Annotated in this window: 55 protein-coding genes (1 of these 55 cut by a window edge); 29 read left to right on the top strand and 26 right to left on the bottom strand. The window is 63.9% G+C overall.

Annotation, left to right across the window (positions count from 1 at the left end):
• The first annotated feature begins 208 nt into the window (after positions 1 to 208).
• The 8 genes from BXA07_RS20555 (at position 209) to BXA07_RS20590 (ending at position 7603) form a co-directional block, all read left to right on the top strand.
• Positions 209 to 1210, top strand: coding sequence for an ABC transporter substrate-binding protein (locus BXA07_RS20555; RefSeq protein WP_076570411.1), 1002 nt, complete (start codon positions 209 to 211; stop codon positions 1208 to 1210).
• A 15-nt stretch (positions 1211 to 1225) separates the two neighbouring features.
• Positions 1226 to 2047 (top strand): ABC transporter permease, encoded by an 822-nt coding sequence (locus BXA07_RS20560; RefSeq protein WP_076570413.1) that lies wholly within the window; start codon positions 1226 to 1228, stop codon positions 2045 to 2047.
• Positions 2048 to 2058: 11 nt separating this feature from the next.
• On the top strand, positions 2059 to 2850 hold the full coding sequence (locus BXA07_RS20565; protein WP_076570415.1) for an ABC transporter ATP-binding protein: 792 nt from the start codon (positions 2059 to 2061) through the stop codon (positions 2848 to 2850).
• A 73-nt stretch (positions 2851 to 2923) separates the two neighbouring features.
• A complete protein-coding gene (locus tag BXA07_RS20570) occupies positions 2924 to 4810 on the top strand; it encodes a sensor histidine kinase (protein ID WP_076570417.1) in 1887 nt (628 codons plus the stop codon).
• Positions 4810 to 6156 (top strand): sigma-54-dependent transcriptional regulator, encoded by a 1347-nt coding sequence (locus tag BXA07_RS20575; RefSeq protein ID WP_076570419.1) that lies wholly within the window; start codon positions 4810 to 4812, stop codon positions 6154 to 6156. Before BXA07_RS20570 ends, BXA07_RS20575 begins: the two co-directional genes overlap by 1 nt.
• A gap of 105 nt (positions 6157 to 6261) precedes the next feature.
• The gene (locus tag BXA07_RS20580) at positions 6262 to 6552 is read left to right on the top strand and encodes a hypothetical protein (RefSeq protein ID WP_139335678.1); all 291 of its coding nucleotides are present in this window, start codon (positions 6262 to 6264) and stop codon (positions 6550 to 6552) included.
• Positions 6553 to 6615: 63 nt separating this feature from the next.
• A complete protein-coding gene (locus BXA07_RS20585) occupies positions 6616 to 7302 on the top strand; it encodes a hypothetical protein (protein WP_139335679.1) in 687 nt (228 codons plus the stop codon).
• A gap of 52 nt (positions 7303 to 7354) precedes the next feature.
• A complete protein-coding gene (locus tag BXA07_RS20590) occupies positions 7355 to 7603 on the top strand; it encodes a hypothetical protein (protein WP_076570425.1) in 249 nt (82 codons plus the stop codon).
• Here BXA07_RS20590 and pbpC read toward each other — a convergent pair.
• Positions 7600 to 9684: a penicillin-binding protein 1C gene (pbpC, locus tag BXA07_RS20595; protein WP_076570651.1), complete on the bottom strand. Its 2085-nt coding sequence runs from the start codon at positions 9682 to 9684 to the stop codon at positions 7600 to 7602. The two genes, BXA07_RS20590 and pbpC, sit on opposite strands and share 4 nt — an antisense overlap.
• A gap of 17 nt (positions 9685 to 9701) precedes the next feature.
• Positions 9702 to 15458 carry an alpha-2-macroglobulin family protein gene (locus BXA07_RS20600; protein WP_244556347.1) on the bottom strand — a complete coding sequence of 1919 codons (5757 nt, stop codon included), beginning with the start codon at positions 15456 to 15458 and terminating at the stop codon, positions 9702 to 9704.
• Between the two features lie 465 nt (positions 15459 to 15923).
• Here BXA07_RS20600 and BXA07_RS20605 point away from each other — a divergent pair, with 465 nt between their 5' ends.
• Positions 15924 to 16952 carry an OmpA family protein gene (locus tag BXA07_RS20605; RefSeq protein WP_076570428.1) on the top strand — a complete coding sequence of 343 codons (1029 nt, stop codon included), beginning with the start codon at positions 15924 to 15926 and terminating at the stop codon, positions 16950 to 16952.
• Between the two features lie 71 nt (positions 16953 to 17023).
• A complete protein-coding gene (locus BXA07_RS20610) occupies positions 17024 to 17971 on the top strand; it encodes a YihY/virulence factor BrkB family protein (protein ID WP_083708445.1) in 948 nt (315 codons plus the stop codon).
• A gap of 61 nt (positions 17972 to 18032) precedes the next feature.
• On the opposite strand, the gene BXA07_RS20615 is transcribed toward BXA07_RS20610, so the two are convergent.
• The 3 genes from BXA07_RS20615 to BXA07_RS20625 all read right to left on the bottom strand — a co-directional run bounded on the left by BXA07_RS20615 (position 18033) and on the right by BXA07_RS20625 (position 20251).
• Positions 18033 to 19124, bottom strand: a complete 1092-nt coding sequence (locus BXA07_RS20615; protein ID WP_083708432.1) for an AI-2E family transporter — start codon at positions 19122 to 19124, stop codon at positions 18033 to 18035.
• Positions 19125 to 19301: 177 nt separating this feature from the next.
• Positions 19302 to 19613, bottom strand: coding sequence for a BON domain-containing protein (locus tag BXA07_RS20620; protein WP_076570431.1), 312 nt, complete (start codon positions 19611 to 19613; stop codon positions 19302 to 19304).
• Between the two features lie 83 nt (positions 19614 to 19696).
• The gene (locus tag BXA07_RS20625; RefSeq protein WP_076570433.1) at positions 19697 to 20251 is read right to left on the bottom strand and encodes a hypothetical protein; all 555 of its coding nucleotides are present in this window, start codon (positions 20249 to 20251) and stop codon (positions 19697 to 19699) included.
• Between the two features lie 267 nt (positions 20252 to 20518).
• On the opposite strand from BXA07_RS20625, the gene BXA07_RS20635 reads away from it, so the two are divergent.
• Genes BXA07_RS20635 through BXA07_RS20645 form a run of 3 tightly spaced genes read left to right on the top strand, consistent with a single transcriptional unit; the run spans position 20519 to position 21524 of the window.
• Positions 20519 to 20965, top strand: coding sequence for an outer membrane lipoprotein (locus BXA07_RS20635; RefSeq protein ID WP_076570436.1), 447 nt, complete (start codon positions 20519 to 20521; stop codon positions 20963 to 20965).
• Between the two features lie 59 nt (positions 20966 to 21024).
• Positions 21025 to 21177 carry a DUF3309 family protein gene (locus BXA07_RS20640; RefSeq protein WP_010396415.1) on the top strand — a complete coding sequence of 51 codons (153 nt, stop codon included), beginning with the start codon at positions 21025 to 21027 and terminating at the stop codon, positions 21175 to 21177.
• Between the two features lie 44 nt (positions 21178 to 21221).
• Positions 21222 to 21524 (top strand): hypothetical protein, encoded by a 303-nt coding sequence (locus BXA07_RS20645; RefSeq protein WP_076570438.1) that lies wholly within the window; start codon positions 21222 to 21224, stop codon positions 21522 to 21524.
• 124 nt (positions 21525 to 21648) lie between these two features.
• On the opposite strand, the gene BXA07_RS20650 is transcribed toward BXA07_RS20645, so the two are convergent.
• The 7 genes from BXA07_RS20650 to BXA07_RS20680 form a co-directional block, all read right to left on the bottom strand.
• Positions 21649 to 22803 (bottom strand): patatin-like phospholipase family protein, encoded by a 1155-nt coding sequence (locus BXA07_RS20650; protein ID WP_076570440.1) that lies wholly within the window; start codon positions 22801 to 22803, stop codon positions 21649 to 21651.
• A 159-nt stretch (positions 22804 to 22962) separates the two neighbouring features.
• On the bottom strand, positions 22963 to 23301 hold the full coding sequence (locus BXA07_RS20655) for a hypothetical protein (RefSeq protein ID WP_076570441.1): 339 nt from the start codon (positions 23299 to 23301) through the stop codon (positions 22963 to 22965).
• Between the two features lie 55 nt (positions 23302 to 23356).
• Positions 23357 to 23743, bottom strand: a complete 387-nt coding sequence (locus tag BXA07_RS20660; RefSeq protein ID WP_076570443.1) for a phage holin family protein — start codon at positions 23741 to 23743, stop codon at positions 23357 to 23359.
• Between the two features lie 17 nt (positions 23744 to 23760).
• Positions 23761 to 24063 carry an ElaB/YgaM/YqjD family protein gene (locus BXA07_RS20665; RefSeq protein WP_035826246.1) on the bottom strand — a complete coding sequence of 101 codons (303 nt, stop codon included), beginning with the start codon at positions 24061 to 24063 and terminating at the stop codon, positions 23761 to 23763.
• Between the two features lie 58 nt (positions 24064 to 24121).
• On the bottom strand, positions 24122 to 24658 hold the full coding sequence (locus tag BXA07_RS20670; protein ID WP_076570445.1) for a ferritin-like domain-containing protein: 537 nt from the start codon (positions 24656 to 24658) through the stop codon (positions 24122 to 24124).
• 87 nt (positions 24659 to 24745) lie between these two features.
• A complete protein-coding gene (locus BXA07_RS20675; protein WP_076570446.1) occupies positions 24746 to 25645 on the bottom strand; it encodes an OmpA family protein in 900 nt (299 codons plus the stop codon).
• A gap of 25 nt (positions 25646 to 25670) precedes the next feature.
• Positions 25671 to 26075 (bottom strand): DUF4398 domain-containing protein, encoded by a 405-nt coding sequence (locus tag BXA07_RS20680; RefSeq protein ID WP_076570447.1) that lies wholly within the window; start codon positions 26073 to 26075, stop codon positions 25671 to 25673.
• 253 nt (positions 26076 to 26328) lie between these two features.
• Here BXA07_RS20680 and BXA07_RS20685 point away from each other — a divergent pair, with 253 nt between their 5' ends.
• Together BXA07_RS20685 and BXA07_RS20690 are read left to right on the top strand one after the other, a co-directional pair.
• Entirely contained in the window at positions 26329 to 28368 is a 2040-nt protein-coding gene (locus BXA07_RS20685; protein ID WP_076570449.1) for an AsmA family protein, read from the top strand.
• 177 nt (positions 28369 to 28545) lie between these two features.
• The gene (locus BXA07_RS20690) at positions 28546 to 28764 is read left to right on the top strand and encodes a glycine zipper 2TM domain-containing protein (RefSeq protein WP_076570450.1); all 219 of its coding nucleotides are present in this window, start codon (positions 28546 to 28548) and stop codon (positions 28762 to 28764) included.
• A gap of 97 nt (positions 28765 to 28861) precedes the next feature.
• On the opposite strand, the gene BXA07_RS20695 is transcribed toward BXA07_RS20690, so the two are convergent.
• Positions 28862 to 29626 (bottom strand): Crp/Fnr family transcriptional regulator, encoded by a 765-nt coding sequence (locus tag BXA07_RS20695; protein WP_083708433.1) that lies wholly within the window; start codon positions 29624 to 29626, stop codon positions 28862 to 28864.
• Between the two features lie 200 nt (positions 29627 to 29826).
• Between BXA07_RS20695 and BXA07_RS20700 the strand changes: the two genes are divergently transcribed.
• The 4 genes from BXA07_RS20700 (at position 29827) to BXA07_RS20710 (ending at position 32083) form a co-directional block, all read left to right on the top strand.
• Entirely contained in the window at positions 29827 to 30486 is a 660-nt protein-coding gene (locus BXA07_RS20700; RefSeq protein ID WP_076570452.1) for an outer membrane lipoprotein, read from the top strand.
• A gap of 167 nt (positions 30487 to 30653) precedes the next feature.
• On the top strand, positions 30654 to 30926 hold the full coding sequence (locus BXA07_RS20705; protein WP_076570454.1) for a hypothetical protein: 273 nt from the start codon (positions 30654 to 30656) through the stop codon (positions 30924 to 30926).
• A gap of 187 nt (positions 30927 to 31113) precedes the next feature.
• Complete coding sequence (locus BXA07_RS30320) at positions 31114 to 31260, top strand: lmo0937 family membrane protein (protein ID WP_121670992.1); 147 nt, start codon at positions 31114 to 31116, stop codon at positions 31258 to 31260.
• Between the two features lie 142 nt (positions 31261 to 31402).
• Positions 31403 to 32083 (top strand): YiaD family glycine zipper/OmpA-like lipoprotein, encoded by a 681-nt coding sequence (locus tag BXA07_RS20710; RefSeq protein WP_076570456.1) that lies wholly within the window; start codon positions 31403 to 31405, stop codon positions 32081 to 32083.
• Between the two features lie 166 nt (positions 32084 to 32249).
• On the opposite strand, the gene BXA07_RS20715 is transcribed toward BXA07_RS20710, so the two are convergent.
• Both BXA07_RS20715 and BXA07_RS20720 read right to left on the bottom strand, forming a co-directional pair.
• Positions 32250 to 32930 carry a GNAT family N-acetyltransferase gene (locus tag BXA07_RS20715; RefSeq protein WP_139335680.1) on the bottom strand — a complete coding sequence of 227 codons (681 nt, stop codon included), beginning with the start codon at positions 32928 to 32930 and terminating at the stop codon, positions 32250 to 32252.
• A gap of 221 nt (positions 32931 to 33151) precedes the next feature.
• Complete coding sequence (locus BXA07_RS20720) at positions 33152 to 35998, bottom strand: M16 family metallopeptidase (RefSeq protein WP_076570459.1); 2847 nt, start codon at positions 35996 to 35998, stop codon at positions 33152 to 33154.
• A 296-nt stretch (positions 35999 to 36294) separates the two neighbouring features.
• On the opposite strand from BXA07_RS20720, the gene BXA07_RS20725 reads away from it, so the two are divergent.
• The 3 genes from BXA07_RS20725 (at position 36295) to BXA07_RS20735 (ending at position 38847) form a co-directional block, all read left to right on the top strand.
• The gene (locus BXA07_RS20725; RefSeq protein WP_076570461.1) at positions 36295 to 36570 is read left to right on the top strand and encodes a hypothetical protein; all 276 of its coding nucleotides are present in this window, start codon (positions 36295 to 36297) and stop codon (positions 36568 to 36570) included.
• 86 nt (positions 36571 to 36656) lie between these two features.
• Positions 36657 to 38204 carry a TerC family protein gene (locus tag BXA07_RS20730; RefSeq protein ID WP_076570463.1) on the top strand — a complete coding sequence of 516 codons (1548 nt, stop codon included), beginning with the start codon at positions 36657 to 36659 and terminating at the stop codon, positions 38202 to 38204.
• Between the two features lie 67 nt (positions 38205 to 38271).
• Positions 38272 to 38847, top strand: coding sequence for a DUF3617 domain-containing protein (locus BXA07_RS20735; protein ID WP_076570465.1), 576 nt, complete (start codon positions 38272 to 38274; stop codon positions 38845 to 38847).
• Here the strand turns inward: BXA07_RS20735 and BXA07_RS20740 are convergent.
• On the bottom strand, positions 38835 to 39944 hold the full coding sequence (locus BXA07_RS20740) for a porin (RefSeq protein WP_076570467.1): 1110 nt from the start codon (positions 39942 to 39944) through the stop codon (positions 38835 to 38837). The genes BXA07_RS20735 and BXA07_RS20740 overlap by 13 nt on opposite strands.
• 318 nt (positions 39945 to 40262) lie before the next feature.
• Between BXA07_RS20740 and BXA07_RS20745 the strand changes: the two genes are divergently transcribed.
• The 4 genes from BXA07_RS20745 to BXA07_RS20760 all read left to right on the top strand — a co-directional run bounded on the left by BXA07_RS20745 (position 40263) and on the right by BXA07_RS20760 (position 44387).
• A complete protein-coding gene (locus BXA07_RS20745) occupies positions 40263 to 42374 on the top strand; it encodes a site-specific recombinase (protein ID WP_076570656.1) in 2112 nt (703 codons plus the stop codon).
• On the top strand, positions 42371 to 43762 hold the full coding sequence (gene cls / locus BXA07_RS20750) for a cardiolipin synthase (RefSeq protein ID WP_076570469.1): 1392 nt from the start codon (positions 42371 to 42373) through the stop codon (positions 43760 to 43762). Before BXA07_RS20745 ends, cls begins: the two co-directional genes overlap by 4 nt.
• Before the next feature lie 96 nt (positions 43763 to 43858).
• Positions 43859 to 44104 carry a type II toxin-antitoxin system ParD family antitoxin gene (locus tag BXA07_RS20755; RefSeq protein ID WP_076570471.1) on the top strand — a complete coding sequence of 82 codons (246 nt, stop codon included), beginning with the start codon at positions 43859 to 43861 and terminating at the stop codon, positions 44102 to 44104.
• Positions 44097 to 44387: a type II toxin-antitoxin system RelE/ParE family toxin gene (locus tag BXA07_RS20760; protein ID WP_076570473.1), complete on the top strand. Its 291-nt coding sequence runs from the start codon at positions 44097 to 44099 to the stop codon at positions 44385 to 44387. The genes BXA07_RS20755 and BXA07_RS20760 overlap by 8 nt, the downstream gene beginning before the upstream one ends.
• Before the next feature lie 15 nt (positions 44388 to 44402).
• Here the strand turns inward: BXA07_RS20760 and BXA07_RS20765 are convergent, their stop codons facing one another.
• From BXA07_RS20765 to BXA07_RS20775, 3 genes are read right to left on the bottom strand one after another with little or no spacing between them, the layout of a single operon-like run.
• Positions 44403 to 45221 (bottom strand): metallophosphoesterase family protein, encoded by an 819-nt coding sequence (locus BXA07_RS20765; protein WP_076570475.1) that lies wholly within the window; start codon positions 45219 to 45221, stop codon positions 44403 to 44405.
• Between the two features lie 3 nt (positions 45222 to 45224).
• A complete protein-coding gene (locus tag BXA07_RS20770; protein WP_076570478.1) occupies positions 45225 to 46139 on the bottom strand; it encodes a diacylglycerol/lipid kinase family protein in 915 nt (304 codons plus the stop codon).
• A gap of 5 nt (positions 46140 to 46144) precedes the next feature.
• On the bottom strand, positions 46145 to 46879 hold the full coding sequence (locus BXA07_RS20775; RefSeq protein ID WP_083708435.1) for a phosphatase PAP2 family protein: 735 nt from the start codon (positions 46877 to 46879) through the stop codon (positions 46145 to 46147).
• Between the two features lie 164 nt (positions 46880 to 47043).
• Here BXA07_RS20775 and BXA07_RS20780 point away from each other — a divergent pair, with 164 nt between their 5' ends.
• Positions 47044 to 47268: a hypothetical protein gene (locus BXA07_RS20780; RefSeq protein WP_010396348.1), complete on the top strand. Its 225-nt coding sequence runs from the start codon at positions 47044 to 47046 to the stop codon at positions 47266 to 47268.
• Positions 47269 to 47375: 107 nt separating this feature from the next.
• On the opposite strand, the gene BXA07_RS20785 is transcribed toward BXA07_RS20780, so the two are convergent.
• The 4 genes from BXA07_RS20785 to BXA07_RS20800 all read right to left on the bottom strand — a co-directional run bounded on the left by BXA07_RS20785 (position 47376) and on the right by BXA07_RS20800 (position 52301).
• Complete coding sequence (locus tag BXA07_RS20785; protein WP_076570480.1) at positions 47376 to 48464, bottom strand: AI-2E family transporter; 1089 nt, start codon at positions 48462 to 48464, stop codon at positions 47376 to 47378.
• 89 nt (positions 48465 to 48553) lie between these two features.
• Positions 48554 to 49744, bottom strand: a complete 1191-nt coding sequence (locus tag BXA07_RS20790) for a DUF1501 domain-containing protein (RefSeq protein WP_076570482.1) — start codon at positions 49742 to 49744, stop codon at positions 48554 to 48556.
• A gap of 10 nt (positions 49745 to 49754) precedes the next feature.
• A complete protein-coding gene (locus tag BXA07_RS20795; RefSeq protein WP_076570484.1) occupies positions 49755 to 51299 on the bottom strand; it encodes a DUF1800 domain-containing protein in 1545 nt (514 codons plus the stop codon).
• Positions 51300 to 51398: 99 nt separating this feature from the next.
• Complete coding sequence (locus BXA07_RS20800; RefSeq protein WP_076570487.1) at positions 51399 to 52301, bottom strand: LysR family transcriptional regulator; 903 nt, start codon at positions 52299 to 52301, stop codon at positions 51399 to 51401.
• Between the two features lie 105 nt (positions 52302 to 52406).
• On the opposite strand from BXA07_RS20800, the gene BXA07_RS20805 reads away from it, so the two are divergent.
• Positions 52407 to 53420 carry a zinc-binding alcohol dehydrogenase family protein gene (locus tag BXA07_RS20805; RefSeq protein ID WP_076570489.1) on the top strand — a complete coding sequence of 338 codons (1014 nt, stop codon included), beginning with the start codon at positions 52407 to 52409 and terminating at the stop codon, positions 53418 to 53420.
• 2 nt (positions 53421 to 53422) lie between these two features.
• On the opposite strand, the gene BXA07_RS20810 is transcribed toward BXA07_RS20805, so the two are convergent.
• Positions 53423 to 54691, bottom strand: coding sequence for a glycerate kinase type-2 family protein (locus tag BXA07_RS20810; protein ID WP_076570491.1), 1269 nt, complete (start codon positions 54689 to 54691; stop codon positions 53423 to 53425).
• 90 nt (positions 54692 to 54781) lie between these two features.
• Between BXA07_RS20810 and BXA07_RS20815 the strand changes: the two genes are divergently transcribed.
• Positions 54782 to 55135 (top strand): YnfA family protein, encoded by a 354-nt coding sequence (locus tag BXA07_RS20815; RefSeq protein WP_076570493.1) that lies wholly within the window; start codon positions 54782 to 54784, stop codon positions 55133 to 55135.
• Here BXA07_RS20815 and BXA07_RS20820 read toward each other — a convergent pair whose 3' ends face one another.
• Both BXA07_RS20820 and BXA07_RS20825 read right to left on the bottom strand, forming a co-directional pair.
• Positions 55136 to 55537 carry a tellurite resistance TerB family protein gene (locus BXA07_RS20820; protein ID WP_076570661.1) on the bottom strand — a complete coding sequence of 134 codons (402 nt, stop codon included), beginning with the start codon at positions 55535 to 55537 and terminating at the stop codon, positions 55136 to 55138. It lies immediately after the preceding gene.
• A gap of 61 nt (positions 55538 to 55598) precedes the next feature.
• Positions 55599 to 55724: the 3' end of a TerC family protein gene (locus BXA07_RS20825; RefSeq protein WP_076570495.1), read on the bottom strand. It continues 834 nt past the right edge of the window; only the last 126 of its 960 coding nucleotides appear in the window; the start codon falls outside the window, past its right edge; the stop codon is at positions 55599 to 55601.

The following is a 55724-nucleotide window of genomic DNA, read 5'->3' on the forward strand; positions in this document are numbered from 1 at the left end:
CGCCCTTTGCCGCCCGCGTGCGGATAAACGGAATAGCAATATTTCTGCATTTCAACAGATTCAAATTAAACCTTTATAAACAATCACTTGCAATAAACGTCAAAATGCGCTCCACTGGCACGGAAGATGCTTTTATATTTTCATAACCGCCACCAGAGCGGCAGCCTGACCCACTATATAAAACCATCCACCTTTTGGAGACAACAGCATGGCAAGCACCTTCCGCATCTCGTCCTTCCTCAATACCAAGGCCCTGGCCGTCGCCGTCGCGCTGGCCGCGCAATTCCCGCTGGCCGTCCACGCGGCCGACACGGTGCGTCTGGGCAACCTGAAATTCGCCCATTACGGCGCCGTCGCCTACATGAAGGAAATCGCGCCGAAATACGACCTGAAGATCGAAGAACGCATCTTCGCCAAGGGCCTCGACATCGTGCCGGCCATGATCGCCGGCGAAGTCGACGTGTCGGCCAGCGCGCTGGAAGCGGCCATCACGGGCCGCGCCACGGGCTTGCCCGTCTACCTCGTGGGCGGCTTCGCCAAGGGCGGCGTGCAGATCGTCGGCCGTCCCGACCTGAACATCAAGGGCATCGCCGACCTGAAAGGCAAGAAAGTCGGCGTCACGCGCGGCGGCCCGCAGGAAATCCTGCTGTTTGCCGAATTGTCGAAGGCGAATCTGACCTGGTCGGACAAGCCGGGCAAGGACGTGCAGATCCTGTACATGGGCTACCCGGACCTGAACCAGGCGCTCTTGACGCGCGATATCGACGCCATGAGCCAGTCCGAGCCGTATTCCACGCAGGCCATCCACAAGAAATACGGTTCGGCCATCCTCAAGCCCTATGACACGCCGCTGGGCGAGCCCGTGCGCGCCCTTGTCATGACGGAAAAGATGTACAAGGAAAAACCGGCCGTGGCCCAGCGCTTCATGGATTGCTTCGTCGCCGCCACGCGGGCGTTCTTGGCCGACCCGAAACTGGCGGAAAAATACGTGCGCGAATCGATGTTCAAGAACCAGATCACGAGCGAGGACTACCGCGACGCCATCGACAACGCCATCTTCACGGAAGACATCACCCAGAGCCACGTGCAGCTGACCACCGACTACATGGTGAAGTTCGGCGTGGGCCGCATGGCCAAGCCGCCTGCCGCCAAGGACTGGGTCAAGCTGGACCTGCTGGAAAAAGCCAAGAAGTCCTACGCACCTCGCTAATCTGAAAGTGTCACGATGAATATACAAATGATGAAACGCTTCGCGCACGGCGCCGCCGTGCCCGCAGCTGCATTGCTTCTTTGGCAAGCCCTGTCCACGTTTGGCTGGATCAATCCGCAAATCCTGCCCTCGCCCGTGGCCGTGCTGGTGAAATGGTATGAATACCTGATCCCCATGCAAGCCTACACGCCCGAAGCGGGCAACTACCTGGTGTGGATGTTTTCCGGCGAACTGCCGCACGACGCCTGGGCCAGCCTGTCGCGCGTGCTGGGAGGCTTTGCCATCGGCGCCGGCCTGGCCTTGCCGCTGGGCTTGCTGATGGGCACCAACAAGACCATCTATAAACTGTTCGACCCGCTGGTGCAGGTGCTGCGCCCGATTCCGCCGATCGCCTACATTCCGCTGGCGATCCTCTGGTTCGGCCTGGGCAACCCGCCCGCCTTCTTCCTGATCAGCATCGGCTCCTTCTTCCCCGTGCTGATGAATACCATCGCCGGCGTGCGCCAGGTCGACGGCATTTATATCCGCGCCGCGCGCAACCTGGGCGCCAGCCAGATGACGATGTTCCGCCGCGTCATCCTGCCGGCCGCCACGCCGTATATCCTGGCCGGCGCGCGCATCGGCATGGGCACGGCCTTCATCGTCGTGATCGTTGCCGAAATGATCGCCGTCAACAGCGGCCTCGGTTTCCGCATCCTGGAAGCGCGCGAGTATTTCTGGTCTGACAAGATTATCGCCGGCATGTTTACCATCGGCCTGTTCGGCCTGGCCATCGATATCGCCATGAATGCCCTGAACAACCATCTGCTGCAGTGGCACCGCGGCCTGGAACACTGAGAGGAACGGCCATGACCACCATCAGCATCAAAGCAGTCAATAAAATCTTCACCACGGGCGGCGCCGACGTCATCGCCCTGAAGGACATCAACCTGGAAATCGCCAGCGGCGAGTTCATCTGCCTGCTGGGGCCGTCCGGCTGCGGCAAGTCCACCCTGCTCAATGCCATCGCCGGCTTCTCGCAGCCGACGTCGGGCCAGATCCTGGCCGGCGGCAAGCTGATCACCGACCCCGGTCCCGACCGCGGCATGGTGTTCCAGGAATACGCGCTGTTCCCCTGGATGACCATCGAGAGCAATATCGCCTTCGGCCTGGAAATTGCCGGCAAGACGCCGGCCGAGATCAAGGAACGGGTCGACATGCTGCTGAGCATGCTGGGCTTGACGGAATTCCGTACCCGCTACCCGAAGGACTTGTCCGGCGGCATGCGCCAGCGCGTGGCGATCGCCCGCGTGCTGGCCCTCGATTCGCCGATCATGCTGATGGACGAGCCGTTCGGCGCGCTGGACGCCTTGACCCGGCGCAACCTGCAGGATGAATTGCTGAAAATCTGGAAAGTCTTCGGCACCACCATCGTGTTCGTCACGCACTCGATCGAGGAATCGATCTACCTGGCCGACCGCACCATCGTCATGACCTACCGTCCCGGCACCATCAAGCGCGACGTGGCCATCGAACTGCCCCGCCCGCGCGACCCGAGCGACCCCGAGTTCAACCGCCTGAAACGCATGCTGGGCGAGATGGTGATGGAAGAGCAGCAGCGTCATCATAATGCCGAGACGATGGCAAGTACCGCAGACTAAGTAATGGGGTCAGACCCGGCGGGTCTGACCCCAGATTGCCCACGCACGGGCATAAACATACACACGGAGCACCATGGCATTCGGCAAAAGGCCCCTGAAACAGCTGCTTGCCCCCCTGCTGGCCGTGGGCTCGCTGGTCGTGCTGACGTGGGCCTCGTATGCCTGGGTCAAGCAGCGCCAGCTCGATGAATTGCACCGCACGCTAGATTCGCGCGCGGAACTGTATGCGGCGTCCATCGGCGGCGCCCTCAACAAGTACGAATTCCTGCCCCTGGCCGTGGCCCAGAGCGATGCCGTGGCGCAGCTGCTGGAACAGCCCAGCGCCGACAGAGTGACGCAGATCAATGCCTACCTGGTCGACATGAACCGCCGCGCGGGCGCGTTTGCCGTCTACGTGCTCGACGACAAGGGCACGACCCTGGCGTCGAGCAACTGGCAAGACCGCAGCTCGTACGTGGGCGTCAACTACGGTTTCCGGCCCTACTTCAAGGATGCGATCGCGGGCGGCATCGGCCGCTTCTACGGCATCGGTGCCTCCACCTTCGAGGCCGGCTATTTCATTTCGCAGCCCGTGCAGCGCAACGGGCGCATCATCGGCATCGTCGCCGCCAAGGTCAACCTGGACTGGATCGAGCAATCGTGGCGCACGCCGGGCGCCGGCGAGCAGATCTGGGTCAAGGATGCGAATGGCGTAATCATCCTGGCGACCACGCAAGCCTTCAAGTTCAAGACCCTGGCGCCCCTGTCGCCGGCAGCGAAGAACGATATCAGCGCACAGCGCCAGTTCCTGCAGGAAAATCTTCCCATCCTGCCGCACAAGGTGCGGCGCCAGTTCGCCGACGGCGCCAGCGTGATGACGCTGGAGCGTCCGCAGGCCGGCGATGCGCCGGCCCTGTCCGGCAGCACCGACTACCTGGCCGTGAACCGCGCGCTGGGGCCCCTGCAATGGCAGATCACGGTGCTGGCCGAACTCGACCAGGTGGAAGAGGCGGCGCGCAACGCGGCTATCGCCACGGCGCTGGGCTGGGCCCTGCTGCTGCTGGCCCTGCTGTATGCGCGCCAGCGCCGGCGCCGCATCGCCGACAAGCTCAACGCCCAGCAAACGCTGGCGCGCGCCTATGAACAGCTGGAAATCAAGGTCGAGCAGCGCACGGCCGACCTCGTCCACGCGAATGGCCGCCTGCAAGCCGAGGTGGCCGAGCGCGAGCGGGCCGAGCAGACCCTGCGCTATGCCCAGGCGGAACTGGTGCAAAGCGGCAAGCTGGCGGCCATCGGCCAGATGGCGGCCGGGGTCACGCACGAGCTGAACCAGCCGCTGGCCGCCCTGCAGACGTTTTCCGACAATGCCAAGGTCTTCCTGGCGCGCGGCCAGATCGACGACGCGCTCGACAATCTGTCCACCATTTCCGACCTCGTCAAGCGCCTCGGCTACGTGACCTCGCAATTGAAAGGCTTTGCGCGGCGCAGCGACGACGCCCGCAAGCCCGTCAGCGTGCGCCAGGCGTTCGCGCAGACCATGCTGCAAATCCGCACGCGCAAGGGTTCGCAGCGCCTGACCCTGCATGAAAGCTGGCCCGAGGACGACATCATCGTGCTGTGCAACGCCATCGGCCTGGAACAGGTGTTTACCAATCTGATCACGAATGCCATGGATGCCGTGCCGGAAGGCGAACCCGTGCAGATCTGGTTCCAGATACGCCGCGAAGCCACCCTCGCCGTCATCCATATCACCGATAATGGCCCCGGCATCCCCCTGGCCTCGCTCGACAAGATCTTCGACCCCTTCTATACCACCAAGGAACACGGGCTGGGACTGGGACTGTCGATCAGCGCCGGCATCCTGCGCGCGGCCGGCAGCGCGCTGGCCGTGCGCAACCGCAGCGCGCAGGAAGGGGGCGGCGCACAATTTACCATCACCCTGAGCTGCGACCCGGGGGATAGAGACGAAGGAAACATCTGATGCATGAGAATAATTTCGAGGGCATGCAAGTGCTGCTCGTGGAAGACGACGCCGTCGTGCGCAAGGGTGCGCGCCAATCGCTGGAGCTGGCGGGCCTGCAGGTGACGGCCGTCGCCACGGCCGAGGAAGCACTGCCCTATCTGGTGCCCGAATTTGCCGGCATTTTATTGAGCGATATCAAGCTGCCCGGCATGGATGGCTTGAAACTGCTCGATATTGCCGTCGCGCAGGACGCCAGCCTGCCCGTCATCCTCGTCACGGGCCACGGCGACGTGTCGATGGCCGTGGGCGCCATGCGCCGCGGCGCCTACGATTTCATCGAAAAACCGTTTTCCGCCGACCTGCTGGTGGAAGTGTGCCGCCGCGCCCTGGACAAACGCCACCTGGTGCTGGAAAACATGAAGCTGCGGGCGCAGCTGGAAAACCGCGCCGGCATCGATGCCCGCATCGTCGGCCGCAGCGCGGCCATGGCCAAGGTACGCCAGCTGGTGCTGAACCTGGCGCCCAAGTCCGCCGACATCATCATCCTCGGCGAAACGGGTACCGGCAAGGAACTGATCGCCCGCTGCCTGCACGACTTCAGCGAGCGGCGCGACCACCCTTTCGTGGCCATCAATTGCGGCGCGCTGCCCGAATCGATTTTTGAATCGGAACTGTTCGGCCACGAGGAAGGGGCATTTACGGGCGCGCAGCGCCAGCGCATCGGCAAGATCGAGTACGCGAACGGCGGCACCCTGTTCCTCGACGAAATCGAAAGCATGCCGCTGGCCCTGCAGGTGAAACTGCTGCGCGTGCTGCAGGAGCGGCAAGTCGAGCGCCTCGGTTCCAACAAATTAATATCCGTCAATTTCCGCGTGATCGCCGCCGCCAAGGAAGACTTGAACGTGCTGGCCGAACAAGGGAAATTCCGGCCCGACCTGTACTACCGCCTGAACGTGGCCAGCCTGACGCTGCCCGCGCTGCGCAACCGGCGCGAGGATATCCCGCTGCTGTTCGAATTCTTCGTGCTGCAGGCGGCACTGCGCTACGGCCAGCCGGCGGCCCTCGTCAGCGGCGAGCTGATCGCGTCCCTGATGGCGCAGCGCTGGGCCGGCAATGTGCGCGAACTGCACAACGTGGCCGACCGCTTCGTGCTGGGCCTGCTCGACGACACGCTCAGTCCTGCCGGCTGCCGCGAGGCATCGCTGGCCGAGCAGGTCGACACCTTCGAGATTTCCATCATCGAGGAAGCCTTGCGCCGCCACAACGGCAACGTCATCGATGCGGCCGCCGCGCTGAGTATCCCGAAGAAGACGCTGTACGACAAGCTCAAGCGCTTCGAGATTTCCACGGAACAGTTCCGTTAATCAGTAGCAACTAGCCGACACGGCCATGGGGCGGCGTCCTACCCGTGCGGGCGGTATCGTGTGTGAGAATGCTAGCTCAACCTCACTTCTGCACAGGACACCGCCATGAAAACCGCCGCTCTCTTGCTCGCCGCCACCCTGATGACCGTCGGCGGCGCCTGGGTGCAAGCCCAGTCGACGACGAATGTGAACCAGACGGGCAACCACACCAACAATCCGAATGATCCGGGCCAGAAATCGGACCAGTCCGACAAGCTCGACAACAAAGGCAGGCTGATCCACGACGCCAAGCCCGCCAAGACGCGCACGGACAAGCGCACGCGGCGCGGCAAGCCGACGGAGCCGCCAGCGTCCACACCCGCTGTGCCCAGCATCCCCGTCGCCCCTGCGAAATAAGATCAGCGCTGCGCCACATTGCTCCAGGGCACGCTATCATCGCGCCTTTACAAGATAGCCGGGATGACAATGAAAGCAGCATGGCAAGTGTTGGTGGCGGCAGGCGTGTTGGCGGCCGCAGGCGTACAGGCGGCGCCCACGGTGGGCCAGTGCATGGAACTGACGCCGGGCGTCAAGTTCAGCAAGAACAATGGCGACGCGCAAGTCAACGTCGAGGAAGTCTTCGAAGGCAAGAAACAGAAGGGCATCCAGCTGATCCTCGACGGCGGCGTCTTGCTGGCCACGTCCTATCAGGACATCCGCGACGGCCAGGTCTTCCTGACGGGCACGGTCCATTACAATGAAGACGGCACCGTGCGCAGCAAGAACGTCTACGCGCCGCAGTCCGCCATACCCGCCACCATGCGCCCGGGCCAGGAAGTGCGCGTGCAGTTCACGGACACGCAAACGAGCACCCACTACCCGCTGGCGGGCCTGTCCGACAAGATCACCACCTCCACGCGCACGGATCAACGCGATTTCTCGATCACCTTCCTGGGCTGGGAACGCCTGGAACTGGGCGGGCGCCGCTTCCCCGACGCCTGCAAGTTCGAACTGCGCGACGTGGGCGGCAAGAGCAAGGGAAAAAGCGGCGAATACGTGTGGTACGCGCAAGGTTTCGGCGTGATCATGACGGACAAGCTGGACCAGGATGGCGACGTGCAGCCCGCGTACCGCATCGCGCTGACGACAATCCTCAGCGCGCCGTAATTTTTAGCAACTCTTGCGCTAGAATCGGTGAAACACACTTTCTTAGGAAATCATGTCGCCAATCGAACGCAAATGGTGGTTTGCCCTGCCGGTCATGTTCATCGCCATGGCTACCACGCTGTGGCTGCTCGATTACGCGCAAGTACCACGTACGTACTCTTTCGCCTGGGTCATTATTTTCAGCCTGTGCAGCGTGCCGCTGCAGCGCAGCCTCTCTTTTCTTGTCTGGGTATTGCTGCTGTGGCTCGCGCCGGAAGTGGCGGATAGCAAGCGGGCCAAGGGTAGACGCCACACCGCCTAGTTCAGCTGCGCCAGCGCATTGCCCCGCACCTGGAACGCTACCTTGGCCACAGTTTTCCCAGCGTCATCCACGAGGGCCAGCGCGTGCTTGCCCGGCACGGGGCGCCAGTTGATGCTCTCGCTTGCCGCGCCCAGGTCCTTGCCGTCGAGCACCCAGCGCAAACCGTGGCTGCCCTGCGCCTGGAAAAACACGCGCTGCAGGGCGGGCGGGATGTCGGGGTCGATGGCGAGGATGCTGTCCTCGGCCGGATAGACGATGGCGGGGGGCTTGACGGTGTCGCCCACGACGGCGATGACGGGACTTTCCGTGCCGGCAATAAACCATTCGCGGCGCGGCGCTTCCAGCGCGGGCTGGTAGGCCACCATTTGCTGCAGCACGCCGGGCGGCGCTTTCGGCGCATGGCTGGGCACGTTCTTGTGCAGATAATCCATCACGTCGCGCCACACGGGCGCGGCGCCCGTCACGCCCGAGACGTCCCACATGGGCTTGCCATCGAAATTACCCACCCACACGCCCACCGTGTAGCGTTCCGAGTAGCCCATGCACCAGTTGTCGCGCATGTCCTTGCTCGTGCCCGTCTTGACGGCGCTCCAGAAATTCGTCCCCAGCTCGTTGCGCAAGCCAAAGGTCATGCTGCGCGCGGCGCGGTCGGCGAGGATGTCGCCGGTGATGAAGGCGGCGCCCGCCTCCATCACACGGCGTTTGTCCTTGCCAGCCTGCCCCGGTTGCAGGCTGGCCGTGCTGTACAGCCCGCCATTGGCCAGCGCGCGGTAGGCGTTGGCCAGTTCCAGCAGGGTCACTTCCGACGAACCGAGCGCCAGCGAGGGGCCGTAGTATTCGGCCGGCTCCGTCAGGCTGGACAGGCCCACGTCCTTGAGGCGGTTGTAAAAACCGTCCTGTCCCGTCAGCAGCACCGTGCGCACGGCGGGAATGTTGAGGGAACTGGCCAGGCTGGTGCGGGCGCTGACGTAGCCCTTGAAATTGCGGTCGTAGTTTTGCGGCGCATACATGCCCGACGCCGTGGCGACGTCGAGCGGCGAGTCGTCCATGACGGAGGCGGCCGTCATCAGGCGGCGCTCGATGGCCAGTTCATATAAAAACGGTTTTAATGTGGAACCGGCCTGGCGCAGGGCCGTCACGCCATCGACGTGGCTGCCGCCCGCATTGCCCACATAGGCGAGGATGTCGCCGCTGCGGTTATCCAGCACGATGATGGCGCCGTCGTTGACATTGCGCTCGCGCAAAGATCCCAGCTGCTGGCGCAGGTTTTCCTGTGCGAAGCGCTGCAGCGCACCGTCGAGCGTGCTGGCGACTTGCGCGCCCGGCTGCTTCAACAGTTGCTGCGCCACTTGCGGCGCGGGGGCCAGGTCGGCGTACAGGGCCGTGCGCTGCAAGGCCGTCTGCACGCGCTGGCCGATCAGCTGGCAGCTGCTGTCCATGCGCCATTCCTTTGCCAGCGCGCAGGCGCGCCGCGTGACAGCGGCCGGCGGCGCATTCGGCGCGCGCACGAGGCTGGCCAGGATGATGCCGTCCGTCTGGTTCAGGCCCGATGGCGCCTTGCCGAACAGGCTATACGAGGCGGAGGCGATACCCTGCAGCTCTCCCCGGAACGACACGAGGTTCAGGTAGGCCTCGAAAATCTGCGCCTTGCTCCAGCTGTCCTCGATGGCCTGGGCGGCGCGCATCTGGTCCCATTTCTGGCGCAGGCTGCGTCCGCCCGAGGACGCCTGCAAGTCCGCGTCGAGCTGGCCCGCCAGCTGCATGGTGATGGTCGAGGCGCCCCGGGCTTTCTTGGCAAACAGATTGTCCCAGGCGGCCGTGGCCAGCGCGGACACATCCACGCCGCCATGGCGCATGAAGCGCTGGTCTTCCGCCAGCAGCACGGCCTGCTGCACGGCCGGTGAAATATCGGCCAGCGCCACCCACGGCAGGCGCCGCACTTTCATGTCTACGCGTAACGATTGCAAGGGTGCGCCGCCACGGTCCAGCAGCTGCGCTTCGGAACTGCGGTAAGCGGCTTGCACCTGGGCCGGCGTCAGCACCGCTTGCGCGCATGCCGGGCCAGCCAGCAGCCCGCCCATGATAAAAATCAAACTCTTCACTGCGCCACCTTGACATTCGCATTCGGCGCTTCGCCAAACATCTCGGGCGAATACATGGCCTCGATGCGCGTGGCCGGCAGGCTGAAATCCCCGGCATTGTTCAGGCGCACCGTGTATTCCACGCTCCAGTTACCCTTCGGCACGAAGGCGTAGTAGGCGCGGAAGGCGTCAAACGCGCGCTCCTCGAACGTGGGCCAGACCCAGCCCGTGGATTTTTCGCCGGCCGTCTGCAGCTGCGAATCGCGGCCCAGGCCATTGCCCAGCACGCTGGCGCTGGCCGGGATCGGGTCGTCGACCACGACCCAGCTCATGTCCGCCTGCGCCGACAAGTCCAGGCGCACGCGGTAGACGTCGCCGCGCGACCAGGCGCCCGCCGTCTTCTGTTCCACGGGCGTGATGGTTTTCCTGATCGTGTAGCCGCTGGAGACGGGCGCCTTGAGCGGGATGGCCGCCAGGCTTTGCACGGTGGCCCAGGGCTTGCCCGTGCCACTATGTGCGATGCCCAGGGTGTCCGTGCCTTTCGGCCACGCCTGCAGCACGGGGCCGACCTTCGCCGCGCCATTCCACACGAGCGCCTGCGTATCGCTGCCCAGCTTGACGGCGCTGGCGCCCGTCACTGGCGTCGATTCGAATTTGGCCGAGAATTTGGCAATCGCCAGGGTGCCCCAGGCGTTGGCCACCGTGGTATCCCAGCGGCCCTTTTTCTGGCGGCCCATGCTGCCGCGCACCAGGCGGCCGATATCGTCCTTCCACGCCGGATTGTCCATCACGGCCAGTAATAAACGGTTGGCGTTGACGTCGCCGGACACCATCAGCCACCACCAGTTATCCTTGCGCTCGGTGGAAAAACCCATGGTCGTGCCCTGGAAATTCAGGCGCGAACGCAGAATCTGCTGCGCCTCGGCCAGCAGCGCATCGCGGCGCGCCAGGCCAGGCGTGCGTTGCAGCAACAGGCTCCAGTCGATGACGGCGGAGGTCGGCCACAAATTCGGGCTGATGCTGATGCTCTCGAGCGCATCGGGCGGCACTTTATTCGACCGCGACAGCGCTTCCAGCGCGGCCAGCTTGCGCACGGCCAGGTCGCTCGTGGCCAGCGCGGAACGGCGCACGATCTTGCCCTGCACAAAGGCCGTCAACGCTGCTTCCATGCGGTTCTTCGTCTGTTCCGGAATCGCATAGCCCGCTTCCTTCGTGGCCGACAGGACGTAGGCCGTCAGGCTGTCGCTGCCCTGCTCCATGATGGGGAAGTATTTCAGCATGCCATCGCTGTCCAGGTAGGCGGGCAGGCTGGCGGCCAGCCGGTTCCACGCCTCCTGGTCTTGCAGGGCGATGGCCTTCGACGTGTTTTGCTCGAAGCAGGTGTAGGGATAGGCGGCCATGTACTCGCGCACGCCGGGCAGCTCGCCGCCCAGCTTGGCGACAAAGCTCGTCTGGATGCCGCCCCGGCCCGGCAAGGCGCCGGCCGGCATCTGCACGGACATATTGACGGGTTTGTCGATCTGCAGCAAGGTGGCTTGATACGTGCGCACGGGCGTGGCCTGGCCCACTTTTTGCGTGATCTTGAGTTTATCGGAGGTGTTGCCAAGCCCGCTGCCCGCCTTCGCGCTGATCTCCCACACGACCGTTTGCGCGCCGAGCGGCACCTGGTAATCCCAGCCCGTTTCACGCGCTTCGCCCGCCGCCAGGGTCAAGCTCTGGCGCGGCAAGGCCTTGCCGGCCGCCGTGGCATTGAGTTCCACGTTCAGGGGCGCTGCCGAGGTGTTGCGTAACGTAAATCCCGCGCGCAACTGGTCGCCTTCGCGCACGAGCGTCGGCAAGCCCGACATCAAAATCAGGTCTTGCGAGCTGCGGATATCCGTGCTGCCCGTGCCAAACAATTCCTTGCCGGCGCTGGCGATGGCAACGATGCGAAATCCCGTCAAGGAATCGTTGAGCGGCACTTGCACCGTCGCTTCGCCCTTGGCGTCGAGCTTGACGGTGCCCTTCCAGAACAGCAGGGTGTCGAACAGTTCGCGGCTGGCGCCCTTGCCGCCGCCCCCGCCTGCCGGGAAGGCCTTGCGGCCGAAATGGCGCTTGCCGATCACCTGCATCTGCGCCGTCGCCGTTTCCACCTGCAGGCTGCGCTGCGCCATCATGGTATCGAGCAACTTCCAGCTATCGTTGGGCATCAGTTCCAATAAACCCGTGTCGACGGCCGCCAGCGCCACTTCGGCGCCCGCCGGCAGCGGTTTTCCGTCGGCGCGGCGCACGCGCACGGACACTTCCGCCTTGTCGCGCGTTTTATAGACTTCCTTGTCGGACACGACCATGACATTCAGCTCGTGCGGCTGCCAGCCCACGTTCAGCGGCGCGATGCCCATCTTGTAGGCCGGCTTGCCCAGGTCGACCAGCGCCGTCGGCTGCACGCCATCGACCCGGCCCCGCACGACAAACACGGAGACATACACATTCGGCGCGTAATTCGGTTTGACCGGGATGGTCACCACCGGTTCCCGGCCATTGAGCTGGCGCACATAGGTGTCGAGGATGCCTTCGCGCTCGACCGTGATCAGGGCCGTCCCCGCGCGGAAAGGCATGCGCACCTGCAGGCTCGCTTCCTGGCCCGGTTCATAGCGTTTCTTTTCCGGCAACACGTCGATGCGGTCATTGTCGCTGGCGTTGAACCACCAGTCGCCGCTGCCGGCCACCCACGTTTCGCGGTTGGCCACGGCCGCGTTGCCGGCGCCATCCTGCGTGCGGGCGCGCAACACCAGATTGCCGCTGGCGGGCGCCTTCACGTCGCACACCAGCAAGCCCTTGTTGTCCGTCTTGCCCGAGCACGCCGGGCCCAGCTTGACCACTTCGCTGCTGTTTTCATACGCATAGAAGCCGCCGATCAGGCGCCGGCGGTGCGAATAGCTGTTGCGCTGGAAAAAGTCGACGGCCACGGGCGCATTCGCCACGGGCTTGCCATTCGTGCCCAGCACGGCCACCGTGAACTTGAAGGCATCCTTGCTCAAGGCCCAGGCGTCGGGCTTGATGCCGATCACGTAGTTCGACGGCCACAGCGGCACGCGCGTGGCGACGGATGCCGTCTCGCCATTTGCATCCTGGAAAGCCATTTCCGCCACCAGGTCACGCGGCACGGACAGTTGCGGCAGCTGGTCGATGACGATGCGCGCGCCGCCCGCCTTGTCCAGGGTCAAGCTTTGCGTGCGCGCGGCAGCCGCGCCGGCGCCGGAGGGGCCGCCACGGCCCTCATCCTGCCACTCGCCTTCATCATCGTCATAGCCCGTGCCCTGTTTGACGAGACCTTCCTTCACGTCGCCATTGCTGAAACTATAGTCGGGATAGTCGGCAAAGCTCACGCTCTTGTCCTGCAGCACCGTGCGCAGCTTGACGGGTGCGTTGGTGGCAGCGCCACCGGCCAGATAGGTGATTTGCGCATCCAGAGCCAGCTGCTTTGCCTGCACGGCGGGCGCCTTTGGCCCCTGCAGCACGGCTTTCATGGTCGGCACGCGGAACGCTTCCACGCGGAAACTACCGGACGGGCGGCCCGCCATGGTGACGCTGTATTCCCCCTGCTTGGCGTCGGCGGGAATGAGCCAGTCGTTTTCCGCCGTGCCGCTGGCGGACCAGCGCAGGGGCAGCTGATAGTTCTGGTCGCTGCCCTGGTGCGTGATGACGACGGAGGTGGCACTGCCCGGGCCGTTGTTCTTGTCCACCAGGCTCATGCCCTCTGCCGTGTGCTTGCGGATGAAGTGCTTCATGTGCACGGTTTCGCCGGCGCGCAGCAAGGTGCGGTCGAAAACCGTGGCCAGCAGGGTGTTGTCGGCGCGCGTGTCGTCCGTGGGCAAATTGAAACGCCAGGCTTCGATGCCGCCCACCCAGTCCGACAGGGTAAACGTCATGTCGCCGCCGCTGCGCGCACTGATAAAGTAGCGGCCATTGTTCTTGCAGCTGGAATTGGCCAGCTCGCCGGGGATGTGGGCCACGCCGTCCGCGCCCGTGGCGCCTTGCCACAGCAGCTTGCCGGCGCAGTCGCGCACGGCCACTTGCGCTTTCGCAACAGGGGCGCCCTTGTCCAGCGACGTCACCCACACGAGCGACGATTGCGCGCCATGCTTGAAGTGGGCCGCCAAATTCGTCACCAGCGCGGCCGTGCGGATATACGCGGTTGTCGGCTTGCCCAGCAGCACCTTGCCGAGGATGGGACTGGCCAGCTCGACCACATAGAAGCCCGGTTTCTGCAAGGGGATGCCGATCACTTCAAAGGTTTTCTTGCCGTCAGGACGGGGCAGGCTGATGGGGCGCGTGCCGGCGGCGTCGGCCAGCACGGACTTGCCCATGTTGCCCGCATACTGGGCGTACGGCTGCCAGTACTCGCCCCGGTCGCCATTGCCGGCCAGGCGCTGCATCCACTCGATGATGAACTTGTCGTCATTGTCGGGCACGCGCAAGGTGGCGCCCGTGGCGGCAGCCGGGGCTTGCGCGATTTCCTTGCCCGACAGCACCGGCTCGATATTGCGCACGGTGACGGGCAGCAAGCCGTCGCCCTTGGCTTCGATGATGCCGAACGGGGCCGGGAACTTGAGCAGCGGCGGCTGTTCGCCCGTGTGCACCGTCATGGGAAAGCGGGCGCGGTTGAGCAGGGCGCGGCCCGCGTCATCCTTCAGGTTCGGCGGCAAGCTCAGCACAAAACTGGCCTGCACGGGAAACGGCCCATTGAAAGTGGCGTCCTGCAAAAATTCCGCCTTTTCTTCCTCTTTTGAAATCGTCGGCGCATAGGTCTTGCCGCCGCCCTTCAGGGTCATGGCGCGCACCAGCGCCGCGCTCACGGGCGCGGAAAACTGCACGCGCATGGGCAGGAAGGGAATGCACTGCTCCTTGGGGTTGCTGCGCTCGCAGCTGAACTTGGCCGTGAAATCGGGACGCGTCCTGTACTGCAGGGTTTGCGCCTTGTCCGTCGCAATGCCGCTGGCGCTGGCGATGCCCTCGCCCCACACGAGCGACACCTTGGCGTTGGCGGGGAAGCTGCGCTTGCATTGCAGCACCGTGACGGGCAGCGCCGGCGCGCCCTTGCTGGCGACGGGCATGCCCACTTTCCAGACCGTGCCCCGCTTCTTGAAGTACACGGTCAGGTAGCGGTCGAGGAAATTCTTGCGCAGGGTCAATACCTGCTCCAGTTCCTTGCCTACGAGCCGCCGCACGGGAATCTTTTCATTGATGCCATCGGCACGGCAATACGCGTTGGCGGCCACGCTGGCCTCGTTGGGCACGGCGTCCAGGCCCAGCACGAAGATCTGGTTTTCATCGATGTAGGGCTGGCCGTCATACGGTACGGCCTCGACGATGGCTGGCCCGCCCGTGGAAAAGCGGTAGGACGTGCTTCCCTGCAGGGCCTGGCCCGCCAGGTCCTTGAGTCCCGGCTTCAGGGTAAAGCTGCAGGCCACGCCGGCCGGCAGGTCGCGCTCGAAATCATAGTTCCAGTTGCGCTCGTCGGCCCAGCGCCCCGCGCCCGCCACGACGGCAGGCTCGGCCTTGCCGCAATCGATGGCGAACGGCGCGGGCAAGCCCATGTCGCCGAACGGCACCATCGGCATGGCGAACTGGGCCCGCACCTGGCGCACGGCCTTGACCGTGCCGCTCGGTGAAAACAGGGCCACGCCGCTGTCGGCCCAGGCGGGCGCGGTGCTGCCCAGCGCCAGCATCAGGCAAAGCGCGCCCATCCGACCGGACAAAGGAAATGGAAACACGGGGATAGCCTTAGACACGGATAACTCCTTGAGAAAAAGTGGCGGAGCCCGCTGCGGCGCAAGAAAGTTGCCCATGGGAATCCGGCGTAAGCAACTGAATGCGGCAGGAATACAACACTAATGTAATAGTAGTTATCAAGCTCATCATTGTTGCTAATATACAGTGGCAAGCCCGTAACAAGTCGTACGATTGCCCCTTGTAATGACATCCGTCAGTGGCTGTTACCACAACATTTTCGCGAAGCAGATGAGTTTTTTTCAATAGCAAAGTATTCGTCGTGAATCTGCAACACGATTGATATACCACAATACTTTGTGCGCTAACGCACCGACCGCTTGAACCGGCGATCGTATTCTCTAGTCCAACAGCAGTGCATTTATCGCAAGAAAGCGCACCTGGAATTGTTGTCTGTCTCTAGCATGTCTGGCAGTTGTCGCATTGATGCAGCAGAGAAAATCTCTTATCAACGTTGGGAGTTACTTGTGAATAATCTAAAAAAAATCGCCGTTGCCGCCGCAGTCCTGTGCTCTGCCCTCGGCGCACAGGCCCAGGAAATCAATCCCTCCTGGTACATTCAACCTAGCATCAACGCACTCAAGCCAGATTCCGACTTCGCCACGGATAAAACCGGCTATGGCGCAGGCTTGCGTTTCGGCAAACCTGTTTCCCAGGACTGGGATATCCAGCTGGGCACCACCTATGCCCGCTCCAAGGATGGCGGCCAGCGCTACCAGCAAAACACGCTGGGCGTAGACGGCCTGTACATGTTCTCGCGCAAAGCCTTCCGCCCCTTCCTGCTGGTCGGTGCCGGCATGCAGCGCGACAAGGACACCAGCTTCGCCTTCGGTGAACGCAGCAAGAGCTCGCCATACGCCAGCGTGGGCCTGGGCTTCCAGTCCAGCATCACGGATCAGCTGTCATTGCAGGCTGACGTGCGCAATGTGCATGGTTTCCTGCGCGGCAATACCTTCGACCCGAGCAGCAAGTCGAACAACTACTACGTCACCGTGGGCCTGAACTTCGCGTTCGACAAACCGCCTGCACCGCCGCCACCACCGCCGCCACCGCCACCACGCGAGGAAGTCGTCGTGGTCGTGCCGCCGCCACCACCGCCACCACCGCCGCCACGCTTTGAAAAAGTGACGATGTCGGCAACGGAACTGTTCGCGTTCGACAGCGCCAAGCTGGGTCCGACACAGACCAAGCTCGACGAAATCGCCCGCGTGCTGAACGCAGCGCCGGACGTCAACAACGTCGTCATCAGTGGTTATGCCGACCGCATCGGCTCGCCCAAGTACAACCTGAAACTGTCGCAGCAGCGCGCTGACGCCGTCAAGGAATACCTGGTCGCCCACGGCGTCGCCGCCAACCGCCTGACGGCCGAAGGCAAGGGTTCCACCAATCCGGTCGTGGAGTGCAATAACAAGAAACGTGCCGACCTGATCAAGTGCCTGGAACCTAACCGCCGCGTTGAAGTGGAACAGATCACCATCGAACGCCGCGTGCAGTAAGCTGAACAGTGGTACGCCACTTGTAAATAGAAAAAGGGGCTTCGCGCCCCTTTTTTGCATTGAAAGCCATCATGAATTTATCTACCCGCCATCCTAAACTGTCCCGCCTGGCGCCGTTCGGCAGGCAGATGCGCAAGGTCGTCGTCTGCTCCGTCACCGAATGGCTGGAGCACCGCGCTTCAAGCAAGGGCGCCGCCCTCGCCTACTACACGCTGTTTTCCATCGCCCCCATCCTCGTGCTGGTGATCGCCATCGCCGGCTTTTTCTATGGCCCGGCCGCCGCGCGCGGCGAACTGATGGGTCAACTGGAGGGTTTGCTGGGCACGCAGGGCGCCGAAGCCATCCAGCTGGTGCTGGCCGGCGCGAAAAACCATGAACAGGGCCGCATCGCCACCCTCATCGCCAGCGCCCTGCTGCTGTTTGGCGCGACGAGCGTGTTTGCGGAACTGAAAGCGAGTCTCGATGAAATCTGGCAAGTGCCACCGCTGAAGGAAGCGGGCGCCTGGGACATGCTGCGCACGCGTTTGCTGTCGTTCGGCCTGGTACTGGTGCTGGCCTTCCTGCTGATGGTGTCGCTGGTGGTGAACGCGGCCATGGCCATCCTCGCCAATTTCTGGGAGGGCGTGTGGAAAGACACGGCCGTGCTGTTTACCGTGCTGTCGAACCTGATCGGCTTTGCCGTCATCGCCAGCCTGTTTGCCGTCATCTATAAAATGCTGCCGCGCGTACGGCTGTCCTGGCGTGACGTGCTGATCGGCGCCGTGGGCACGGCCTTCATGTTTTCCTTAGGAAAATATGCGATTGGTGTGTATATCGGCAATAGCGGCGTGGCCAGCAGCTATGGCGCGGCCGGTTCGCTCGTGGCCCTGCTGCTGTGGGTGTATTACTCGGCGCAAATTTTCTTCCTGGGCGCCGAATTCACGCGCCAGTTCGCCCTGCAACTGGGCAGCATGAAGGACATGCCGAAGACGGAAGACGGCGACGTGCAAGTGAAGATACTGAAACGCCACCAGTCGTAGAGCGGCATTCCAGATGCAACAACGGCGCCCGCGGGCGCCGTTGTTCTTGCGCTGCCGCAAACTATTCGCCCAGCAGTTCGGCCACCACTTCCATCCCCTGCACGCGCTCGGCCACGACCTTCACGATGACGATGATGGGCACGCCCAGCAGCAAGCCCCAGACGCCCCACAGCCAGCCCCAGAACAGCAGGCTGACGAACACGGCCGTCGGATTCATGCGGGCGATGCGCCCCGTCATCCAGGTCGTCACAAAAGTGCCCACGAGGGTGGCGATGGCCATCGACGTGCCCGTTACCAGCAAGACCATTTCCAGCGATTCGAACTGCAAGAAGGCCACCAGTCCCGTGGCGATGGTGATGAGCAGCGGACCGAAATACGGCATGATATGCAGCAAGCCGGCCACGATGGCCCAGGCGCCCGCGTTTTCCAGGCCGATCACGCGCAGGGCGATCCACATCAGGACGGCCAGCAAGACATTCGTGACGAGCAGCATGAACATATAGTTCTGGATCGAGGTATTGATGTCTTCCAGGATGTGCACCGTGACCTTCTTGCGGCTCAGCGACGGCCCCGTCAGCTTGACGAGCTTGCGCTTGAAGGTGTCGCCCGACAGCAGCAGGAAAAACACGAGGAAGATGACCATGGTGGCCTGGCTGAGGAAGCCCACGAGGCCCAGCGAACCGGCCCAGACCCAGTCCATGATCTTGAAATTGGGCGCCTCGGCCGCGGCGGCGCGGCGGTTGTTGCGGCGCGTTTCAGCGCCGGCGGCCACTTGCTCGATCTCATTGGCCACGGCCTGCATTTTCTGGAAGGTGCTGTTCTTGCCGCCCGTATTGGCGGCGATCAGGCGCGACAGCTTGTGTGTGGCGGCCGGCAACTCTTCCATGATCGATTCGAATTCGCCCTGCACGCGCTCGACGACGACGATGGAGCCGAACAGGATCAGGGCCGTGACGGCCGTGGCGCCGATGGCGCGCGGCAGGCGCAGCTTTTCCAGCCAGGCGACGACGGGATTGAGGGTATAGGCGATGAAAATGCCAAAGATGACGGGAATGAGGAATTTCTGTGCCCACTGCAGCGCATAGATGAAGCTGACGGTGGCGATGATGCCCAGGGCCATGCCGCGCGCATGGACATGCAGCGGCAGGCGCAAGGATGCGTCCGGCTGCTCGACGGGCGCGCCCGCAGGTGGCCCGGCAGGACCGGTGGAGACAGCCGCCACCGGCTCGGGCGGGGTATCTGTAGGCTGAAGAGACATGCGATTCCCGCGACGGTCGGTGGTGGACCACAGGGCCAGCCCTGGGGCTGGCCGCTGCGGCAGGTCAGCTTGTTACTTGACGCGGATGTCGTTTTTCACCGACTTCACGCCCTTGACGCCGCGCGCGATGTCGCCCGCTTTGGCTGCATCCGCTGGCTGGGCGACGAAGCCGCTCAGCTGAACCACGCCCTTGAAGGTTTCAACGTTGATTTCCGTCGATTTCAGGGTAGGCTCGTTGAAGATGCTGGCTTTGACCTTGGTGGTGATGGCCGTGTCGTCCAGGTATTCGCCCGTGCCTTCCTTGGTTGGGGTCGAGGCGCAGCCTGCAACGGCGAACAGGGAAGCGACGAAGAGGCCGGTAGCGATAGATTTGGTGAATTTCATGGTGGTTTCCTTAGGAGTGGTCAATCAATGTGCTCACGATGAGCTTCTTATACCAGTGCGGTGACTGTGCGCCGTAGGGGCGCTCAGTAGCCGAACTGGGTTTTTGCAGCCTTGATACAGTCATCCTTGGCTGCGCCGGCTAATGCATCGCATTTTTCCGCTGCGACCTTGTACTCGGCTTTTCTCTTTGCTTCACGCGCATCGCTGCGCGCTTCGATGACTTTCTTGTCGGCCTTGGCGTCGGCCAGGGCCGCCACCTTGGTGGACTTGGCCAGCTTGACGCAGACATCCTTGTCGTTGCCCGTCAGCGCATTGCAGCGGGCCAGGTCGACGTCGTAATTGGCATCGGCAATCTTGATGCGCGCCTTGGTGTAGGCACGCAGGGTATTCGTGTATTGCGCTTGAGCAACTGCTTCATCGTAGGCACGCACGGCCTTCGCTTCGGCGATGCAGACATCCTTCGGATTGCCCGTGATCTTCTCGCATTCGGCGTGGGCCTGCTTGTAATGCAAGGCAGCCTGCTCGTTGGCCGCCTTGTAGGCCGCTTTCGCTTCCGGCGTTGCCGCCAGCGCCTGGCCGCCCCATGCGGCGCAAGCCAGGCTGACGACGATGGCGGTGATGAGCTTATTCTTGTTCATGTATTTCTCCCTGGTAGTGACAAGCATGTCTGCTTGGCATGACTACCGTTTTACGTGGATCGCCCCCGATCTTCTGTACGCTGCCGTACACAAGCAATTTATTTTGAACCAGGCAGGCAAGTGGGAAGAAATAACAACGCTTATGTGCGAAAAACACGCCATGCGACCATGGCGCCGCCCCCCGATAAGTACGTGCGGCAGCGTACAGACCGGGGACAGGGGCGTGACTAAGATGGCACTACACCCTTACCTCGTCAGGAGAATAAAATGAAAACCAACGCCACCTTGGCGGCACTGATGCTCGCCGCCACCGCCGTACTCAGCGGTTGCGCCACCGGTCCTACCCAGTCCCAACAATACTATCCGGCCAGCCAGCCTGAATCGGCCATGTACGGCACCGTCGACTCCATCCAGATCGTGCAGGGCGGCGGACAGACCAGCGGCGCCGGCGCCGTGGTCGGCGGCATCGCCGGCGCCCTGCTGGGCAATACCATCGGCTCGGGCAGCGGCCGCACGGCCGCCACCGTGGCCGGCGCCGTCGCCGGCGGCGTCGTGGGCAACCAGGTGGAAGGCCGCAGGCAGCAAGCCCAGGCTTACCAGATCAGCGTGCGCCTCGACAACGGCGAATACCGCACCGTGGTGCAGGACAACGCCAATGATTTGCGCCCGGGCAACCGCGTGCGCGTCGTTGACGGCCGCGTCTACCGCTATTAATCCACTGGCCGGGCTTGCCCCCAAGCCTGCGCCGGACCATGCACCAACAAGGAGATACCATGGGCACCATCATTCTGATCATCTTGATCCTGGCCCTGGTCGGCGTCCTGCCTACCTGGCCGCATAGCCGCAACTGGGGTTACGGCCCCAGCGGCATCGCCGGCCTGGTCGTAGTGATACTGATCCTGCTATTACTGACAGGCAGGTTGTAAAAAAAGGCGCCGCGGCGCCTTTTTTATTTCAAGGAGGAAATATCATGACTATCCGCAACACACTCTTGGCCACCCTGTTCGCCTGCAGCGTGGCGCCACTGGCATTGGCCCAGACGGCCGCGCCGCAGCCGGGCGACCCGCAACGCTGGTATCAGGAAGACAGCACGCCGCAAGCCCAGCTGCGCACCCTGCGCAAGGAAATCGCCGCCGCCCTGGCCGAGGCCAAAAAAGCTTGTCGGCTGGAACCGTCCGCCACGCGCGCCAGTTGCCTGAAGGATGCGCAGGACACCTACCGTCAAGACATGGCGAACGCGGAAAAACTGCGTGAAGCGGCCCATCCGCAGTGATATGCCGCTTCCGGCAACGCCTGACAACACCATCGCAAGCGGAAGGGCGAGGTGGCCATGGCGCCGGGCCGCTGCGCATCGCAGGCCGCCCATGCCGGCGCGCGGCAGGTGTTGACAGGCGTCACTAAGCGGCGTCGCGTTCGTATGGCGGCAACTCGTGCACGACGAGCGGCGTGTCTTCCGTCACAAAAGCGAGCCAGCCGGCCGCCTTGATCGCGCGCAAGGCGTCCTGGTAGCCCTGCTCCCAGCGCCACTCGATGGAGCCCCTGGAAAAATTGATGTCCTTGGCCGCCATATGCCAGTCGCGCCCCGCATACGGCAGGCGCACGATGTGCATGGTGCTGTCGCAGCCGAGCGCCGCCAGTTCTTCGGCCTGGCGCTGGCTGTGCGCGTCCTCGGGCAGGCGGGCATACAGTTCGCGCAGCTTGTGCTGCATGGTATGCATGTTGACGTAGTCCTCGATATGGCGCTTCGAACGCGAGGCGAAGGTGACGTCCTTTTGCCGCGTCTGCACTTCATCGAGCGTCGTCGGTTCCGGGCCTTCCGAGCTCCACAGGTCGACCATGAAGACGAGCGTGTCGACGTGGGGCGTGTCATCGAGCACGGTTTCCAGCGGCGTGTTCGAGTACAGGCCGCCATCCCAGTACAGGTCGCCATCGACGCGCACGCCGGCAAAGCCGGGCGGCAAGGCGCCGCTGGCGCGGATGTGGTCTGCCGTCAACGGCTGCTGGTGGCTGTCAAAACTGATGAGGCTGCCGCATTTGACGCGCAGGGCATTCACCGTCAGGCGCATGCCGCCCGGCTGGTTCAGGTAATCGAAATCGACCAGCTCCCCGAGCGTGCCGGCCAGCTCGCCCGTATCGTAAAAGCTCGCTTCTTCCGGCTTGACGGCGATTCCTGCGGGGAAAAGGCTGAAGACGCGCGGCTTGAAGAAGCCGGGCACGCCGCGCAGCACCGTATCGAGCGTGGCCAGCCAGATGTTCGAGCGGCGTTGCTGGTCAGACACCAGGTTCATGTCGATACTGTCGCGGTGCGCCACGCGCTGCCAGAACTGTTTCAGACGCACGAGGCGGTCTTCGTGTTTGTTGCCAGCAAGAATGGCGGCATTGATGGCGCCGATCGAGGTGCCCACCACCCAGTCGGGCGCCAGGCCATGTTCGTGCAGCGCGTGGTAGACGCCGGCCTGGTAGGCGCCCAGCGCGCCGCCGCCTTGCAGCACCAGCACGATGCGCAGGCGCGAGGGATTTAACTGATTGATCGGTGTCTTCGCATTCGTCATCAAGATGGCCCCTCTGTGCGCCGCGCGGAATGCGGCGTGAATCATTGTAAGGGATTGTGCGCGCTTAAGGCATTGTGCGCGCTTGCGCGTGCGCGCGTCGGACGTTGCGTACAGGCAAAAAAAACGCCGTCAATGACGGCGTTCCTGTGCGGCTGGCGTTCAGCGCTTGCGGCGCAGCCAGCTGGCGGCGACGGCGGCCACGGCCACAAGGACCAGGGCCGGCTTGACCAGCTTCTTGCGGCCGATGAAGGACAGCGCCGTCAGCACATAGGGCATGGCGCCTTGCAAACGCATGCCGCCCGGCGCCAGCAATGATTCGACGCGGTGGCCGGCAAAGCCGACGGCTGTCTCGACCACGCCCTGCAACAGGGACTCGGGACGCAGCGCGTAGCTTGCATTGGCGCGCGCATGCACGATGCCCACGCGATACATTTCGCCCTGGGCAATCAACAAGCGCTTGCGGGCAGCCTGCTCTGCCAGTTTGTCGTTATCCGACATGAATTCTCCTCGAAAGGCAGTCCGGGCATGGCGGAGGGTCTCCTCCGCCAGCCGGCTACATCAACATGTCGCGGTCCGCCTTCAGTTCGGCCATGGTGGCCGGCATGGAGAGCTTTCCTTGACGCAGCATGGCGCGCGCGTACATGACCAGGCCGATGGCCAGCAGTACGAACACGACCGTCATGATCGCCAGGATCTTCCAGCCCAGGCTATCCCAGGCCAGAAAGACCACCAGCACGCTGCCGTAAGCGATGGCAAACAAGCCTGCCACCGTCGCCAGCGCGAAAATGACCACCAGCTGCAGCATGTGATTGCGCACTTCCGACAGTTCGATGGTGGCCAGCTCCAGCCGCGACAACATCAGTCCGACGGCGTTCCTGGCCAGGCCGGCGACCGAGCCGATCAATCCCGGCCCCTGGTGAGACGAAGCAGACTTGTCCATATCGCTCCTGAATGGGATTACTTGCGGCCCAGGATGAAGCCGACCAGTACGCCGACGCCAGCGGCAACGGCCACCGTGCGCCATGGGTTTTCCTTGACGTAACCGTCTGCCTGGGCAGCCATCTGCTTGGTAGCAACGATGGCCGACGCCTGCGCTTCATGCGCCTTGGCCAGGGCGGCGTCCAGGGTCTTCATGCCCTTGACGCGCACTTCATCGGCTTTTTCGCCGGTCAGGGCGGCGGCGGCGCTGAACAGGGCTTGCGCATCCTTGACCAGGGTTTTGACATCGTTATTGACGGTGGTGATATTGTTTTCCAACATGGTTTAGCTCCTTAGCTGTGGATGAATGTAGCTACTATACCTACTTTACTCAAAAACACTATTCCATCAGATCGCGCATATCATCGGCGTGCTCTTCCTCGACGGCCATGATCTTGATCAACAAATGCCGCGTCGTCGGGTCGCTGTCGCCCACTTTGACGATCATCTGGCGGTACGATTCGATCGCCACGCGCTCCGCGATCAGGTTGGCACGCACCATGCTTTGCACGTCTTCGGAGTCATCATACTCGGCATGGCTGCGTGCGAGCAATGTTGCCGGATTAAAATCTGGCTTGCCATTCAATTGCACGATGCGCTCGGCCAGCCAGTCGGCGTGCTCCTGTTCCTGCTGCGCATGCTCAAGGAATTCAGCCTTGATGGTGCCGTTGTCGCGTCCGCTCACGGTGTAGTAATGGCGCTTATAGCGCGCAATACACACGAGTTCGGTGGCCAGCGCCCCATTCAACAGGGTAATCAATTCCTCGCGATTGCCCTGGTAGCCGGCCGTCACGGCGCCGTCGTCCAGGTTTTTCGCGGCGGCGCGGATGGCGGCCGTATCGATGCCAGCTGGAATCTCAACAGATGTTGGTGTCATGATGCTTCCTTTCAAGTCTTGCATGGGTATCCACCGGCCAACCTTCGGCCGGTGCTGCCTTTCTACTGCCGCGTCAAATGGCGCGGCTTAGCGGCGGGCGGGAATCGCCGTGTTGTCCTCGGACAAGACGATTTCCACACGGCGATTCAGCTGGCGGTTTGCCGCCGTATCGTTGCCGGCTGCCGGATAGGCGGCGCCATAGCCCTTGGTGGCGATGCGGTCGCGGCTGATGCCTTGCTCCAGCAGCGCATTGCGCACGGCTTCGGCGCGGCGCTGCGACAGTTCCAGGTTGTGCGCGGAACCGCCCGTGCTGTCCGTGAAGCCTTCGATCAATACCGTGCGCTGCGGGTTGTTTTTCAGCACCTCGGCCAGCTTGCGCGCCGTATTCACGCCGTCGGCCGTCAGGTTCGCCTTGTCCGTGCCAAACAGCACGTCGCCCAAGGTGATCACCATGCCGCGTTCCGTTTTCTTGGCGGCCAGGTCGGCCAGCTGGGCTTCGAGTCCGGCGGCGCGGGCTTGCGCATCGCGCGCCGACGCTTCTGCCGCCTGCGCCTGGGCCTTGGCCGCTTCCGCATCCGCTTGCGCCGCCTGGGCACGCGCCGTGGCCTGGTCGGCCTGCTGCGTGCGCGCATCGAGGCGCAACTGGTCGCGCTGCTTGCCGGCATTGGCGATATCGGCTTCGGCTGCTTTCTGCTTGGCGACTTCTTGCGCCGTGGCTATCTTTTGCTTGGCCAGGTAGGCCAGCTTGTCGACTTTTTCGCTGTCTTCCTGGCGCGTGGCGGCGGCGTTTGCCGCTTCCAGCGCGGCGCTCGCTTCGCGGAATTCGCGTGGCGCATAGGTCGATACCATCGGATTCGATTGCGCCGCCATGTAGTCGCCGCGCGTCTGGTCGAGCAGGCTGGTGGTGGTCGGTGCGGAGCTGCAGGCGGCAACGAGGGCGGCCATGGCCAGCAGGCCGGGAATGGTGGTGTAGGTAGCTTTTTTCATGATGGAATCCTGTTCTTCTTGTTCGTTATTGTTTCGGGGCTTGCTGGTTGGCACGATCGAGTTCTTCGCGCATGACGCGGATGTTCTCGTTGATTTCATCGGCGGCGCTGGTGGCCTTGGCCGAATTGGCCTTGCTTTGCGCCAGCTTGGCGTCCGCTTGCGCCTGGTCGGCCAGGTCGCGCGCCAGCTTGTAGTCACGGTCTTTCAGGGCCTGGTTAGCCATGCGCATCTTTTCGCGGGCCGAACGCATTTCATCGGGTGCCAGGTCGGCGGCGCCGGCGCTGGCGGCGTTATCGACGGCGGCGCGCGACACGGCCACGTCGGCCGTGGCCGGCGTTTTCAGGCTGGAGCAGCCCGTCATCAGGACGATGGCGGTGAGGCAGGCGGCCAGAGCGGTCATGGGGCTGTTGATGGAATCTCGGTTTGTCATTTTTCTTCTCCTGGAGAATGTGATTGATGTGTAACAGGTGGAACGAATCAGGAACTGCGTTTGATGTATGACGTTATAGGCTCCGGCTCCCCGCATATCCGTTCGGTGCCGCACATAGAGTAGGAAATCGACAATACTTGCATCGGCAACGTGCGCCAGCGCACGCGCCGGGCCGCAAAAGCGAGAAACGAACCCGGCCGTGGAGCGATTCCTGTAGCATCGTGAATACTTGCCCAGAAAGAATCGTCCCCCCATGCAACTGTCCCGCCGCCAGAAAATCGCCCTCGCCAGCACCGCCGTGCTCATCGCCCTGCCCGTCGCGGCCGTCGTTACCCTGCTGCATACCGACTGGAACCGCGCCAAGCCCTGGCTCAATGCGCGCGCCAGCGAAGCGCTGGGGCGGCCGTTTGCCATCGACGGCGACCTGTCGCTGACGTGGGCGCAGCCGGCCGGCGGCGCCGGGCAGGCCGGCTGGCGCGCCTGGCTGCCCTGGCCCCACCTGCAGGCAAAGGACGTGCGCCTGGGCCATCCGAGCGCCATGACGGACACGCAGGAAGCGGCGCAGCTGGCCACCGTCAGCCAGCTGGCGTTCTCGCTCAATCCGCTGGCCTTGCTGAATAAAAAGATCGTCATCCCCGAATTGCGCTTCGATACGCCGCAAGTGCGCTTGCTGCGCAGCAAGGACGGCAAGAACAACTGGACGTTCGACAAGCAGGAACAGCCATCGCCATGGCAGCTGGAACTGCAAAGCGTGGTCTTCAGCAAGGGCACCGTGACCCTGAGCGATGGCGTGACGCAAGCCGAACTGCGCGCAGACATCGATACGCTGGCCGGCGGCGGACCCTACGGCATCGCCTGGCGCCTGTCGGGCAACTACCATGGCGACAAGGTGCAAGGCGGCGGCAAGGCGGGCGGCGTGCTGTCGCTGCAGCGCCAGGGCACGCCCTTCCCCATCCAGGCCGACATGCGCGTGGGCGGCGGCAGCCTGGCCATCGAAGGCACGCTGACGCGCCCCACGGACCTGGCCGCGCTCGACGTGCGGCTGAAGCTGTCCGGCCCCAGCATGGCCCGGCTGTACCCATTGACGGGCGTGCTGCTGCCGGAAACGCCGCACTTCAGCACGGAAGGCCATTTGACGGGCACCCTGGCGCCGCGCGGCGGCGAATGGGTGTACGACAAGTTCAGCGGCAAGGTGGGATCGAGCGACGTCGAAGGCAGGCTGGCCTTTTCCGCCAGCACGCCGCGCAAGCGCCTGACAGGCGAAGTCCACTCGCGCCTGCTGCAGTTTTCCGACCTCGGGCCGCTGGTGGGCGCCGATTCCAGCGCCAGCAAGAAGGAGCGTGGCGTGCCGTCCACGCAGCCGGCCGGCCGCGTGCTGCCGGTGGAAACCTTCAGGACGGAGCGCTGGACCAGCCTCGACGCGGACGTGCGCTACACGGCCGACAAGATCACGCGCGACGCCGAATTACCGATCAGCAAGCTCGACACGCACGTGGTGCTGGCGGACGGCGTGCTGTCCTTGACGCCGCTCAACTTCAACGTGGCCGGCGGCACCCTCAGGTCGCAGATCAAGCTCGACGGCAGCGGCAAGGTCGTCGCCAACGGCATCGCCGCCGAACTCAAGGCCAGCGCCCGCCACCTGCACATCCGGCAGCTGTTTCCCCGCCTGCCGGCCCTGCAGGCCAGCGTGGGCGAGATCAATGGCGACGCCTCGCTGTCGGCCACGGGCAACTCCGTCGCCACCTTGCTGGGCAGCTCGAACGGCGAAGTGCGCGCGCTGATCAACCGGGGCAGCATCAGCAAGCTGCTGCTGGAAGAGATGGGCTTGAATATCGGCAGCGTCGTGCTGGCCAAACTGGCGGGCGACAAGCAGGTCAGGCTCAATTGCATGGCCGCCGATTTCGTCGTCACCAAGGGCTTGATGCGCACGCGCCAGTTCATCGTCGATACGGATGACGCCGTCCTGAACATCGACGGCACGGTGAACCTGGCCGATGAACGGCTGGACCTGACCCTGCAGCCTGACAGCAAGGGCTTGCGCATCTTCTCGCTGCGCTCGCCCCTGTATGTACATGGCACCTTCAGCAAGCCCGACGTGAGCGTCGACAAGGGCGTGCTGGCCCTGCGCGCCGGCGGCGCCCTGGCGCTGGCCGTGGTGGCGCCCGTGGCGGCGCTGCTGCCGCTGGTCAATACCGGCCCCGTCGAGGACAGCGAATGCGCGGCCCTGCTGGCCCGGGCGCGCGTCAAACCGGTGGCGCCCCAGCCGGGCAAGCCCGTGCGCAAGCCACGCTAGGCGTGGCGTGTGTGCTTTTACAATTGTTACACCCCTATGTGCGTTGGCGAACAGACCCTGCCTTGCCACAATCCTATTCTGTGATCGTGCCTTAAACACCCAAGACGTGGCGATACGAAGTCCCACCGGCCCCCACCATGCCGGCGCCACGAGGTCCGAATTCATAGGAGAACTATCATGCAAATCATTAAAAAAATCGCCGCCACCACTTCCGTTGCCGCCCTGCTGCTGAGCCTGACGGCTTGCGCCAACATGTCGAACCAGGATAAGAACACGGCCATCGGCGCCGGCGTCGGCGCCGTTGCCGGCTCCGTGCTGACGGGCGGCAGCGCCGTCGGCGCAGTCGGCGGCGCCGCCGTCGGCGGCGTGATCGGCAACCAGGTCAAGCCGAAGTAATTCGGCCGGCCGAAGAGCGGGGTGGGCGCGCAGGCGCCTGCCCCGCTTTTTTGCGTGCGGCTGCCATTGACGATATGGAAAAGTTACGCTGAGGAAGTTAGACGAAGACGTTGGCCATGCCGATGGGGCCGGCATCCTTGACCAGTTCGTAACAGCGGCAGGACACGGCTTCCAGGCCGGCCGAATCGAGGATCTCGATGTTGCCGCGGCTATAGCTGATGAGTTTTTGCTGCTGCAGCGCACTGGCCGCCTTGGTCACGCCGACCCGGCGCACGCCCAGCGTATGGGCGAGGAATTCATGGGTCAGGTGGAATTTTTCCGACTGCAGGCGGTCGCGGGTGATCAGCAGGGAACGGGCCAGGCGCGCTTCGAGCACGTGAAAACGGCTGCACACGGCGATCTGGATGGCTTGCGCCAGCAGGGTGTCGGTGTAGCGGTACAGCAGGCGCTGCAGGGAATCGAGACGGACGAATTCGGCGCAGAAGTCGGCCCGCGCGATGCGGCTGGCCGTGCCGGAACGTTGCACCACGGCACGCACTTGCGCCAGATCATGCCCGAGCGCGACGGAAGCGCCCAGCACGCCTTCGCGGCCGACGGAACCCACTTCAAGCGTCATGCGGCCTTCCGCCACGGCCAGCAGCGAAATCAGGCAGTCGCCGGGAAAATAAATGTAGTCGATGGACTGGCCCGGCTCGTACAGCACGTCGCCCACCTCGACCGTGACGGTGTGGAACAGCGCCGACAGGTGCCGCAGGTCAGGCTCGGGCAGGCTGGCCAGCAGGCGGTTGCCGGCGGCAGGCGTGCTCAAGCCGGAACGGCCTGTATCGCGGGACAGGTTCAAACTGGCGGTCATTGATGGCATTGCCTTTTCCTGGTCGTCGTTACAACTCGACATAATTTTTACCTAGCCTACGGTGCGGCACAGGTCCTGTATGTACGGTGACGCACGGAAGCGCGGGACGCGGCACAGCACACTGGCCGCACTGGCTTGCAATACCGGCCTGGCCAGCCCGAGAACACGCAGTAGCGGATTCACTATTTTAAAAAACCAAGGAGCATTCCATGACTACCACCACCAAATCCCTCCACCCGCTGGTCATTGCCGCCGCCGTCGCCGTCCTGCTGTTCTGCGGCGTCGGCACGGCCGCCCTGATGGGCTGGCTGCCCTCCTCGCAGGGCGACACGCAGCCGCTGGCGGCGAGCACGTCGGCCGAGCAGATGGCCAGCCTGCAGGCCAACCAGCCGAACCCGGCGCCGGCTGGCATGCAGCCGCTGGCCGCCCTGCCACAGCAGCCACAGCCGATCCAGCAGCAGCCCGCTCCCGCGCGCCAGCCACAGCCACAGCCACAACAATATGCGGCCGCGCCGGCACCGGCGCCGCAGGTGTGCAGCAACTGCGGCGTGATCGAAGCCATCCATGAAGTCAATACGCGCGCCGAAGGCAGCGGCGTGGGCGCGGCCGGCGGCGCCGTCGTCGGCGGCTTGCTGGGCAACCAGGTCGGTGGCGGCCACGGCAGGCAGCTGGCCACCGTGCTGGGCGCCGTGGGCGGCGCCGTCGCCGGCAACCAGATCGAAGGCAGCGTGCGCGCCACGCGCAGCTACAACATCGTCGTGCGCCTCGATAACGGCAAGACGCGCACCGTGCACCAGAGCGCCGCGCCGAACTGGCGCCAGGGCGACCGCGTGCGCGTCGTCAACGGCGGCCTGCGCGCGCTCGGTTAAGCGCGGCACGGCGGCCCCGCCGCCCGCCCCAGTGGCAAAACAGATACACGCCCGGCCCGTCCGGGCGTTTTCTTTTTGATAATGTTCGTTGGCGTACAGATGAGTTGGCAATGACGCGAGATGATGCACTCAGGAAATATCAACCGTGCTCACCTCAAGGAGATGCGATGAATCACGACAAGACTGGCAGCAAGCGGATCTGGCTGGGCTTTATCGGCGGCGGCATGCTCGCCACGGCGCTGGGCTTTTGCGCCTTGGACCTGGCGCCGGCGGCCAGCAGCGCGCCCGTGTTCGGCGTCATGCTGCTGCTCACCGGCGGCATGCTCAGCTGCCTGGCGGGCGCCGTCGGCATGGCCGGCATGCTGGCCTGGCTGCCGGGCATGGACGGCGAGCCGGCGCTGGCGCGCGACAGCGGCGCGGCAAATAAGCTGGCTAAATAAGGCTTGTGTACGGCAGCGTACAGATAGTTTCAGAAACAAAGTAGACAATAAGTCATGGCATCAACGTTGCGCGATATGCAGGGCAACGCGAATGACAACATAACGATGGCAGCGCCACCCGCTATCGGCTTGCAAGCCGGAAACAGGCCAGCGCCGCCATCCACACACTACTCACGGAGGACACATCATGCTCTACACAATCGCAGTAGTACTCATCATTCTTTGGCTGCTGGGCCTGGTAACATCCTATACCATCGGCGGCTTCATTCACATCCTGCTCGTCGTGGCCGTGATCATGATCCTGTTGCGCCTGATTAGCGGACGCGGGCTCTAGCCCGCCAGCGTCTGCGCAGGCCGGGCGGTGCGCGTGCAAACGGGCGCCGCCTTTTTGCGTGCGCTGGCAAGCAGGCCCATTTTGCAGTAACGTGTGCAGGTAGCTCTGGGTATGTCCCAATAACAAAACAAGGAGAAAATCCATGAAAGCATTCAAGAACGGCGCTGGCGCCAAACCCCTGATCGGCGTGCTGGTCCTCGCGCTGGCCGCCACCGGCTGCGCGGACATGTCCGCAACGCAACGCGGCACGGCCACGGGCGCCGGCATCGGCGCAGGCCTGGGCGCCCTGATCGGCGGCACCACCGGTGGCGGCAGCAGCGGCCGCACGGCCGGCGGCGCCCTGCTGGGCGCGGCCGCGGGCGCCGTGGTCGGCAATATCTGGTCGAACCGCATGGAAAACCAGAAACGCGCGATGGAGCAAGCGACGCAAGGCACGGGCGTGCAAGTGTCGCAAACGGCCGACAACCGCCTGAAGATGGAAATCCCCAGCGATATTTCCTTCGACACCAACCGCGCCGACATCAAGGGCAACTTCCGCCCCATCCTCGACCGCTTTGCCGCCACCCTGAATGAAAACCCGAACACCACGGTCAGCATCATCGGCCACACGGACAGCACGGGCAGCGATTCCATCAATGAACCGCTGTCGGTGGAACGCGCCGCCCACACGCGCGACTACCTGGCCATGCGCGGCGTCTCGCCGACCCGCATTGTCACGGAAGGCCGCGGCGCCCGCGAGCCGATCGCCTCGAATGCGGATGCGGCCGGACGCGCACGCAATCGCCGCGTGGAGATCTATGTTGCAGAATTAGCACCGCGCTAGGCTTCCAGCAAGACGAACTGACACCATGCGGTTCAGGGCCGGGTTCTGTCTCAGACAGAACCCGGCCCTTTTCATGTGACCCTGACGGCGTCGTGATTCGCGGGACATGGACGCCTTCAGAGGCTGGAAAGTCCCGCCCTGCCGCCGCGCCCGCCTGGCTGCTGGTTTACTTGCAGCGGGCGTACATCAGAGACTGCCTGGGTTCCTCGGCAAGATTGGGCAGGACCAAGTGCCGCGAAAGCTTTCCTTCAAGCATAAACCCGGCCTTTTCCAGGGTACGCGCCGAGGCACGATTTTCCGTATCACAGCTTGCCTGGACGCGAAAACAGTGGGGCAGCGCCAGCGCGGCCTCGCTCACGGCACGGACGGCCTCGGACATGAGACCGGCGCCCCAATACTTGCGCTGCAAAACGTATCCGATATCGATCATATGCGCATGCAAGCTTGCTTCCAGCATGCCGATAGCTGCGTCCTCGTTTCCCTGATGGGCCAGGACATAGGGACGGCTGCGACCGCTATCCCATTCCTCTATGCAATATGCAATAAAGGCTTCCGTGTCGGCGATGGCGCGGTGCGGACGCCAGAGCAAATAGCGGACGACGTCAGCATCTTGAGCATACGCATCGAAAATAACCGCGATGTCTGCTGTGCGGGGTTTACGCAAGGTGATCCTTGGCGTTCGCAGTACCGCTGGAAGAGACAGCAACATAGAAAATCCTCGATACGGTTCGGTAACTTGCAAAAAGTCAACAATATGGATGTGCGTCAGCCGTGGAATGGAGCGCATTCCTGGCCGTGGCGAATTATTGAGGCGATCGCTGCGCTCAATGCCGGGAGCACTTGGCAAGCTTATCCTGCATTGATTGAAAGCGCGCGCAGGCAGGACTATGCAGAGGGGTTATTTGTCGTCACGGCCGTTCCGGGGCTGTCGCAGGATCGTCTGCGAAGTAGCCAGCCCTCACGCCATCGACAGCGGCCGGCCCGTGCCGAGTTGCCCCCCAGTAAGCTGGCGTCGAGCTTGCTGAGGGGGTCACGCAGTCTGCCGGCTATGTTGTCATGCGCGGCGCTTTACTTGGCCGTGCTCGCCTTGGCGCCGCTCACGCCCTCTTTCGCCACCTTGGCAAAATCGCCCGCCGTCACCACCGACACGGCCGCTGGCTTCAGGTGCTCGCGCAAGGCCTGGTTCACTTGCGCCAGGGTCAGGGCGGAGACCTTCGCTTCCAGGTCCTTGTCGTAGGCCATGGTGCGGTCTTCGGCAAGGTAGCCGGCCAGTTCGCGCGCCAGGCCGCTGTCCTGCGTGCGGCCCACTTCCTGCGATTGCAGCCAGCCTTTCTTCGCTTCGGCCAGTTCCTCCTGCGTGAAGCCGTCGGCCAGCGCCTTGGCGATTTCCTCGCGCAGGGCCGCTTCCACCTTGACGGTGTTTTGCGGCGCGCTGATGGCATACGCCATCCAGTAGCCGGCCGGCTCGCGCGACGGCACGCTCACTTGCGAACCGACGCCGTACGACAGGCCTTCCTTCTGGCGGATGCGGTCGGCCAGGCGGCTGCGCAAGGCGCCGCCACCGAGCATGTGATTGGCCATCAGCAAGGCCGGATAGCTGGCGGCGTCATCCTTGAGGGGAATCGGCTGGATGGCGAACAGCACGCTGTTGGCCTTGTCCGGTGTTTCCAGCGTGACTTTCTCGCCGCTGACGGGCTTGACGGCGTCGGGAATGCGCACGTAGGACTGCTGCGCCTTCCAGCTGCCGTACAGGCTGGCCACTTGCGCCTTCAGCGCGGCCGGGTCGAAGTCGCCCACGGCGGCAAAGGTGGCGTTCGACGCGCCATAGTAGGCGCCATGGAAGGCTTTCACATCGCTCACCTTGATGGCTTTCCATTGCGCCAGCTCGGCTGGCAGGGTGGCCACATGGCGCACATGGCCTTCCGGCGTGGCGTCGAGCAGGCGGCGGAAGGCATTCACGGCCAGCGGTTGTGGTTCAGGCAATTCCTGCTCGGCGCGGCCCACGCGCTCGCGCTGCAATTCCAGAAATTCCGTTTCGTTCAGGGCCGGTTTTTGCAGCACTTGCGCCAGCAGGTCCATGGCGGCCGGCAAGTTCTCGCGCTTGCCCATCAGCATGGCGGTGACGCCCTCGGCGCCGCCCGAAATCGCCACTTGCGTGCCCAGCTGGTCGAACTTGTCCTTCACTTCCTGGCGCGACAGTTTATCCGTGCCGCGCGACAACAAATTGGCCGTGTAACTGCCCACTTGCCCCTTGCCGCGCAAGCTCTCTTCGCTGCCTAGCTGCAATTTCAACACGACGCTCACGGTGCCGCCCTTGGTTTTCTTCGGCAGCAAGGCGCCCTTCAAGCCGTTCGGCAAGGTAAAGCGCTGCGTGCGCGCCTCGATATTGTCGGGGCTGGGGTCGAACGCCTCGCCCTGCGCCACGACGGCGCGGCCCGTGTAGCCGGCCAGCTGCGGCGCCACGTCGGCATAGGCCGGCACGACGGTGCGGTCCGGCGCATCGGTGGGGATGAAGCGGCCCAGCGTGCGGTTCGAGCTCTTCAGGTATTTCTCGGCCGCCGCCTGCACCTGCGCCGTCGTCAGCTTGTCGAGCTGGTCGCGCTGCAGGAAGAACAGACGCCAGTCGCCGGCCGCCAGCGACTCCGTCAGGGCGATCGTCATGCGCGCCGTATTCGAGGTGATCAGCTCGACCTGCTTGTTCAGCTGCTGTTTCACGCGCGCCACTTCCGCATCCGTGATCGGCTGCGATTTCAGCTCTTCCAGCACCTTCAGCATGGCCGCTTGCGCCGCATCGAGGTTGCCATCGACGGGCACCAGGGCGCCAAACAGGTTGTAGCCCGGTTCCAGGTTGCTCACCGAGTTGTATTCGATCTTGCTGGCCAGCTTGGTTTCCACCAGCGCCTTGTGCAGGCGGCCGGCGGGCGCGTCCGTCAGGACATGGCCCAGCACCTCGATGGCGACGGCGTCCGGGTTGCCGGACGGCGCCACGTGGTAGCCGGCGCCGACGAATTGCGTGCCGCCGCTGCGGCGCACCGTCACGGCGCGCTCTCCATCCTGCACGGGTTCGGCCGTGTAGGTCGGTTCGATCACGCGCGTCGGTTTCGGGATCTTGCCGAACAGTTCATTGATCTGCTTCAAGACCTTCGCTTCATCGAAGCGGCCTGCCACCATCAGCACGGCGTTATCGGGCTGATAATACTTATGGTAAAACGCGCGCAGGCGGGGAATGTTGACCTGTTCGATATCGGAACGGGCGCCGATGGTCGACTTGCCATAGTTGTGCCAGTCATAGGCGATGGCCTGGATGCGTTCGCTGGTCACGCCGATCGGGTCGCTCTCGCCCATTTCGAACTCGTTGCGCACGACCGTCATCTCGCCCTTCTGCGTCTTCGGGTTCCACAGGTCGTTCTGGTCGATGGCCGCGTTGACCATGCGGTCCGCTTCCATGGCCAGCATCTGGCGCAGGTTATCGTCGTTGGCGGGGAAGGTGGCGTAGTAATTGGTGCGGTCGTACCAGGTGGTGCCGTTGAACTGCGCGCCCGTCGAGTTCAGGATCTCGACCGGGGTTTTCGTGCCCTTCCTGACGCCGAAGTTGGCGCTGGGCTTGAACAGCAAGTGTTCGAGCAAGTGGGCCATGCCCGTTTCGCCATAGTTTTCATGGCGCGAGCCGACCAGGTAGACGATGTTGGTGGTCAAGGTAGGCTTGCTGGCGTCGGGAAACAGCAGCACGCGCAAGCCATTGGCCAGCCGGTACTCGGTGATGCCTTCAACGGAAGTGACCTTCACGGCGGCACCGCGGCTGACGGCAGGCTTGCCGGTTTTCTGGGTCGGGGCCGCTTCCACGGGGGTGGCGGCCAGAATGAACGAAGGCGAGAGGATACCGGCGGCAAGCAGGAGGGCGGTAATTGGTTTCAAGGCGGATTCCTGGTAACACTACGTTTAAAGATGCGCTAGCACAATGAAAGATGCGCTAGCGCAATGCGATACGGCCGCAAGAATTGCCATGGACCCGCGCTGCGTCTTCGCTGCCCAGGGAAATGATTGCTCTCGCAATTTACGGCATACTTATCAGTTACGCAAGTCCCTGTCATCAAGCTGTTATCTGCCCGTGTTATACTCATGGTTCCAGAACTATCTGCCTGTATATGAGACGAGCTCTCGTCCTGCTCTGCCTTTTCGTTTTCATCGCTTTGCCCCAGGCGTTTGCCAGCATGGCCTACGCCAGCCCTTCCCCATTCCAGCAAGCAATTGCGGCCGGCGTCATCGCCACGCCCGCCGCCGACTCCGAGAGCCATGACGCCGGCACCCTGACGGGCCTGCCCGGCGACAGCTGCGCCTTGGAAGAGTGCGACAACGACCCCATCACGCTGTACCCGAACCCGCGCCTGGAGGCGCCGTTCTGCGCCATCATTTGGCAAGCGGGACCGGGCGCACTTGCCGAAGCGGACGTGCGGACGGCCACCCGGCCGCCGCGCGTCCGCCACTGATAGCGCCGCACGCATCGCATTCAGGCCTGGGGCATATTACCCCCCAAGCAATCTTTATTTTGATTTAACTTTACAAGGTTACACACATGGAATGGTTATTTGACCCGACAATCTGGGTCGGCCTGCTGACGCTGGTCGTACTGGAAATCGTACTGGGTATCGACAACCTGATCTTCATCGCCATCCTGGCCGAAAAGCTGCCGCCGCACCAGCGCGACAAGGCGCGCGTGCTGGGCCTGACCCTGGCCCTCGTCATGCGCCTGGGCCTGCTGTCGCTGATTTCCTGGCTGGTCACCCTGACCACGCCCTTGTTTTCCATCTGGACCTTCTCGTTCTCGGGGCGGGACCTGATCCTGCTCGTCGGCGGCCTGTTCCTGCTGTTCAAGGCCACCACCGAGCTGCACGAACGCCTCGAAGGCGTCACGCACGCCCAGACGGGCCCGAAGGTCTACGCCGGCTTCGGCCTCGTGGTGGCGCAGATCGTCGTGCTCGACGCCGTCTTCTCGCTCGACGCCGTCATCACGGCCGTGGGCATGGTGGAAAACCTGTACGTGATGATGGCCGCCGTCGTCATTTCCATCGTCGTCATGATGCTGGCCTCGAAGGTGCTGACGCGCTTCGTCAACGCCCACCCCACCGTCGTCGTGCTGTGCCTGAGCTTCTTGCTGATGATCGGCCTGTCGCTGGTGGCCGAAGGCCTGGGCTTCCACATCCCGAAAGGTTATCTGTACGCGGCCATCGGTTTCTCCATCGTCATCGAGTTCTTCAACCAGCTGGCGCGCCGCAACATCCTCAAGCTGCAATCGAACGCCCCGCTGCGCGACCGCACGGCGCAAGCCGTGCTGAGCCTGCTGGGCGGGCGCAAGGGCCGCGAGGCGGCCGAAGAGCATGAAGTCAAGGAGCTGCCCGACGTCTCCGCCTTCGGCGTGGAAGAGCGCAACATGGTCAGCGGCGTGCTGACCCTGGCCGAACGCTCGATCCGCTCCGTCATGACGCCGCGCGGCGACGTCTCGTGGGTGAACCTGAACGACAGCAGCGAGAAGATGCTCAAGTTGCTGCGCGACACGCCGCACAGCATGATTCCTGTGTGCAATGACGACCTCGACAACGTGGTCGGCATCGCGCGCAGCAAGGACCTGATCGAGGATCTCGTCTCGCACGGCAAGATCGACCCGGCCAGCATGCGCGAAGCCATCGTCGTGCCGGAAGCGGCCGGCGTGCTGAAAGCCATGGAAACCCTGAAGCGCTCGCGCGGCCAGCTGGTGCTGGTGGTCGACGAGTTCGGCACCGTGCAGGGCGTGCTCACGCCCATCGACATCCTCGAAGCCATCGCCGGCGAATTCCCCGACGAGGACGAGCAGCCCGATGTGGAAGTGCTGGGCCCCGGCCACTGGCGCATCGACGGCGCGACGGACCTGCATTACCTGGAGCAGGTGTTCGAGACGGAAACCCTGGTCAGCGAAGACGGCGAGTACAACTCGCTGGCCGGTTTCCTGCTGGCGCACTTTGAAAACATGCCGGCCGTGGGCGAAGTGCTGGAACTCGGCGATCTGCGCTATGAAATCGTCGAAGCGGACGAGCGCCGCATCGCCTGCGTGGACGTGCGCCGCATCGAGCCCGATCACAGTTTGTAACACAATGGCAAGCGTGCCCCGCTTGCCATGGCGTATGCTGGGGTCTGCCTTTTCCGGAGACGCCCACATGAAACATACTTTGCTACGCCTGACCCTGCTCGCCTGCGCCGCCTTGGGCAGCCAGGCCGGCGCCCAGGCCGCCACGCCGTCGACCACGATCAAGCCCGGCCTGTGGCAAGTCGACAGCAAGATGGCCTCGCCCGACGCCGCCACCGACAACGCCATGTCCATGGTGCTGCAGCAGCTGGGCAACCTTCCCCCCGATCAACGCAAGCAGCTCGAAAGCATGGCCGCCAGCCGCGGCATGGCCATGCCCGCCGTGGGCGCCGACGGCGCCGTGCGCGTGACGGCCTGCGTGACGCCGGACATGGCCGCGCGCAAGCAGATTCCCACGGGCCAGCCCGGCGATTGCAAGTCGAATAACACTGCCATCGCGGGCGGCATGAATATATCGTTCACGTGCGCCAACCCGAAATCGAGCGGCGAAGGCAAGGTGATGTTTACGGGCGACCAGGCGTTCAGCATGCAGCTGGCGGTGACGACGAGCGCGCGCGGCGCGCCGGAACAGGTGAATGTGACAAGCAACGGCAAGTGGCTGGGCGCAACGTGCCCCGCGCCCTCCGCCGCCGCTCAGAAGCCGTGACGGAAGCCCAGGTTGAATGCCGCGTCACCGCGTCCCGCATCGCTGGCGTTGCCCACCGTGTAGCGGGCGCCGTTCTTGTTGTGGATCTTCGCGTAGGACGCATAGAAATCGCTGCGTCTTGACAGCGAATACGTGAGGCCGACGGCCACCTGCGTGGCGTCGCGGTTGGCCAGGTCGCGGTCATCCTTGTGCACCCACGAGGCCAGCAGCTTGACGCCGCCCGCGGGCACGGATACGCCCAGCAGGGTGTCGCGGCTGTCCGACGACGACATCGACAGGGCCAGCGAACTGTAGGCGTTGTTCGGGTCCCACGGCGAACTGCCATAGCCCTTGTTGACGCCCACGGCGGCAAACGCGGTAGCCACTTTCAGGTCGACATTGGCCGCGATCAGGGTGTTGCGTGAAGACATGTCGATGGCGGGCAAGGTGCCGGAGGCAAGGATGAAGTTGTTCTTGCGCTGGTGCGACACGCTGACATTCACGGCGCCGGCCGAATAGCCGAGGGTGGCGCCATACGCGCGGTTGTTGGCGCTGCTGTACGGCGACTCGCCAAAGCTGTAGATGGCGCTGGCGGTGACGCCGCGCAAGGCGGGCGTCACGTATTTGACGGTATTGTCGTAGCGTTTCACGCTGTAGCCGGCCAGGTTGCCGGCGCTGCCGGCCATGCCGCCCTTGAACGGGTCGGCCACGTCGGTGAGGGCCAGGTATTGCAGGTTGTACTGGCGGCCCAGTGTCAGCGCGCCCAGGCGGCTGTCGAGGCCCACATAGGCTTGCCGGCCGAACAGGCGGCCGTCTTCCGACTGGCCCGTGTCGTTCTGGATGCCCGCTTCCAGGGTAAACACGGCGGAAACGTCGTTGCCCAGCGCTTCACGGCCCTGCACGCCCAGGCGCGAGCCCGAAGCGACGCCGCCGGAGACCTTGGTGCCGGCGCAACTGGCGGCACAGCCCCGCTCGGCCACGATGCCCGCGTCGAGCACGCCGTACACGGCAACGTTACTGGATGCGGCGCTGCCCGCGCCATCGGCGGCCTGGGCCGTCGCGCCCAGCGCGAATGGCCCCATCCCTATCACAGCAAGCGCAAAATACGAGGTCTTCATGATAAATATCTCGGTAACGTGAATGAAACTGCCGGGTATTGATCAGGACATGCGCTCGGTGTCTGATCTCAGTGTTACCTTATCCCCGCTTTTTGTCCAGCGATCTGTGCGTTGAGCAACAGAAACTTCAGCTTAGCCCCGGGAAATGAGTGGGATACTGACAACACGCAAGAATGAGCATGATCCTTGGCAATTGCTGCGCAATAAGATCAAAAGCTGGCCCTGCCGTGAAGCAATGTTCGGTGGCGAACGTTGCGCGATTTGACGCAGGCAGTACACTACTGGTTTTACCGACAGCGGCTCGCCCGTTTTTTCTGCATGCTAGCTATCCTCGAACGCATAGACCCCAACTCCAGCAATATCGACTTGCTGGTGGAATTGTTCAACTCTCTGCGTCCCAAGCGCCCCCACGACAGCGCTACCGCGATTGCCAACGTGCGCACCCTGCGCCAGCTTCTCAAAGGTAACCCCGCCCAGGCCCGCGCCCTGCACGAATACGTGCTGCGCGTGCTGGCCGCGCGCCGCCACGCCAGCCTGTACACGGACATCGGCGTGCTGTCGAACAGCGGTTTCTTTACAGAATTGAAACGCCGCATCGCCTACCGCATGCTGCCGCCCGCCCTCGGCGACGAATACCTGAACGACGCGCTCGACCAGGTGCTGTACCTGAAGACCGACTATTTGTGGATCAGCAACGTGCCCGCCACGGACTGGCTGGAACTGTTCGACGTGCTCACCAGCGACGACATCGAACTGGCCGTCGGCGACGGCAATATCATGCTGCCCGGCATGCTCGACGCCATCCGCACCCTGTCCTACCGCGTCTGCGCCATGGGCCTGGAACCGGAATTGACGCGTTTCCACAGCGAAATTGAAGTCTTCCAGTCGCCATTCATGGTGCAGAACACGGAAGTAAACGCCTACCTGGACGCCTACACGAATTTGCTGCAGGGCGACATCGAACATATCGAGGATGCGCGCCATTTGCTGGTGATGCTCGACCAGTGCGACGCCGTCATCGCCAAGATCCGCAAGAAGGCCCTGTACCAGGGCACCAGCATTCCCCTCACGTATCTGCTGGTGGCGCTGGCGCAAAGCATCGACCGCCTGCGCAAGCTGCTGTTCCTCGTCGACACGAGCGGAGAATTGCCCAGCTCCGCCAACGTGGACATCGCCGCCATCACGGTCGACGCCACGCAGGACTTGCTGCACCCGCAGCCCGTCAGCCGCCGCCGCGCGGGCGCCGTCGCGCTGGCGCTGGAACTGATACGCGCGCATAACCACAAGTACAAGGTCAGCGACTTGTTCTCTGACAATATCAACTTGCTGGCGCGCAATGTGACGGAAAACGCCAGCCGCACGGGCGAGCACTACATCGCGGAAAACCGGCGCGAAATGGGCGCCATGTTCCTCTCGTCGGCGGGCGCGGGCATCATCATCGGCTTCATGGCCCTGTTCAAGATTTTGATGTCGTACTTGCGCTCGGCGCCGCTGGTCGAAGCCTTCATGTTCAGCATGAATTACTCGATCGGCTTCATGTTCATCCACTTGCTGCACTTCACGGTGGCCACCAAGCAGCCGGCCATGACGGCTTCGCGTATCGCCGCCGGCCTGCACAGCAAGGATGGCCGGAATATCGACCTCGACAGCATGGCCGAACTGATCAACAAGGTCTTCCGCACGCAAAACATGGCCGTGCTGGGCAACCTGGCCACGGCCATCCCCACGGCCTGGCTGATCGCGCTCGGCTACAAGGCGATCACGGGGCACAACCTGGTGACGCCGGAAAAAGCCATGCACTTGCTGCACGATATAGACCCCATCGGCAGCCCCGCCATCTTTTACGCCATGATCGCCGGCGTGTGCCTGTTCGTGGCCGGCCTGATATCCGGCTACTACGACAACCAGGCCCTGTACACGCGCTGGGCGCAGCGCATCGCGCAATTGCGCGGCCTGGGCCGCGTCATCGGCCAGGAGCGGCTGCAGCGGCTGGGCCTGTACATGGAAAACAACCTGGGCGGCCTGATGGGGAACTTCTATTTCGGCATTTTGCTCGGCTCCATCGGCACCCTGGGCTTTTTGATCGGCCTGCCCATCGATATCCGCCACATCACCTTCTCGGCCGCCAACTTTGCGACAGCCCTCGTGGGACTCGATCACAATATGAGCTGGCAGCTGGCCGTCAAGTCGCTGTCGGGCATCTTCGCCATCGGCACGGCCAACCTGCTCGTCAGCTTCGGCCTGGCCCTGTGGGTAGCGCTGCGCTCGCGCCAGGTGCGCTTCAAGCACGGCATGCAGTTGCTGAAGATCCTGGGCAAGCGTTTCCTGAAGTCGCCCATCGTCTTCTTCTTCGGCTCGAAAAACCCGCCGCCACTGGCACTGGCCGACGAGTCGGCAAACCTGTCACCCACGACCAAGGCTCACAAATGACCACCCGGCGCATGCAATCCTGCCTCACCGCCCTACTGCTGTGCTGGACCCTGGCTGCATGCGCCTCGCTACCCAACGTCAAGAACCTCAACACCACCCTGGCCCCCGTGGCCAAGCCCAAGGTGATCACGGGCAAGGGCGCCGTGCTGAACGTCAACAGCCGCGCCGCCCTGCTCAACAAGCGCTGGGCCAGGTCCGGCATGGACTTGAAGACCCAGGCCGCGCTGGAAGAGGCGGCCACGGGCGTGCCTTTGATCAAGGGCAACAAGGTGACCCTGCTGTTTGACGGTCCGCAAACCATGGAAGCCATGTTCCAGGCCATCAGCGACGCGAAGACCAGCATCAACCTGGAAACGTATATCTTCGACCAGGACCCGCTGGGCCTGAAGTTCGCCGACATGCTGATCGAGAAGCAGCAATCGGGCGTGACGGTCAACGTCATCTACGACAGCGTGGGCACGATCGGCGTGCCGCAGGCGTTCTTCGAGCGCATGCGCGCGGCCGGCGTGCACCTGGTGGCCTTCAACCCCGTCAATCCCGCCAAGCTCAAGGGCGACGAGTGGAAGATCAACAACCGCGACCACCGCAAGGTGCTGATCGTCGACGGCAAGACGGCGTTTACGGGCGGCATCAACATCAGCGACACCTATGCCAAGAGCTCGCTGTTCCGCTCCAAGAACAAGGCCGCCGACAAGAGCGACGTGGGCTGGCGCGACACCCACGTGAAGGTGGAAGGCCCGGCCGTGGCCGCCTTCCAGTGGCTGTTCATCCGCACCTGGGCCCAGCAAGACCAGGCCGACTTGCCGGACGCCAACTACTTCCCCACCCTGTCGGAAGTGGGCGACAAGCTGGTGCGCGTGGTGGCCAGCGAGCCGGACGGCGGCTTTGAAATCTACAAGGCGTACATCCTCGCCATCCAGGAAGCAAAAAAAACGATCCACATCACGTCCGCCTATTTCGTGCCCGACCAGCAGACGGTCGACGCGCTGATCGGGGCCGCGAAACGGGGCGTGGACGTGACCGTGGTGCTGCCCGGCGTGTCCGACAGCGGCCTCGTGTTCCATGCGGGACACGCGCTGTACGATCAATTGCTGGCCGGCGGCATCCGCATCTTCCACTTGAAACTGGCCGTGCTGCACGCCAAGACGGCCGTCATCGACGGCGCCTGGTCGACCGTGGGCTCGACCAACATCGACATGCGCAGCTTTTTGCATAACAGCGAGCTGAACGTGATCGTGCTGGGCGACAGCTTCGGCCGCGAAATGGAAAATGCCTTCCAGGAAGACTTGCGCGACTCGCAAGAGATCACCAAGGCGAGATGGGAAACGCGGCCCATCTCCGACCGCATGAAGGAATGGGCGGCACGTTTCATGAATTACTGGCTGTAAGCACCCATCAGGCGGCTGGATATTTGCACAAATATGCACTATATTGCACCAATAGTATGACGATCGTCGTACTGCTCATATCTGGAGTGGACCACCATGGGAACCGTGCGCAAGACCATTACCTTGACGGACCAGCAGGACGACTGGATCAAGGCGCAGATTGACGCGGGGCGCTATACGAACGACAGCGAATACATCCGCGACCTGATCCGGCGTGAACAGGAACGCAGCGCCGAACTCGATGCGATCCGCACGGCGCTGGTGGAAGGCGAGGCAAGCGGCGAACCCCAGCCTTTCGACGCCAGGGCTTTCAAGCAGAGAATGCTGGCAGCGCATGGCTGAATACCGGCTGACGCCCGCCGCCGAGCATGATCTTGAGGCGATCTGGGCGTATACGTCGCAGCGGTGGAGCGTGCAGCAGGCCAGTGTTTATCTTGACAACATGACGGCAGCCTTCGATGAGCTGGCACGCGCGCCCGAGACGGCACCGGCATGCGAGCAGATTCGGCCCGGCTACCGGCGCCGCAAAGTCGGACGGCACATGATTTATTTCCGCATCACTCACTATGGCATTGCCATCGTCCGCATTTTGCATGACCGCATGGATGCGGCACGCCATCTGTAATTAACACATCATCGATCACAGCGGCCGCAAGCTGGCCCACACGCCGCCCTGGCGTTCGAACGCTTCCGTGCTGACCTTTTCAAACTCGGCGCTGTCTTCATTCCAGCTGTAGCGCTCGACCCTGATGCAACTGTTTTCCACGCGCAGCACATTGAAGGAGTTCGACTCGCCCCTGCCCCGCGTCGACGTGGCCGTGCCCGCCTGCACCATCAGGGCTGCGTAGCCGGCGATCTTGTAGCGCTCGGCCGTGTTGCCCGCCACGCTGGCATGCAAGTGTCCCGCCAGCAGCAGATCCACGCCGCATTCGGAAAACATCTGCAGCGCCTGCGGCGCGCGGTCCACCAGGTCATCCTCGTCGAAGTGCTCGGGCAAGTCAAACGGATGGTGCGTGACGATGATGCGCGTCAAGCCGGGCGGCAAGCGGCCCAGGCGTTCACGCAGGAAATCGATCTGCTCGTGGCTGATGCGCCCATCCTTGAACGTCAATGAGCGGGCCGTGTTGATACCCAGCACGGCGATTTCCTCGTCCACGTATTCGGGCGACAAATCGTCCGTCACGTGGCGCCGGTATTTCACCAGCGGCGTCAGGAAGCGGGAAAAGACGTTGTACAGCGGCACGTCATGGTTGCCCGGCACCACGATCTGCGGCCCCGGCAAGCTGTCGAGGAATTGCCGCGCCTGCTGGAATTGCACGCTGCGGGCCCGCTGGGTGAGGTCGCCCGAGACCACCACCACGTCCGGCTCCAGGCGCTCGACCAGCGCGCGCAGGGGCGCCAGCAGGGCCGCATCGACCTTGCCAAAATGCAAGTCGGACAAATGCACGAGGGTACGCATGGCCTACTCCTGGGCTGGCGCCGGCGCGGGAACGAGCACGTCCAGGGCGGCGGGACGGATGCGGTAGCGCAGCGGCGTATTCATGACGGTCACTTCGCCATCGGTGGCCACACGCAGGCGGCGGTGGTGCGTGGCGATCTCCAGGTCCGTGGCCGTCAGCACGTCGAAATCCTTGGCCTGCGACAACTTGCCGAACAGCGCATGCAGGGCCAGGCGCACGAGGCCCAGGCGGCCCGGACGCTGCGCCACGTAGAGGCTCAGCTGGCCGCCATCGAGCCGCTCGCGCTCGCCGATATTCAAGCCTTCCATCAGGTATTCATTGTTGCCGATGAAGACAAAGGGCGTGCGCCGCGCATGCACGGCGTCGTTGAGCTTCAGCTGCACGCCGAGAAAGGGATAGCGGCGCAAGGCGGCCACCAGCGCCCAGCTGAACGCCAGCCATTTGCCCCGTCCCAGCCGGCGCTGCTGCTTTTCGCGGTCACGCACGATGTCGGGATACAGTCCCAGGCTGGAATTGTTCAGGAAGATGCGGCCGTTGACTTCGCCCACGTCGACTTTCACGGGCACGCCCCGCGCCACGTTGGCAATGGCCGCCTCCAGCGTGAGGGGAATATTCAGATCCTTGGCGAAATGGTTCAAGGTACCCAGCGGCAAGACGCCAAACGCCGTGCCGCTGCCGACGACGACGGAGGCGACGGCGTTGATGGTGCCGTCGCCGCCGCCGGCCACGACGATGGGCGCCCCATCGCGCAAGGCCTGTTCGGCCGTGGCGATCATCTCGGCCCCGCTTTGCGCCAGGGTGATGGCGGCGTCGAGGCCCACGGCCCGAAAATGTGCTGCCAGCTGCTGCGTCCAGTCGGACGCATAGCCGCAGCCGGCGCCCGCGTTGATGATGACGGCGATTTTGCTCAGGATCATTCCCCTTATGTAGTTTGCCGGATATGCCGGCGGCGGCGCAGGGTCGACACGCCGGCGATGCAGATGGCCAGCCAGCCATAGCTTTCCGCCATGGCCGCCAGCACATCGCTCAGGTAATGCGCGCCCAGGTAGATGCGGCTGAAACCGACGAGGGCCGCCATCAGGAAGGCCGCCAGCGCAATGGCGACGCGCCTGCCCCACGCGCCCGGCGCCGTCTGGCAAATCAGGTAGGCGGCCAGCAAGCCATACAGGGCCGTCGACGTGGCCGTATGGCCGCTGGGAAAGCTGTACGTGCTCAGGGCCGTCTGCAGGATGGGCTCGTCAAAGCTGGGCCGCGCGCGCACAAAAATGTACTTTAACAGCAGGTTCAAAAACATGACGCCCGGCATGGTAATGGCCAGGGTGAACAGCCAGTACGTGGCGCCCTTGCGATACCAGTACCAGCCCAGCAGGCTGGCCAGCGTGATGGCGCCGATCACGCCGTGCAGATGCGTGACGACCAGCAGCACGCTGGTGATCCACGGCACGGCATGCTGGTTGAACCACTGCGCCACCTGCAGGTCGATCACGGTGATCTGGGCCATGCCCATGACGGCCTCGGCGATCTCGTGGAAGACCACGATGGCCACCAGCATCAGGGCCACGCCCACCGTCATATGCAGGCCCAGCTCGCCCTCGGGCGACAGGCGCGCCTCGACGAAGCGGCGCAGTTTCAGGGTCCAGCCCGGGGTCATGCCCATGTCATTTTTCTCTTGCAAACTACGTGCTCCTCAAATCAGGCGTGATGATCAAAAAAACCACACCAGTAAAAAAATACTGTTTATTCATACAGTAGCTGTGTTTTCATACAGTAGTTATGCTATTCTGATGACTCGTTCAACACATCTCCCTCAAAGGAATTGTCATGGCAACATTGAATAGCGGTTTTGGCTCACGGTTCGGCCTGGAATACGCCCCAAGCTCTTTCCTCGTCCGCATGGGCAAGCGCGAAATCCTCGTTTGCCGCGACTTCCGCAAGCGCTACTACACCGTCAATCCCTTGATCGAGTGCGGTACGGGCATCGAGCCGGGCTATGTTGAAGTGCTGCTGATGCGCCGTTGGCTCCTCATTCTATCCAAGGCGCATTAAGAATGCCTTTAAAGCATGGTGCTTGCACCCTGTTCTAAAGTCAGCTCCGCCCGGCCACGCCGGGAGCGCGCCAGTACCGGCCGGCGGCAACGCTGGCCGACCCCTCATTACTGCGTGCGTTCCGGTGCGGCCGGGCTGGCAGGTGTTTTATCGTCAAACACATTCGCCTCGTACCACAAGGTCACGAACAGCACCATCACGACGGGGCCGATGAACAGGCCCACGAGGCCCAGCGTTTCCACGCCGCCCAGAATGCCGAACAACACGGCCAGGAAGGGCAGGCGGGTGGCGTTGCCGATCATGCCGGGACGCACGAAATGGTCGGCCACGAACAGCACCACGGTGCCCCAGGCGGCCACGCCGATGGCGGCGCCTACATTGCCCTGGAACACCAGCAAGGCGGCCGCGCACAGGTAAGCGAGCGGCGCGCCGAACGGGATGATGGCCAGGATGCCCGTGGCGAACGCCCACAGGGCCGGCGACGGCAAGCCGGCAATCGCATAGGCGATGCCGATCAGCACGCCTTCGGCCAGGCCCACGAGCACCAGGCCGTTGACTGTCGCGCGGATGGCCGTGGGGATCTTTTGCGCATAGCGCCCCCACCGTTCAGGACGCAAGAAATGGCTGCCGATGGCCGTGATCTGGCGCGTCAGCGCTTCGCCATCCTTGTAGAAGAAAAACAGGCATAAAAACGCCAGGCCGAAGTCGACGAGGCGGTGGAAGACGTCCGCGCCGAGGACTTTCAGCATGTCGCGCGCGGAATGAAAGCCGCCCACGGCGCTGCCCGCAAAGAAGTGGCCGAGGCCATGGGGCTGGCTCAGGGTGGCTAGCCACCAGTCGCCGATGGCGCTGCCCGCCAGCGGAATGTGCGGCACCCAGTCCGGCACGGGCAAGCCGTCCGTATTCGCATGGACGACGAAATTGGCCAGCACGGGCACTTCGCGCGCCGCCTGCGCCACGCCGAACAGGACGGGGATGATGAAGATGCAGGCGAACGCCAGGGTCAGCACGGCCGCCGCGACGATGGGGCGCTGCCCCAGCGCCGCGCGCACGCGCAGGTACAGGGGCCAGGTGGCCACGCACAGGATGCCGGCCCACACGAGCGGCAAGAAGAAACGCTGCATGACGAAGGCCGTCACGGCGATCAGGGCCAGGGAAAAGCCTGCGCTGACGATGTCGCGCTGGGTATCGTTCATGCCACTCCATTCGTGCCCGGCGCCATGGGCCGCCAGTATTTGCTATGCGCCACATGCGCAGGCGTAGCGTAACACGGAGATTCGCCGATTTACACGAGGCCCAGCTCCGCCGGTTTCACGCCGGCAAACACGTGATCGAGCTGCGCCGGCGTCAAGCCGAAGCTGCGGCGCAGCAAGCCGCCCAGCACGGCCCGGTATTCATTGAGCACGGGCATGTCGCGGTTCTGGAACAGATTCGCCTGCGTGATGGCCAGTTGTTCGCCCGCCACCTGTTTCCCCTTGATGCCGCCGCCGAGCACCCAGAACACGCTGCCGTGGCCATGGTCCGTGCCGCGGTTGCCGTTTTCGCGGAAGGTGCGGCCAAATTCGCTGACCACGACGACCATGGCATGGCGCCAGGCGCTGCCCATTTCCTGCGAAAACGCAGACAAGCCCCGTCCCAGCTCGTCGAAGCGCCCGGCAAGATAGCCATTGGCGCCGCCCTGCCCCACGTGCGTATCCCAGCCGCCCACGTCGACGAAGCCGATGTTGTATTTGTCCTTCATCAAGCGGGCGATGCGCTGCGCTTCCAGTTCAAAACCCTTGGTCGTGATGGCGTTGCGGTTGGCTGCCTGCATTTCCCCCGTCAACTCCCGGCTTACGTCCTCGCGCACGGCAAAGCCGGCAGCCACCTGCTGCTGCAAGGGCGTGCCCTTGTACATGGCGGCGATGAGCTGGCTTTGACGCGCATCAATGCCGGACTTGCCCAGCGCGCGCAGTGCCATGTTCGGCACCTGCACGCCGCCCTGGAAGATCAGGGGCAGCTGGTCCGTGAAGGCGATGGCCGGGCTGGCCTTGCTGCTGTTTAAGGTTTGCACGAGGCGGTTCAAGAAGCCCGAGCGGAAGTCGCGCCGCCCGCCGATCTCCTGCCCCAGCTCGATGCTGTCCTGCGTCTCGAAATGGCTGCGCGTCAAATCCGTCGTACCGGCAAACGGGATGAAGGCCGCCTCGCCGCCATGGAACATGGGATAAATGCTGTCGCGCAAGGCCGGATGCAGGGCCCAGTCGCTGTTGAGCGCCAGCGCGCCGTTGTCCGCGCCCGGTTTGGCGATGGCGATATTCGGCCGCGACGCATAGTAGAAATCGCTGCCGATGGGCACCAGCAGGTTGTTCGCGTCATAGCCGCCGCGCAGGAAGACGAACAGCAGCTTCGCATCCGTGGCGGGCGCGGCCAGCAGGCTGCCCGCATGGGTGAGCAAGGGCGCGGCGGCCAGGGCTTTCAACAGGTCACGACGGTGCATGGCGATTCCTTTAGCGGTGCATCATTTCTGGAGAGGAAAGAAGAAAAGTGTTCCACTCCTGGGGCGAGGCGGCCTGCTCCAGGGCCTGGCGCGTGGCCGGGCTCAAGCCCGGCTGCAGCGACTGGTAAAACAGGGCGCTGGCCAGCTGGGGAAACGCCGCTTTTTCCTGCGGCTGCGGGCCATCCGTCTTGAACAGGCCGGCGCTGCCCGAGGCGATGGTGCGGGCGATATCGAAGCGCGTCGTCATCTGGCCGGGGCTGGCCCAGGACGCATCCGTCAAGGGATAACCGTCCGGCGTCTGGCGTCCGTACAGGGGCTGGCCCATGCGCGAGAGCCAGTTCAGCATGGGGCCCGCGTTGAGGATGGGCTTGTCGTCATAGCTGAGGCGCACGGCCGACACCACATAATGCATGGGGTCCTTGAATTTCTTGCCCAGCGATTGCCTGAACTCCGGGCTGCTGAACATGGTCTGCAGCACGTCGGCGATCATGCCGTCGCTTTGCCGGAAGGTGGCCGCCATGCGCGCTACCAGCGCTTCGGGCGGATTGTCGCCGACGAAGTACTGGGCCAGCTTGCCGCTGATAAAGTGCGCGGTGGCGGGACTACGGCTCAGGCGATCCAGCGCTTCATCGAGCTCCGCCAGGCCCCTGCCCTTCACGGTTTGCCCCAGGAACTGTTTATCGCCGTAATCGTGGCGGTTCGGATTGAACTCGAACAGGCCCCGGCGCACGTATTGCGCTTGCAAGGCCGGTTTCACCTTCGGCGTCTCCGGCCCCAGGTTCACGCCCACGCCCGTCAGGATGCGCGCCAGTTCCTGCACGTCAGCCTGGCTGTAGCCGCCGTTCACGCCCAGCGTATGCAGCTCCATCAGCTCGCGCGCATAGTTTTCATTGATGCGCTTGACGGCATTGGCTTCATTGTCCAGGTAGCGCAGCATGGCGGGATGGTGGACGGTGGCGCCCAGCAAGTCGCGGAATTTCCCCAGCGCATGCGGCGCGATGGCATTCGCCTCGTAGTCGCCCACCATGGCGCGCAAGTTGTGCTTGCCCTGGTGCACGCTGAAGTGGTTGAGCCAGAACCAGCTCAGCTGCTGCTGCAGCTGGTTCGGTGCATACACGTCGAGCAGCAGCGAGCGCGTGGCCGCCTCGCGCGCCAGGCGGTTCAGTTCCTGCTGGCACTCCTTTTGCGCCTGCTGCTTCGCCATGTCGTCCAGCACGCCGGCCGCATCCTTGCGCTTTTGCTCCACGGACATCACGAGCTGGTCGAGCGGCACCTGGCTGATGGTCATGGCGTCGATCTGCGCCTGCACGGCGGGCGGCAAGGCCGATTTTCTTGGATGCAATTGCGCCTGCAGCCAGGCATTCCAGCCTTGCTGCTGCAGTTGGCGCACGCTGCCCCCGCTCACGCCCCAGCTGACCCTGTCCAGCATGGCAATGTCCTGCGCGGCGCTGGCCGGCGCCCGATGACCGGCCTGGACGGCAGGCTCGGTGGCGGCGCAGCCGGCCAGCAACAGCACGGACATCAGGGCGGTCGGCAATAATCGGTTGGGGGGCATGGCGATCCTTCAGGCGGTTTCAACCAGAATGCTTGAGGGTACGCCCTCGTTGACCCGCGCATGATTGCCAATTGCAACGAGTTGTAAAGAAACGTTACCTTAAAGCAACTCCATACACTTGTCGCGCAGGAAATCGCGCAACTGCAACACCAGCGGCGTCACCTGCGCGCGGTGCATGCACACGAGGTGCAGGGGCGTGGCCTCGCCCGCCGCCTCGGGCAACAGCACTTGCAGGCGGCCCGCGGCCACGTCGCCAGCCACGTCCAGCCGCGATTTGTAGGCGATGCCCAGGCCCGCCACGGCCCAGCGCCGCACGAGGTCGGCGTCGTCCGCGCTGCGGTTGCCGCTCACCTGCACCGTCACCTGCTCGCGCTGGGGCAGGCGGTAGAAGGTCCAGCGGTCGTGCATGCCGTCTTCCAGCGCGAAGCGCAGGCAATTATGTTGCGGCAAGTCCTGCAGCGCCAGCAGGGGGCCGTGCGCGCGCAGGTAGGCGGGCGAGGCCACCAGCACCCTGTCGTTGGCGGGCGCGATGGGCAGGGCGATCATGGACGAATCGTCCTGCTGGCCATAGCGGATGGCCACGTCGACTTGCTGGCGCACCATGTCGGCCACCCTGTCGCTGACGCTGAGCTGGTAGTGCAGCGTGGGATGGCGCGCCTGGAACTCGTCCAGCCAGCCCAGCATCAGATTGCGTCCCAGATCGGAGGGCATGGCAATTTTCAAGGTTCCGCCGAAACTGTCCTTGCCGGCCAGCAGTGCATCATGGCCGGCGCGCAGCAGGCGCAAGGCTTCGCGCGCATGCTCCAGGTATTGCGTGCCTTCCGCCGTCAGGCTCAGCGAGCGGGTCGTGCGGGCCAGCAGGCGCAGGCCCAGTTCCCCTTCCAGGCGCTTGACGGCGGCGCTGGCCAGCGCGGGCGAGATGCCGATCTCGCGCGCGGCCGCCGACAAACTGCCCCGGTCGGCCGTGCGCACAAACACCTGCAAGTCATCGAGTCGCAGCAATTTTCAGCATTCCTTTGAAAGTGTTTCGGTACGCGCCCTCTTTTTCCTGGGCGCGAAAGCAACCATCATACGTCATCGCCTTCCTACTCTCGACCAAGGATAATCATGAAAGCCATCGCCTACCGCCACAGCCTGCCCATCACGGATGCCGACGCCCTGCTCGACATCGAACTGCCCGTGCCCGTCGCCACGGGACGCGACCTGCTCGTCGCCGTCAAGGCCATTTCCGTCAATCCCGTCGATGCCAAGGTGCGCAAGAACCGCGCGCCGAAAGATGGCCAGCCCGAAGTGCTGGGCTGGGATGCGGCCGGCGTCGTCACGGCCGTCGGCCCCGGCGTCACCCTGTTCCAGGTGGGAGACAAGGTCTGGTACGCGGGCGCCATCAACCGCCCCGGCAGCAACAGCGAATTTCAACTGGTCGACGAGCGCATCGTCGGCCACATGCCGGCCAGCCTGGACTTTGCACCCGCCGCCGCCCTGCCCTTGACCGCCATTACGGCCTGGGAACTGCTGTTCGACCGCCTGCAGATCAGCCGCGACAAGAGCCTGGCCGGCAAGTCCCTGCTGGTGATCGGCGCGGCCGGCGGCGTCGGTTCCGTGCTGGTGCAGCTGGCGCGGCAATTGACGGGCGTCACCATCATCGGCACGGCCTCGCGTCCCGAGACGGCGGCCTGGGTGCAGGAACTGGGCGCGCACCACGTGATCGACCACAGCCTGCCGCTGGCCGCCGAAATCACGCGCCTGGGCTTGCCGCCCGTCGATTACGTGATCAGCCTGAACCAGACGGACAGGCATTTCGAGCAAATCGTCGAACTGATCGCGCCGCAGGGCAAGTTCGCGCTGATCGACGATCCCGAGTACATCGACGTGCGCAAGTTCAAGGGCAAGAGCGTGTCCTTGCACTGGGAACTGATGTTTACGCGTTCGCTGTTCCAGACGCCGGACATGGTCAAACAGCACGCACTGCTCGACGAACTGGCGCAGCTGGTGGACGCCGGTGTCATCAAGACCACCGTGGCCGAGCGCTTCGGCACGATCAACGCGGCCAACCTGAAACGCGCGCATGCCCTGCTGGAAAGCAATACGGCAAAAGGCAAGATCGTCCTTGACGGGTTCTAGACTCAGGTAATCAGGATGGCCCGGAAATCATTGACATTCGTCAAGGTCGGGCCTGTCACCACGCTGTCTCCCAGCGCCTGGAAGAAGCCGTGGCCATCGTTGTTGTCCAGGCTGTCGCGGGGCTTGATGCCCAGCGCCCAGGCACGCTGCAAAGTGTCGGGCGCCAGAAGCGCGCCGGCGATGTCTTCCTGGCCATCGACGCCATCCGTGTCGCCGGCCAGCGCGTGGATGCCCGGCGCGCCATCGAGGGCGAGGCCCAGCGCCAGCAGGAATTCCACGTTGCGTCCGCCGCGGCCCTTGCCGCGCACGGTGACCGTCGTTTCGCCGCCCGACAGCAGCACGCAGGGGGCGGGAAACGGCTGGCCCCGCACCGCCGTCTGCAGCGCGATGCCGGCCATGACCTTGCCCACGTCGCGCGCCTCGCCTTCCAGGCTGTCGCCCAATATATACGGCGAGACGCCGGCCGCGCGCGCCACGGCGGCCGCCGCTTCCAGCGCCATCTGCGGCGTGGCGACCAGGGTCGTGCGCGTGCGCGCCAGCCGTGGATCAGCGGGTTTCACGGATTCGCCGCGCCCGCTTTCCAGCGTTGCTCTTATGCTCTCCGGCAAGTCCATGCCATAGCGGCGCACGATGGCCAGGGCGTCCTCGCACGTCGTCGCGTCGCCCACCGTGGGGCCGGAGGCGATATCGCCGAGCTTGTCGCCAGGCACGTCGGATATCGCCAAGGTCACCACCTGCGCCGGATGGCAGGCGGCCGCCAGCCGGCCGCCCTTGATGGCGGACAAATGGCGGCGCACGCAATTCATTTCGCCGATGGTGGCGCCCGACGCCAGCAAGGCGCGGTTCAAGGCTTGCTTGTCTTCCAGGCTGATGCCGTCCAGCGGCAGGGCCAGCAGCGAGGAGCCGCCGCCCGAGATCAAACACAGTACGGTATCGTCCGCCTGCAGGCTGGCGACCAGTTCGAGCATGCGCCGCGCGGCCTGCATGCCGGCCGCATCCGGCACGGGGTGCGACGCTTCGACGATCTCGATGCGTGCGCAGGGCACGGCATAGCCGTAGCGCGTGACGACGAGGCCGGACAGCGGCCCCGGCCAGTGCTGTTCCACGGCCTGCGCCATGGCGGCCGAGGCCTTGCCCGCGCCGATGACGATCAAGCGCCCCTTGGGCGCGGGCGGCAGATGGGGCGGCACGCAGTGCGACGGCTGGGCCGCTTCGATGGCGGCGTGAAACATGGCTTGCAGCAAGGCGCGCGGTGCTGGGGTCGTCGTCATGGTGTGTCCTCCGGTCTCCGAACCCGATCATAGCAGGGACGGCGGCGCCCGGCGGCTAGAATGGCGTCTTGACCACATCACAGGAATCCAATGAACGACGCCATCGAATGGACCAGTCTTGCCCGCACTTTCGGGCTGTTTACCGTCACGGCCGTGGCCGAACTGCTGGGCTGCTACCTGCCCATGCTGTGGCTAAGCAACAAGGGCGGCGCCTGGCTGCTGTTGCCGGCCGCTGTCAGCCTGCTGGTCTTCGTGTGGCTGCTGACCCTGCATCCGGCCGCCAGCGGCCGCGTCTACGCCACGTATGGCGCCATCTACATCGCCACGGCGCTGGGCTGGCTGTGGCTGGTGGACGGCGTCACGCCCGCCTGGACCGACGTCGCCGGCGTGGGCCTGGCCCTGGCCGGCGCCGCCGTCATTGCCATGGGGCACAAGGCAGCGTAATCAGGCCGCGTGCTGGCGGAAATTCGTTTCCGCCGACCATGCCGCGCTGGCGCGGGCCAGCAGCACGGCTTCGCCATCGGCCAGCCAGTCATCCGCGTCGGCAATCTTCCACATCGCTTGCAGCAGCTTGCGGCGCAGGTCCGGGTCCGTGATTTCGTCGAGCAGGCTGTCGATCACGCCATGGGCCAGTTGCACGGCGCCATGCACGGTCGAGGTCAGCATGTCGTCGCACAGGTCTTGCAGCAGCCGTTGAAAAGCGGCGGGCGGCAAGTCGATATGGTCGAGGATCTTGCTGCCGTGCAAGGCCTGCAGTTCGGAGCCGTCCAGGTTGCCATCGACAATCATCATCAGGGCCAGGATACGGCCCGCTGCCTGGGGACTATTGAGTTCATAAGTACGCATGATCATTCCTTCCATTGTTATTCAAGAAACGCGCTCCCGCCGTGGCGGGGCGCGGTACTGCTTACTTTTTGCCGCGGGTGGCAAACACGCTGGCCAGGCAGCTTGCCGCGATCAGCACGAACACCACCAGCAGGGACGCTTCGACCGGCACGTGGAACCACGGCATGACCAGCATCTTTGCGCCGAT

It is taken from the genome of Janthinobacterium sp. TND4EL3 (genome assembly GCF_900156175.1).
GTDB lineage: Bacteria > Pseudomonadota > Gammaproteobacteria > Burkholderiales > Burkholderiaceae_D > Janthinobacterium.

Excerpts from the sequence above, each read along its gene's own strand:
- BXA07_RS20555 (WP_076570411.1), top strand. The coding sequence starts at position 209 with ATGGCAAGCACCTTCCGCATCTCGTCCTTCCTCAATACCAAGGCCCTG.
- BXA07_RS20560 (WP_076570413.1), top strand. The coding sequence starts at position 1,226 with ATGAATATACAAATGATGAAACGCTTCGCGCACGGCGCCGCCGTGCCC.
- BXA07_RS20565 (WP_076570415.1), top strand. The coding sequence starts at position 2,059 with ATGACCACCATCAGCATCAAAGCAGTCAATAAAATCTTCACCACGGGC.
- BXA07_RS20570 (WP_076570417.1), top strand. The coding sequence starts at position 2,924 with ATGGCATTCGGCAAAAGGCCCCTGAAACAGCTGCTTGCCCCCCTGCTG.
- BXA07_RS20575 (WP_076570419.1), top strand. The coding sequence starts at position 4,810 with ATGCATGAGAATAATTTCGAGGGCATGCAAGTGCTGCTCGTGGAAGAC.
- BXA07_RS20580 (WP_139335678.1), top strand. The coding sequence starts at position 6,262 with ATGAAAACCGCCGCTCTCTTGCTCGCCGCCACCCTGATGACCGTCGGC.
- BXA07_RS20585 (WP_139335679.1), top strand. The coding sequence starts at position 6,616 with ATGACAATGAAAGCAGCATGGCAAGTGTTGGTGGCGGCAGGCGTGTTG.
- BXA07_RS20590 (WP_076570425.1), top strand. The coding sequence starts at position 7,355 with ATGTCGCCAATCGAACGCAAATGGTGGTTTGCCCTGCCGGTCATGTTC.
- pbpC (WP_076570651.1), bottom strand. The coding sequence starts at position 9,684 with ATGGGCGGGCTGCTGGCTGGCCCGGCATGCGCGCAAGCGGTGCTGACG.
- BXA07_RS20610 (WP_083708445.1), top strand. The coding sequence starts at position 17,024 with ATGAATTTATCTACCCGCCATCCTAAACTGTCCCGCCTGGCGCCGTTC.
- BXA07_RS20620 (WP_076570431.1), bottom strand. The coding sequence starts at position 19,613 with ATGAAATTCACCAAATCTATCGCTACCGGCCTCTTCGTCGCTTCCCTG.
- BXA07_RS20625 (WP_076570433.1), bottom strand. The coding sequence starts at position 20,251 with ATGAACAAGAATAAGCTCATCACCGCCATCGTCGTCAGCCTGGCTTGC.
- BXA07_RS20635 (WP_076570436.1), top strand. The coding sequence starts at position 20,519 with ATGAAAACCAACGCCACCTTGGCGGCACTGATGCTCGCCGCCACCGCC.
- BXA07_RS20640 (WP_010396415.1), top strand. The coding sequence starts at position 21,025 with ATGGGCACCATCATTCTGATCATCTTGATCCTGGCCCTGGTCGGCGTC.
- BXA07_RS20645 (WP_076570438.1), top strand. The coding sequence starts at position 21,222 with ATGACTATCCGCAACACACTCTTGGCCACCCTGTTCGCCTGCAGCGTG.
- BXA07_RS20650 (WP_076570440.1), bottom strand. The coding sequence starts at position 22,803 with ATGACGAATGCGAAGACACCGATCAATCAGTTAAATCCCTCGCGCCTG.
- BXA07_RS20655 (WP_076570441.1), bottom strand. The coding sequence starts at position 23,301 with ATGTCGGATAACGACAAACTGGCAGAGCAGGCTGCCCGCAAGCGCTTG.
- BXA07_RS20660 (WP_076570443.1), bottom strand. The coding sequence starts at position 23,743 with ATGGACAAGTCTGCTTCGTCTCACCAGGGGCCGGGATTGATCGGCTCG.
- BXA07_RS20665 (WP_035826246.1), bottom strand. The coding sequence starts at position 24,063 with ATGTTGGAAAACAATATCACCACCGTCAATAACGATGTCAAAACCCTG.
- BXA07_RS20670 (WP_076570445.1), bottom strand. The coding sequence starts at position 24,658 with ATGACACCAACATCTGTTGAGATTCCAGCTGGCATCGATACGGCCGCC.
- BXA07_RS20675 (WP_076570446.1), bottom strand. The coding sequence starts at position 25,645 with ATGAAAAAAGCTACCTACACCACCATTCCCGGCCTGCTGGCCATGGCC.
- BXA07_RS20680 (WP_076570447.1), bottom strand. The coding sequence starts at position 26,075 with ATGACAAACCGAGATTCCATCAACAGCCCCATGACCGCTCTGGCCGCC.
- BXA07_RS20685 (WP_076570449.1), top strand. The coding sequence starts at position 26,329 with ATGCAACTGTCCCGCCGCCAGAAAATCGCCCTCGCCAGCACCGCCGTG.
- BXA07_RS20690 (WP_076570450.1), top strand. The coding sequence starts at position 28,546 with ATGCAAATCATTAAAAAAATCGCCGCCACCACTTCCGTTGCCGCCCTG.
- BXA07_RS20695 (WP_083708433.1), bottom strand. The coding sequence starts at position 29,626 with ATGCCATCAATGACCGCCAGTTTGAACCTGTCCCGCGATACAGGCCGT.
- BXA07_RS20700 (WP_076570452.1), top strand. The coding sequence starts at position 29,827 with ATGACTACCACCACCAAATCCCTCCACCCGCTGGTCATTGCCGCCGCC.
- BXA07_RS20705 (WP_076570454.1), top strand. The coding sequence starts at position 30,654 with ATGAATCACGACAAGACTGGCAGCAAGCGGATCTGGCTGGGCTTTATC.
- BXA07_RS30320 (WP_121670992.1), top strand. The coding sequence starts at position 31,114 with ATGCTCTACACAATCGCAGTAGTACTCATCATTCTTTGGCTGCTGGGC.
- BXA07_RS20710 (WP_076570456.1), top strand. The coding sequence starts at position 31,403 with ATGAAAGCATTCAAGAACGGCGCTGGCGCCAAACCCCTGATCGGCGTG.
- BXA07_RS20725 (WP_076570461.1), top strand. The coding sequence starts at position 36,295 with ATGGCCTACGCCAGCCCTTCCCCATTCCAGCAAGCAATTGCGGCCGGC.
- BXA07_RS20730 (WP_076570463.1), top strand. The coding sequence starts at position 36,657 with ATGGAATGGTTATTTGACCCGACAATCTGGGTCGGCCTGCTGACGCTG.
- BXA07_RS20735 (WP_076570465.1), top strand. The coding sequence starts at position 38,272 with ATGAAACATACTTTGCTACGCCTGACCCTGCTCGCCTGCGCCGCCTTG.
- BXA07_RS20740 (WP_076570467.1), bottom strand. The coding sequence starts at position 39,944 with ATGAAGACCTCGTATTTTGCGCTTGCTGTGATAGGGATGGGGCCATTC.
- BXA07_RS20745 (WP_076570656.1), top strand. The coding sequence starts at position 40,263 with ATGCTAGCTATCCTCGAACGCATAGACCCCAACTCCAGCAATATCGAC.
- cls (WP_076570469.1), top strand. The coding sequence starts at position 42,371 with ATGACCACCCGGCGCATGCAATCCTGCCTCACCGCCCTACTGCTGTGC.
- BXA07_RS20755 (WP_076570471.1), top strand. The coding sequence starts at position 43,859 with ATGGGAACCGTGCGCAAGACCATTACCTTGACGGACCAGCAGGACGAC.
- BXA07_RS20760 (WP_076570473.1), top strand. The coding sequence starts at position 44,097 with ATGGCTGAATACCGGCTGACGCCCGCCGCCGAGCATGATCTTGAGGCG.
- BXA07_RS20765 (WP_076570475.1), bottom strand. The coding sequence starts at position 45,221 with ATGCGTACCCTCGTGCATTTGTCCGACTTGCATTTTGGCAAGGTCGAT.
- BXA07_RS20770 (WP_076570478.1), bottom strand. The coding sequence starts at position 46,139 with ATGATCCTGAGCAAAATCGCCGTCATCATCAACGCGGGCGCCGGCTGC.
- BXA07_RS20775 (WP_083708435.1), bottom strand. The coding sequence starts at position 46,879 with ATGGGCATGACCCCGGGCTGGACCCTGAAACTGCGCCGCTTCGTCGAG.
- BXA07_RS20780 (WP_010396348.1), top strand. The coding sequence starts at position 47,044 with ATGGCAACATTGAATAGCGGTTTTGGCTCACGGTTCGGCCTGGAATAC.
- BXA07_RS20785 (WP_076570480.1), bottom strand. The coding sequence starts at position 48,464 with ATGAACGATACCCAGCGCGACATCGTCAGCGCAGGCTTTTCCCTGGCC.
- BXA07_RS20790 (WP_076570482.1), bottom strand. The coding sequence starts at position 49,744 with ATGCACCGTCGTGACCTGTTGAAAGCCCTGGCCGCCGCGCCCTTGCTC.
- BXA07_RS20795 (WP_076570484.1), bottom strand. The coding sequence starts at position 51,299 with ATGCCCCCCAACCGATTATTGCCGACCGCCCTGATGTCCGTGCTGTTG.
- BXA07_RS20805 (WP_076570489.1), top strand. The coding sequence starts at position 52,407 with ATGAAAGCCATCGCCTACCGCCACAGCCTGCCCATCACGGATGCCGAC.
- BXA07_RS20810 (WP_076570491.1), bottom strand. The coding sequence starts at position 54,691 with ATGACGACGACCCCAGCACCGCGCGCCTTGCTGCAAGCCATGTTTCAC.
- BXA07_RS20815 (WP_076570493.1), top strand. The coding sequence starts at position 54,782 with ATGAACGACGCCATCGAATGGACCAGTCTTGCCCGCACTTTCGGGCTG.
- BXA07_RS20820 (WP_076570661.1), bottom strand. The coding sequence starts at position 55,537 with ATGCGTACTTATGAACTCAATAGTCCCCAGGCAGCGGGCCGTATCCTG.